Consider the following 43427-nt stretch of genomic DNA (forward strand, 5'->3'; position numbering starts at 1 on the left):
CAGATTCAACGATTACTGTTCCTACCCTTCCTCCTACAGGGTATGGCTCAATTTGAGGCGCGTATAGATGATTGTCGCGTATCGTTTGCTGTGTCACGTAGGAAACTTAGCCCAAAAGGCCACGATCCATCAAGCGCGGTAGTCACTGCGCGTTCGCGCTACAGCCGACGTCCATCCCTGCCACAGCGCTTCGCGCGGCCCGTGCTCCATGAGCGGACTAAACCTGCGCTCTGCGGCCCAGTGCTTTGCGATTTCTTCACGGGAGTCCCAGTAACCGACCGCCAAACCCGCCAGGTACGCGGCGCCAAGCGCTGTAATCTCGCGAATGCGCGCACGCTCGACAGGCGCGCCAAGCAGATCTGCTTGAAACTGCATCAACAGGTTATTATCGGCCGCCCCCCCATCCACGCGCAGCGTAGACAGCGCAAGACCTGCGTCCCGCTCCATCGCATCAAGCACATCCCGCGTCTGATACGCGAGGGATTCAAGCGTCGCACGCACGATGTGCGCTTGTGTCGTACCGCGCGTCAATCCGTAGATTGCCCCGCGCGCGTCCATATCCCAATACGGTGCGCCAAGCCCGACAAACGCTGGAACAACATATACCCCTTCCGAACTCACGATCGACCTTGCAATCCGCTCCGAATCTGCGCTCGTCTCAAGGATCTTGAGCCCGTCGCGCAACCACTGAATCGCCGCCCCCGCCATAAACACACTGCCTTCGAGCGCATACTCCACCCGCCCGCCGATCGACCACGCGACCGTCGTCAGCAACCCGTGCGCAGAGCGAATCCGCCGCTCGCCCGTGTTCATCAACAAAAAACAGCCCGTCCCATAGGTGTTTTTGACCATGCCCGGCGCAAAGCACGCCTGTCCGAAAAGAGCAGCGTGCTGATCTCCCGCCACCCCAGCAATTGGAACGACAGCGCCGCCCGTAATCGCCGCGTCAAGATTTCCGTATCGCTCACTTGACGAGCGGATCTCTGGCATCATGCAAGAGGGGATCGCCAAGAGCGAAAGCAGGTCATCGTCCCACGAGCCTGTCTCAAGGTTGTAAAGCATCGTGCGCGACGCGTTGGTGTGATCCGTCGCGTGCAGATTCCCACCAGTCAAATGATAAATAAGCCACGTGTCCATCGTGCCAAACAGGATTTCTCCGCGTTCTGCCCGTTTCTGTCCATCAGGAATGGCGTCTAGCAACCAGCGAATCTTGGTCGCCGAGAAATACGCGTCAACGACCAGCCCCGTTTTATCGCGCACCATCGCCTCATTTCCTGCTGCCCGCAATTGGTCGCAGATTTCAGAGGTCTGCCTGCTCTGCCAGACGATCGCGCGATGGAGCGGTCGGCCTGTCGAGCGTTCAAACAAGACGGTGGTCTCCCGCTGATTTGTGATTCCAACACCCGCCAAGTCTGAATACGCGACGCCCGCCGACGCGAGCGCGTCCCTCATCACAGCGAGCACACCTTCCCAGATCTCGTCGGCGTCATGCTCCACCCAGCCTGGTTTTGGAAAGTACTGCGCAAACTCTTTCTTGGCCATCCCGCGAATCGTTCCACGCCGATCGAAGATCATGGCCCTGGTGCTCGTCGTTCCTTGATCAATGGCGAGAATAAAAGATTCACACCGATCGCTCATCATTCGCCCGCCCCTTTTGAGCCCGTATTCTTGCGATGCATCATTCGGTGAAACCATTCGCCAACGCCTATCCATCCCGAACCTGCAAAAAGGGCGAACATCGGCATCATCGGATAGCGAAAGCGACTCCAGGCGGGAAATGCCAGAAAAATGACCGTGTCATAAAAGAGATAGAGAATCACCATCTGCAAGGCGAACTTCGCAGCGGCAGAAAGGTTTCGCCTTACGAAAAATCCGATCAGAGCGAAAATCATAAAACCGTAGTAGGCATACGTGTCAAAGCGCCGCCAGTTCTCAATCACAGGAAAAGGAACATGCGGAAGCTGCGCCAAGAAGGTGTAATGCACGGCGTTTTGATCCGACGCATACAAGTTCCTGATCTTATAAAGTCCATTCTCAAAAAAATTGAGCGGATGATGAAACAGGTAGCGAAAGAATGCGTTCATGCCAATCGCATTCTCCTTGATCTCATTTCCGTGCGCTGCGAGCAGCGGATTTTGTGCAGGATTCCACAGCCAATAAAAGCCTTTGTTCGCGTAGATTCCCTGCCAAAGGTTCACCCCGCCGTTTGTCGAAATAAGAATGAGATGATGCATCGCGATCCAGTTGCGCAAGGTGACTGGCAGGATTGCAAAGGCCATCCCCGCCAACACATAAATGAGCACGCGCGAGTAAAATCGCCACTGCACACGCCGCCAGATCACAGCGATTCCCCACGCCATAAACGGAAAAAGAAGTGGGATCGGACGCACGTCGCAGGCCACGCCAAGCACCACACCCGCACTCCCATAAGCGACCCATGGTCTGCGCATGGCGCTCGCCGGGATCGTAAAGATCGCCAGGAAGATCATCAAGAGAATGGTGAACAATTCTTCCGAGCCAAGTACTGCATTCCACTGGATTTGACTTGGTAACGCGGTATACAATGCGGCAGCGGCGAGCGCGACGCCCTTGCGCGCAAAAATGCGAAACGCCAGCACATAGGTGAGCGCGACAATCCCGACGCTCAAAAGCGCATTCGTAATAAGTCCCACCCAAACGGTTTGCGGAAACACGCGATAGATCAAAGACAAAAAGAACGGATACCCAATCGGCCAGTATGCGGTGTAGCCGCCCGTCGCACGCCGATACCCAAGCCCTTTTGCAAGGTCGACGGCGTGATAAAAATACCAGGCAAAGTCCTCCGACTGCGGCGGGTGCATCCACGCCAAAAAACCGAAACGCAAAACCAGATTGAGCAAAAGAAGCCACAAGAGCCCGCCGTGATTCGCAATACCTCGGTTACGCAAAAATAGTAAAACGGATCTTCCCTCACTTCAGCCAACAAATTGAATCAACCCATAGAATCTGCAAATCAAACACTGCCATAACCCAAGTATCCACGTTTTGCGTCCGTCTTTCAATTCACGTTTTGCAGAAATACGATGCTGCCTGAATCATCTGTTCTGAAATCGTTTTGGATGCGCGATCCAAGTGCGCTACAATAGCCTCATCGTACAGATGGACAGGCTGGCATGAAACAGGAGGATACCCACGTGATCATTGGACTTATAGGACTCGGAAAAATGGGGTTTGCGCTCGGCGAACAAATGTTGGAAAAGGGGCACACCGTTCTCGCGACCGATGTGAGTGAGGCGTCGCGCGCCAGTTTTGAAGAAGTTGGCGGCAAAACGGTGCGCACTTCAGCCGAATTGGTCTCTTCGCTTCAGACTCCGCGCGTCGTATGGTTGATGGTTCCCCAAGGCAAGATCGTGGATCAAGTTTTGTCCGAAATGCTCCCTCGGCTCGACGCAGGTGACATTGTCATCGAGGCGGGAAACTCGCAGTACAAAGACAGCATGCGCCGCGCAAAAGAGGCCAGCGATCACGGGATCGCCTATCTCGATGTCGGCACATCCGGCGGCGTGGAGGGCGCACGCCACGGTGCGTGCTACATGATCGGCGGAGAAAAAGAAGCATTCCTGCGCGCGGAAGAACTCTTTTCAAGCACTGCCGTGAAGGGCGGCTATGCCTATGTCGGTCCATCCGGCAGCGGACACTACGCAAAAATGGTGCACAACGGCATCGAATACGGCATGATGGCCGCGATCGGCGAAGGGTTTGAGATCTTGCAAAAGAGCCCCTTTCCCTATGAATTAGGGGACGTGGCAAACGTGTTTACAAACGGCTCGGTCATCCGCGGGTGGCTGATGGACCTGACGGCGCGCGCCCTCGAAAAAGACCCGAACCTCACCTCCATTCGCGGTGTCATGCACTCTTCCGGCGAGGGCAAGTGGACACTCGAAGAAGCGCTTGACCTGCAGGTGGCATCGCCCGTGATCGCGCTGTCCCTGATGATGCGCTATCGCTCGCAAGAAACAGATACCTTCACAGGCAAAGTAGTCGCGGCGCTGCGCAATGAGTTTGGCGGCCACGCCGTTGAAAAAGCGGGCGAGTAACCTCGCCAAAAAAAGGCCCCGCATGGACGCAAGTTCACGTCCATGCGGGGCTTTTCTTACACCTGCGTGTTACGCACCCTCGCCTGCTGGCGCAGACAAGTCAAACAGTAACACGCGCGCCGGCGCCGCGTCGACGCCTTTTAAGCGAAGCGGTGCGCATACCATCAAGTAGTGGGCGGGAGGCACGGCGCCCAAGCGTAACCCTTCAAGAATCACTACGTTCGCTGAAAAGAGCGCCTTGTGCGTCGGATGCCCATCCTGGCTTCGCTCAATGCCGAGCGCATCAATGCCGACACCCGCGATGCCAATCTCCGCGAGAAACCTTGCACCGCTTTCCTTAAGAAAGACAAACCCCGGATCAAAACCTTCACGCGCTGAGTTGCGCGTCTGAAAAAGCAGGAATTCGCCCGCCTGTATCGTAAATGGCTCAAGGTCTTCACGCGCAATCGCGTCTTCTACATGCGTGAGATTGAGCACGCGGCACGTCGTCACAAGGCGCTCCAAACCGATCGCCTCAATCGGCGCACCGCCTTCAACCATGTGCAGTGGCGCATCGACATGCGTGCCGGTATGCACGTCAAGAGACACGCGCGTCTCTTGAAAGCCATGCGTGGAAAACGCGGCCGTTTGCGCAAAGCTCGGCCGCTTCTCTTCCTTGTCCTTGTAGACCGCCATCTCTGTGACGATGTCCATGGATACGTCATAAAACCTCACGGTGCCACCTCCAGCGTGCGCGCCTGCTGGCGCAAGAGTTCATCTTCGACCGACGATGTGTCTTTCCCATAAACTGGCCACCAGCGATAGCCATCCTTTTCAACCAGCGCGTTTGCCAAATCCGGCCCCCACGTTCCCGCCTCATACGTTTCAAGTGGCGCAGCGCCCTCGCGAAACGCCTCGGCAATCGGATCGACAAACTTCCAGGCGAGCGACACCTCATCCCAGCGCGTAAAGAACGTCGAGTCGCCGCGCATCGCGTCATACAACAAGCGTTCGTACGCCTCTGGCGCGTTGTCCGCATCCTGGCTGAACTCCATCGCAATCGGGACGACTGACCCTTCTGTCCCCGGTTTTTTCGCGTTGAGCTGCATGTACATGCCTTCCGCCGGATTGACGCGAATCACGAGCAGGTTTGGCCCCAGTTGACCGTCGCGATTGAAGTACAGATCGCGCGGCATATCACGAAATTGAATGACAATCTCTGTGGACTTGAGCGCCATTCGCTTTCCTGTGCGCAGATAAAAGGGAACGCCTGCCCAGCGGAAATTATCGATAAAAAGGCGCGCCGCGACAAACGTCTCCGTCTGCGATGCTGCATTAACGCCGTGTTCTTGGCGATACCCAGGCAGTGTCTGCCCTTCTGCGCTTTTCACTCCCGCCGTGTACTGGCCGCGCACCACATTCTCTTTCACATCGTGTGGCCCATAGCGGCGCAGCGAGCGCAGCACCTTTACCTTTTCGTCGCGGATCGCCTCCGTTTTCAGACGACTGGGCGGCTCCATCGCAATCATCATGACCATTTGCAACATATGGTTTTGCACCATGTCCCGCAGCGCCCCGGAGCCTTCGTAATACGAGGCGCGATCTTCCACGCCCACCGTTTCGCTGGATGTGATCTGAACGTTTGCAATGGATCGATTGTTCCAGAGCGGCTCGAACATCGAGTTTGCAAAGCGGATGACCTCGATGTTTTGCACCATCTCCTTGCCAAGATAGTGATCGATCCGATAGATGTCCTCCTCTGCAAACGCCTGGCGCAACTGTTCATTGAGCGCCTGCGCCGTCTCAAAATCGCGACCAAACGGCTTCTCAATGATCAGTCGGCAAAATCCGGGCGACTGAGACAGTCCACACGCCGCGATGGAGAGTGCGACATCCCCGAAAAACTCAGGGGCCATCGCCAAGTAAAACAAGCGATTCGGTGTGCGTCCGTCGCGCTCCAACTCCCGCACGCGCTCGTGCAGCGTGGTGTAGTCAACTTTTCGGTCAGCGTGCACAGCCTGATAGTGCAGGCGCTTGGCGAAAGCAGGGAAACCAACGAGATCCTGCTCGCTAAGCTTTCCGTACGTTAGCAGCGCCTGTCTTACCTCGCTGACAAACGCTTCGTCCGAAAGCGCGCGCCGCGCGGTGCCGACGATGCTTACGCGCTCAGGGAGCATGTCTCGCATGTACATGTGATAGAGGGCTGGATAGAGTTTTCGCCGCGCGAGATCGCCCGTTGCGCCAAAGAGGACGAGTGTATGTTCTGGAGCCAAACCTTCGATTGTATGAATTTCATTCATCTCGTTTACCAAGAGAATCTCCCTTTGCTCTCATTCGCGATGTGAATCGCGAATCATTGGACTGCGATTAACCATCAGGGGAAGTTGAAGACTTCACCTACCAGCTGATAAGTCTCATTGTAGACTTTTCTTTATCTCGACGCGAACGAGGCAAACGCATTCGCCACCGTCTCCACGTCTTCACGCGTATGATCTGCGGTTACCGTCAGACGAATGCGCGATGTGCCTTCAGGGACGCTTGGCGGCCGGATTGCCGGCGCAAAAACACCCATTTGATCCAGGTGCGCGCTGAGCGCAAGCGCCGCACCAGCGTCCCCGATGCGAACAGGGATAATCGGCGTAATCCCTTGCGATGCCGCAAACCCACGCGCTTGCAGCGCCATTCGCAATTCGCGTGCACGACTGTGCATACGCTCTCGGCGCTCTGATTCATCTGCCGCAATGTGCAGCGCGGCGTGCGCACCCGCGATCACTGCAGGACTGAGCGCGGTCGAAAACATAAACGGTCGCGCCGCCTGACGAAGCCATGCGATAAGCGTCTGCGCACCCGCCACATAACCGCCCTCACTGCCCAATGCCTTCGAGAGTGTCCCCACATGCAAGTCAATCTCGTGTGCGGCCATGCCAAAATGCGCGGCCGTCCCTTCACCGCGCGGACCGAGCACACCTGTCGCATGTGCGTCATCAACGATCAAAAGTGCATTCCACGCACGTTTTAGGCGCACCAAATCTGCAAGCGGCGCGAGATCCCCATCCATCGAGAAGACACCGTCCGTGACAATGATGCGAAGACCAGAAACAGGCGTCACCCGCAACTTCTCCTCAAGATCGCTCACATCACCGTGTCTGTACACGACCACACGCGCCCGACTCATGCGACACCCGTCAATCAGACTTGCGTGGTTCAGTTCATCTGAAAATAGGACATCCCCTTCGCGCGCAAACGTCGTCATGACAGCCAAATTCGCCATGTAGCCTGTATTGAAAAGAAGCGCCGCATCCGTGCCGCGATGTTTTGCGAGCGCAATTTCCAGTTGCTCGTGAAGCGCGCTGTGTCCTGTCGTCATGCGCGAACCGGTCGAGCCAAGCCCATGCGTCTCAAGCGCGCCCTGCGCCGCCGCGCGGACGCGCGGATGATGCGCCAGCCCCAAATAATTGTTGGACGCGCAAAGCAGGACGACCCGGTCATCGCGCAGTGCGGTGCGCCCATCCAGCACGCGAAGCGCGCGCAACGCACGCGTCCGTCCCGCTTGCTCGATGGTTTCTAAAACGGTTACTGCACGCTCTGTCCAAGCGCTGGCGCTCATTCTGTCAATCCCTTTCTTTAACACAGAAGCTCAAATTCTCTTGGCGGTGTAGAGCGCTCCAAAAAACACTGCAAGCACCGCAATGTACGCAAACGACATCCACATCGAGTAGACGTTTGCGCCGTGGGAGATGAGAAACATCACGCCGTTGTATCCAGCAAAAAGCAAGATCAATAGTCCTGCGGTGTATGCGCTACGCCAAACCATGCCTTTCATGAAAAAAGCGCGCACGGCGCCGGCACACGTGATCAAAACAAGCAGAACACCAGTACCCGCGTGCGCCGCGAGAATTGGCGGACTGTGAGCGAGCGACCAGTTGAGCGTGACCCAAAGCCCACTCCACGTGCGCGCAGGCGAGATCACAGCATACGGAATCGTCACATAGAGATTGGCGATAATCCCAAAAATGTACTGCAGGGTCAGCAAAAAGAGCACGAACCACGTGAGCTTATTCAATCCACCCGTTTTTCCGCGCATAAAATCCCGCCCTCTGTCCTTACATGCCACTCATGTTACTCATTCCATTCATACTTCCTGACGAGGCTTTCCCAGAAATCATCGCTTTCGTGATGAGCACGCCGCGAAATACGATCTTTTCTTTCCCGATCTGCACGTTCACCGTATAGCTTCCTGGTTTGACTGCGACCGCATTCCCATAGTGATAGTCAGGGATTCCTGTCTTTGAACTGTACATTGGCACGCTTTGCACAATCGTCTTCATGCCTGTCTTCTCCGAGATCAGTTCAATCTTTGGCATTAACCCCAACTCAACCGCACCCGTCTGTCGCGAGAACACGTGCACTTCGAGGTGCATATTCACCTTCTGCCCGTGATCGGTCATCGCCATGGCGGGCATCATGCCGCCTGTTTGCACCATGATATCACCCGTCAAGCCGTGCTTTGCTTGCGCTGCCGTGATCATCGAACCAAGCGGGCCAATCTGTAGACTGACAATCGACGTGGCCGTCTCTTTCTGTTGCTCAGCCGTTCCTTTTGCAATCGGGCCAAGATCTGCCATCGCGATCATCTTTTCCCGCCCGCCTACATCCTCGGAAACCTTGAAGCACCAACCCGTCTCCGGAATAAAGTCAACCTTTGGTACCGTTGTTTCACTCACCCACTGACCATTTTGCCAGACAGGTTTGGCAAGAAGAAATCCCGGTATCGAAGGACCCGCTCCATACGTGCCAAAAGAAAGGGCGTCCATTACGCGAGCACGTCGGCTGACGCCTGCCAACGTCACATTCACACGCATGCCGCCGTGTGGCAAAATGGCCATTTGTACCTTCCCGGATACATTCGTGTGAGCAGATGGCATAAGCATCACCGTCTTTTGTTTTAAACCGAGCGCTTGTTCAGCGGCGAATGACGGCGAAGAGAGCGGCACGGTAAGCGCGAGAAGAAGTGCAACGCGAGAGACCCAAGGTTTCATCTAGTAATCCCACTTTCTGTCGGTCACGAGAGTATGTAAAAAGTTGGCTTTAGTCTAGCACACCGCGCCCACAGAAAAAAGGAAGAGTTTCCTCTTCCTTTTTAAAACAGAAAATAAAAAAACATAGCGCCTCAGGGAGGATCAAAAGTTCACATTGTACGGGTCATACTCAAAGCTGCGTTTGTTTTCATTAAGTGCATCGATGCGCGCTACCTCATCCGCCGTCAATGAAAAGTCAAACAGGTTCGCATTTTCCGCGATCCGCTCTCTGTGCACGGACTTTGGAATCGTGACAACCCCTTTTTCAAGGTCCCAGCGCAGCACAATTTGCGCAGGCGTCTTTCCATACTTCTCGCTCAGTTCAACGATGACCGGCTTTGTGAGCAATTCTCCACCGCGCATGAGCGGTGACCACGCTTCCATCTGAATGCCTTCTTTTTTGCAGAAATCGTAGATCGGCTGCTCCGTCAAAAGAGGATGAAACTCCACCTGATTGACCATCGGCTTGATCGTTCCATTTTTCATCACATCTTCCAAGTGCTCGACCTGAAAGTTGCTCACGCCAATCGCGCGCACGCGCCCGTCACGGTAAAGCTTTTCAAGCGCCCGCCACGTGTCATTGTATTTTCCCGCAATCGCCCAGTGAATCAGGTAAAGATCAAGATACTCAAGCCCGAGTTTCGCCATGCTCTCATCAAACGCTGCGAGCGTGGACTCATAGCCTTGACGCGCGTTCCACACTTTCGTCGTGATAAAGAGATCTTCACGTTTCGCGCCGCTGTCCTTGATCGCTGCGCCAACCCCGACCTCATTGCCATAGATCGCCGCCGTGTCGATACTACGGTAACCAAGCTCAATCGCCGCGCGCACAGCCTGCTCAACTTCTTGGCCATCCTTTGCCTGCCAAACACCAAGTCCTACCCATGGCATTTTTATTCCATTATGGAGTGTTGTGCAATCTGCGAGATTTTTCATAAAAGTTCCTCCTCGAGTGATCTCTAGGTGTTCCCAAGCCATAAGGTATAGCCTACACAAATTGACGTGCGTTGTACACTAAGAAAAGAACAGTACGCCGCCAGGTCGATTAAAATGCACAACAAAACGGCGCGCGCTTTACAGAATAAAAGCCATTCTAAGGAGGGATTCACCATGCAACTTGGCGAGTACAAAAACTACATCGCTGGCGTTTTCACAGACGGTGAAGCAACGGAGACGTTCGACGTCCTCAATCCCGCCACAGAGGAAGTACTCGCAACCGTTTCAAACGCCACGCCAGGAGATGTCGTACGCGCCGTCACGGCAGCGACCGACGCGCAGCCTATATTTGCCGACGAGCCCGCGCATGAGCGCGCAAACCTCCTTCGTGGTGCCGCTGCACGCATGCGTGAAAGATCCGAGCACCTCGCGCGCATCATGACACTGGAAGAGGGCAAGCCGCTCGCCGAGGCGCGCGGCGAAGTGCTTTATGCCGCCTCGTTTCTCGACTGGTTTGCCGAAGAGGGCAAGCGCGTGTACGGTGACATGATCCCTTCGAGCAGCGTAGACAAACGCATTCTCGTCTTCAAGCGGCCCGTGGGCGTGACCGCCGCCATCACGCCGTGGAATTTTCCTGCCGCGATGATCACGCGCAAACTGGCGCCAGCCCTCGCCGCCGGATGTGCAATGATCATCAAACCATCCGAACTCACACCGCTATCCGCGCTTGAGATTGCTCGCATCTTTGACGAAGTTGGCCTGCCAAAAGGCGTGCTCTCCGTGCTTGCAAGCCGTGACCCAGTTCCAATCGTAAAACCCCTGATGGACGATCCGCGCGTGCGCAAAATATCGTTTACTGGATCGACGGAAGTCGGGAAAATCCTGATGCGGCAAGCTGCGGACACCGTGAAACGCCTCTCCCTTGAACTCGGCGGACACGCGCCACTAATTGTGTTTGAAGACGCAAATCTTGAGACGGCAGTCGCACAGACGCTCGCTTGCAAAATGCGCGGGATGGGGGAAACCTGCGTTTCGGCCAATCGCATCTACGTTCAACGCAGCATCTACGACGCATTCACGGAGCGCTTCACATCTCTCATGCAAGCGATGAAAACGGGCGACGGTCTAGATCCAGGCGTTTCCGTAGGCCCGCTCGTAGAGTCAGCTGCGCTTGAAAAAGTAGAACGCCACGTGCAAGACGCGCTCGACAAAGGCGCACAGCTCTTACTCGGTGGAACGCGCGTCGGGGCGCGCGGCTATTTCTATTCGCCGACGGTCTTAAAGGGCGTCGATCACTCGATGCTCATCGCAAAAGAGGAGACGTTCGGGCCGGTTGCCGCCATCCTGCCGTTTGACACGGAAGAAGAAGTGCTAAAGGCGGCAAACGATTCACCCTTTGGCCTTGCATCCTACCTCTTCACGCGGGATATCGGGCGCATCTTTCGCATGGCAGAACACCTCGAATACGGGATTATCGGCATCAACGACGGAATTCCCTCCACCGCGCAAGCGCCTTTTGGCGGCGTGAAGGCGTCTGGCCTGGGACGCGAAGGAAGCAAGTACGGCATCGAAGAGTATCTCGATATCAAATACGTCTCTCTCGGTGGCATCAACGCGTAAGTAAAAACCGCACCCCGGACAGCGCTAGGCGTCCAAGGTGCGGTTTTTACACTCACTTCTGCTATTTCTTTTCTGGGAAAAGTTTTTGGAAGCCGTACGGCAGATCCGTCTCAAAGCGCAGCACGTCGTTTCGCACAGGATGCTTAAACTCAAGCGTCAACGCGTGAAGTCCCAGACGCCCAAGCGGATTGTGCTTTGACCCGTAGCGGCGATCGCCAACGACGCTGTGCCCAAAATGTTCCATCTGCACGCGAATCTGATTCTTTTTCCCTGTCTCAAGTTCCACATACAAAAGCGAATACGCGCGCGTGGAGCGCGCGACGCGATAGGAGAGCGTCGCTTTTTCCGCGCCCTCGATGGCGCCTGTCACGTACATTTTCTGGCTCTGATTCTCTTTGAGCCACGCGGTGAGCGTACCTTCGAGCGGTGTGACACGCCCCTCAACGACTGTCGCGTAAGAGCGAGACAAAACATAGTCGCGCCAGTGATCCTGAAGCGCCCGTTTCACGCGCTCCGTTTTCGCAAACATCATGAGACCTGACGTGTCGCGATCGAGTCGGTGCACCACGAAAATGCGCGGATCGCGCGCTTCTGTCGCACCGCGCACCGCGCGCGACTCGGGACGAATCGCCGTCTTTGTGGCAGTCCCTTGGCGCGAGCGCGCAAGGTGGCTGCTTCCCCGCGGCGCAGACTGTGGCGCTTTCTCACGCACATAGTCAGACAGAATGTGATACGCGGTGCGATCGCGCTCTTTTTCCGAGGCGATCGAGAGAAGCCCCGGCGGCTTGTCAATCACCAGCAAGTGATCATCCTCGTAAACGATGCGAATACCGTGAAGATTGCGCACCGCAGAACCGCGCGCATCGGTGATCTGCACCTGCTGTCCGCGCAAAAGCGGGTGGTCATGGCGCGTCACGATGCGGCCGTCGACCGATACTTGACGATGCGTGAGATAGGACTTGATCTTGTTGCGACCCCTGCCGTCTTCCACCTCAAGCAAGAATTCGAGCAGCGGTACCGCACGCATGACAGGGTACGAGCGAACAGAACCCCCACTCATACCGCCACCAGGTTCGGGCGCTTTGCGAGATACTCGTCATACGATCCCACAAAGTCAATCAAGCCGTTTGGCGTCACCTCAATGATGCGGTTCGCCACATCCGTGACGAGTTGGCGCGCGTGCGAGACGAAAATGACACAGCCCGGAAACTCGATCAGCGACTTTGTGAGCGCGTCGATCGCTTCAAGATCGAGATGGTTCGTCGGTTCGTCAAGCAGCAGCACGTTGCCTTGTTCGAGCAACATCTTGCCAATCATCAAGCGCGCCGCCTCACCGCCTGACAGCACTTCGGTCGACTTGTGCACCTCGTCTTTTGAGAAGAGCATGCGGCCGAGAATGCTGCGAATCGTCTGCTGATCCGCCTCGTGATCAAAGCCGCGCAGCCACTCGTAGACCGTCGTGTCGTGTGGGATGGTGTCGCTGTGATCCTGCGTAAAGTAGCTCGGTTGCGCCGACTTGCCCCAGACGACCGTGCCCTCATCCACTCCCACTTCACCCATCATGCAGTTGAGCAAGGTCGTTTTTCCCACACCGTTTGCCCCGATAATCGCGACTTTGTCGCCCTGGACGATGTCGAGATTAACATTTTTGAGAACCTGTAGATCACTATACGACTTGCTGACGCCGCTCATCGTGACCACTTGCTTACCGAGTTGCTGTTTAGGTGTGAACTTGATATACGGAGAGACGCGTGAAGACGGGCGGATCTCCTGAATCTCAATCTTCTCGATCTGCTTTTGGCGGCTCGTCGCCTGTTTCGCCTTCGACTTGTTCGCCGAAAAACGCGCCACAAACTCGCGCAACTCCGCGATTTTTTCAAGGTTTCTCGAATTGTCCGCCAGCTGTTGCTCGCGTGAGAGTGAACTCGCCGCGACAAAATAGTCGTAGTTGCCAGAGAACATCGTGATCTGTTTGTAGTCCACGTCTACCATGTGTGTACAGACCGTGTTCAAAAAGTGACGATCGTGCGAGATGATGATCATCGTGCCTTTGTGATCCTGCAAAAATTCTTCCAGCCAGCGAATCGTGTCAATGTCAAGGTGGTTCGTCGGTTCGTCGAGAAGGAGAATGTCCGGACGGCCAAAGAGCACCTGCGCGAGCAACACGCGCAGCTTCCAACCGCCGTTCATGCTCGACATGAGTTCCGTGTGTTTCTCGACTGGGATGCCGAGTCCTTCGAGAAGCTCTGCGGCAAAGTACTCGGCGGAGTAGCCATCCATATCCGCGTAAGAGCTCTCAAGCTCGCCGACGCGCAAACCCTCTTCCTGCGTCATCTCCGGCAGCGCATAGAGCCGCTCCCGCTCCTGCATGACCTCCCAGAGTTCGGGATAGCCCATCAGGACGGTGTCAAGCACGCGGAAGTCGTCAAACGCATAGTGATCCTGACGCAACACCCCGACGCGCAGTCCCGGCTCGATCGTCACCGTTCCTGTCGACGGCTCAAAATCACCGACCAGTATTTTCATAAACGTCGACTTTCCGGCGCCGTTTGCGCCGATCAGTCCATAGCGGTTGCCTTGATCAAATCCCAAGTTTACATTTTCAAACAAAATGCGGCTTCCAAAGGAAACCGACAAATTTTTCACACGAATCAATCCGTGACGCCCCTTCCCAATCAAAACTCCATTCTTCCATCATACCACGAATCACGTCATTTCACGCAGATCCTTCGAAACCTTCTTGAAGCGGCAGGGGTGAGACTTTTCGCAACGCCTGCGAATTGGCGACAAAAACGCCTGAGAGCACCAATAGACCACCCACCACCTGACTCGCGGTAATCGCGTCGCGCAAAATAAAATGTCCAGCGAGCAGCGCGATGAAAGGCGGGAGATTCATAAACATCGCAGCTGCCCCCGCGCCGATCACCGCGACGCCGCGATTCCACCAGAACCCAGCGAGGCCCTGCGCGACGACGCCGGCAAGCGCGAGCAGCACCCACGGAAAAACGCCTGTCGCAAGATGGCTTTGGTGAAACGCCGCCTCGACGCCAGCGGCGGGCGCCATAAACGTCGTCCCGATCCACGTCGAAACGATTGTGATCGTGTAGGTCGGCATCGTTTTGGTAAGCGAGCGGACAAACAAGATGCTGATGGAAAGTGTGAGCATCGCGCCAAGCAGGTAGAAATCCCCCACCGAAGCGCTGAGCCGGCTTCCGCCCATCCCGACGATGATCAAAACGCCGACCACGCCCAACGCCACACCGACAAGCTTTGACGGCGTCATGCGCACGCCAAACAAGGCGCGCTCAAGGATGGCGGTTGCCACGGGCGCCAGTGCGATGATGAGTGACGCATTTGCGGCGGTCGACTGCCGCAGCCCTGTGAAATAAAGCGTTTGGTTTAGCAGCGTGCCAAAAATTCCACTCCCTAATAGAAGGTAAATTTCCGGGCGCGTGGGAAAGCGGAGTCCGCCGCGCGCGAGTGCGAGCGTCAAAAAGAAGAGCGATGTCATCACGAGACGAGCAAACGAGAGGAAAATGGGAGAAAAGTCGCCAAGCAGATAGGCGCTGATCACATAATTGCATCCCCATAAAAATGAGACGGCGAATAGGCCCGCCAAAGCCACTTTCTGTTCATTCACTGAGGCTTATTCTCCCGAAATAAAAATGAGCCGCTAAAAAAGATAAATTGCGACACGTTTTAGGATACAAGAGAACCTCGTGTCCGGCAAGTCGCTAATCTTGGCAAAATCATGGCGAAATCCGCTCATTCCCTTGCGGCTTTTCCCTTTTCTGAATTTTTTTGAACACACATTTCGTGACTCGTGCTATAGTGAAGCTCAACCTTTACGAATGCTTTTTATCGTTTGATAAGGAGTGCTCCGTCATTTCGATCTACCGTCAAATTCTCTCCCTGTCGTGGCCAATTCTCCTTGAAATGACGGCGCAAACGACCATTAATAACCTCAATTTATGGGTGGTGAGCCACCTAGGTTCAACGATCGTGGCGTCCGTTGGCCTCACCGGGGCGCTGATTGCCGCACTCAGCATCTTGCTTAGCATCGTCGGTTTGGGCGCGACCGTACTGATCGCTCAGTTTCGCGGCGCAAATCATCCACAGAAGGCCACAGCGTTTGCCGTCGACGCGCTGCGGCTCAATCTCGTCATCGCTACTTTGCTCACACTCCTTTTGATCGCAGGCATCCCCGTCTGGTTTGCAATTCTGCATGTCCCATCGTCCATTGTCGCGACAACGCGCGCCTACTTGACGTTTATGGCGATTCTTCTGCCGTTCTCTTCGTGGATCGGCATCAGTGGCGGAATTCTGCGAAGTTTTGGCGCGACACGCGTAGTGTTCTATCAAACTCTTCTCGTCATCGGTGTCACCGCGCTATTTAATCTGCTCTTTGTCACAGGACTGTGGAACGCTCCGCGACTCGGCTTGACCGGACTTTATCTTGCTAACGCGAGCGGGGCTATGGCCGGCGTGATCTACTCATTCCTTCTGCTCGCGCGACACCTTCCGACCCCCGTCACGCGGCGGATGATTCTGCGCGGGTCTGGGCAGGCGATGGCTGTACTGCGCGTCGGGTTGCCATCCGCGCTTGAGCTCGGGAGTTATCAATTTACGCAGTTTTTTCTCGTCAGCCTGATTGCGCGACTTGGTGCAAACGCGGTTGCCACGCGCGTCTATGCCATTTCTATTGAATCCGCATCCTTTTTGTTTGGTCTTGGCATCGCGCAGGGTGTCTCGATTCTCGTCGGTCACGAGGCAGGAAAAGGCGCGTTTCATCCCGCCCGCCGCATCGCATGGTCAGGTGTCACACTTGGAGTGAGCGGAATGTCACTCCTCGCTTTGCTGCTCTTCATTTTTGCCCATTCACTGATCACGCTTTTCACGGCAGATCCAGAAGTGGTGCGTCTTGGCGCGCGAGTGCTCCAGATCATCGCGCTTGCGCAACCGGCAAAAGCACTCAACATGATCATTGGCGGCGCATTGCGCGGAGCGGGTGACAACCGCTGGCTCATGTGGAACAGTGGAATGTTTGTATGGATCTCAGTGCTCGCCGCATGGCTCTTTGGGTTCCCGCTCGGACTCGGACTGGCGGGAATTTGGTGGGGGATGTGCCTAGACGAGTGGGTGCGCGCAGCGCTCCTTTTTTCGCGACTGCGCGGAAAGGGCTGGGAGAATCGCCAACTCACCCATGTTGACACAGCGCCTGAGACTGCAGCGCGGTGAACTGCGTGATCCGCGCAAGGGCGGTTTCACACTGGGCATTTGTAAAACGCGTGCGCGCAGAAGGGGTCCCAGTTTTCGTCAGGTCGCCATCCGCACGCACACCTTTTCTCACACGCGAGTTACTTCAAATAGCGATCCAGAAACGCGGCGATCGCCGTGTACGTCTTGATGCGATTCGGGAGCTTCACGACACCATGCCCCTCGTCTTCAAAGCGCAAGTATTCAACCGGATGCTCTCGCTTCTGGAGCGCTTCGACGATTTGTTCTGCCTCGCTGATCGGAACGCGCGGGTCATTCGCGCCGTGGATGACGATCATCGGTGCGGTGATGCGATCCACGTGGTGAATCGGCGAAATCTCGTCAAAGAAATCACCGTCTGCCTCCACGGTTCCATACTCACACTCGCGCAGGTGACGGCGGTACGGACTGGTGTTCTCGATAAACGTCCGCAGATTGGCAATTCCCACAAGATCGACGCCCGCCGCAAACCGATCTGGGTAGTGCGTCACTGCCGCCAGCACCATAAACCCGCCGTAGCTTCCGCCCATCACCGCAATCGCATCGCGGCGCGCATTCCCGTGTTCGCACAGCCAGTCGACTGCGTGCGCCAGATCGGCCACCGAGTCCATCCGCTTTCGCACATCGTCAAGGTGCAGATAGGTGCGCCCATACCCCGAACTTCCGCGCACATTGGGTGCGAGCACCGCATAGCCGCACTGCACAAAATACTGGCGCAGCGCTGGGAAGAGGTTCGTGCTCTGCCCTTCTGGACCGCCGTGAACGTCTACGATCACCGGGAAGGGACCGTCGCCTTTTGGCTTGTAATAGTAGGCCTTGATCATGAGTCCATCCAATGACGGATACGCGATCAACTCCGGCTCAACAAACGAGTCGTGCGGCACACTGCCTTCGGAAGCAAAAGTAAGGCGCCAGACGTCGCCGCGGTCTAAAGCCACGCGCCACACCTCGACAGCATGCAGTGGGCTGCTGACTGTCACATCGACGTGCGCGCCATCCTTTGAAAGGTCGAAATCGACTACGGTTCCGACGGGGAGCCCCTCCACCCGCCGCGCGCCGCCTGTACGATCTCGATCAAGCACAAAAAGCGCCGATGTACCATCCTCATTGACACTGTAGACCAGACGCTTTCCACCTTGCGCCGCCTCCAATTGCTCCACGTCCCACAAATCATCCGTCAGATACGTGAGTGCGAGCGTCTCAAGGTCGAGCGTCGCAAGCCTAGCAAACTCCGAATCAAGGTCCGTGATCAGATGCACCATGCGTCCGTCTGCAGCTGCACGCGGATGCGAGAAATGCGCATCCCCTTGGTGGTGTGTGAGGTGGAGCGCGTCACCGCTTTCAATGTCGACCAGAAACAAATCGGCGTTGACGTTTGTATGCATGCGCAGCGCAAACACACTGCGGTCATCCGCGCTGAACCCCGCCGCATAATTGGTGTCATCCGTCTCAAAAACACAGCGACTCACGCGCGTCTCAAGGTCATAGACGTACACATCAAAGTGCACGTCATCGCGTGCGTTTGACGCATAGACAAACTGTTTGCCAGTCGACGAAAAGCCGCCGAACTGATGAACGTGCGCCATGTCACTCGTGAGGTTCTCCACCGTCTGTCCATCGTGTGAAACGAGGTAGATCTGCGCGCGTTCACTGCCGCCAACGTCAGACGAAACGATCAGGTACGGTTCTGTCGGGTGTGCATAGACACCCATGACGCGATCGTCAAAAAACGTAACCTGAACGGGCCACGGAATCGCTTCGCAAAGACGGTACACCTGCGGCGCCGCGCTCATCGTGCTAAGAAAAAACATCGTTTTCTCATCGTGCGAACGCGTCGCACTGTAGGCCGCGCGAATTTGCATATAGCGCGCGCAACTCAATCCTCCACTCAGCTTGTCTGCCATCTTTTAGCATCCTCTCTGTGTATGTTTTTTACAGCACATAGGAATAAGGCAGCCCAATCGGCGCGTAAGACACCGGCACCCCGGAAATTTTCGGCGTGAGCCATTCCACAAGGTAACGCATGCCAAGCGTCACGCTCGCGAGATGGCCGACGACGATCAAGTGAATGGGTGGAGCGTCAGGATGCGCGTACGCGTTTCGATCGCGCACATATTCACACACCTGCCACTCGACCGTTTCCCCAACCACCAAAACATCGATCGCGCCCGAAGCGAGAAACGCGAGCTGTTCATCGCCCGCCATTTCCCCGAGCAAAAATCCGATCCGCGAACACCGCGCGTCACGTTCACCACACAGGCGCACCGCAGGGAGATCCAGTCGCTCTTTTAGCTGATCAATCAGTTCCCGCACCAAGAGCGGCGGCAGTTCGATCAGCGGGCCGCGTCGACGCTCCCAGTAACGCGCATAACCGAGGTGTTTGAGCGTCCCTGCGAGAATGCCGTCCGGTTCATGCGCGCGCCACGCGTCGCGAAAGCGAAAGACCGTGATCTCCGCGTCTTGCAGTCGCTCAAGCTTGCGGCTTGCGACGGGGTGCACATGCGCACGCTCCCCGCCTCGATCAACGAGATCCACCTCTTCCCCGTAAAAAAGCGGATCATGCGTGAGAATCAGGTTGGCTCTACGCAGGATTGCCTCGTCGATCACTCCGTTCGTCACCGTCACAGCCGACAAGACGCCTGTGACCCTCTGCGTCTCATCGCCAATGAGCAAACCGTCTGCGCCTACGTCGCGCGGTGTCGGCATCCTTTGGTAGATCGTCTCAAGCACATCGTGAATCCTCATTACGCAGGGTCCCCCGCGAGCGCAACGTGCGATGCGTGACGCGCCGCCGCGCTGCCTCCCTGTTGGAGCAGATACATGTTGTAGTAGAGTCCCCGCTTTGCAAGCAACTCCTGATGCGTCCCGCGCTCCACAATCTCGCCGTGGTGTAACACGAGGATCTGATCCGCATCTTGAATCGTCGAGAGGCGATGCGCAATCGCGATCGTCGTTCGCCCGTGGCGCATCCGCGACAACGCCTCTTGAATCGCGATTTCTGTCTCCGTGTCGACACTCGCCGTCGCCTCGTCAAGCACGAGAACCTTCGGTTTTCGCACCATCGTTCGCGCAAACGAGAGTAACTGCCGCTGCCCGGAGGAGAGCGTCGCGCCCCGCTCCGCGACCACCTCCTCGTAACCTTTTGGCAGTCGTTTGATGAAACGATCCGCCTGTACGAACGCTGCCGCATCCTCCACCTCTTCGTCGGTGAAGTGCGTGCCGCCAAGCCGAATGTTATGCCGCATGTCCCCGACAAAAAGAAACGGGTCTTGAAGCACGAGACCGATCCGGTTGCGCAACACATCGTCCGGGTACCCGTCAAGTGGAACATCATCGACCAGAATCTGACCGCGCGTCACCGGGTAAAAACGCATCAACAGGTTGATCGTTGTACTCTTGCCACTTCCCGTGTGGCCCACCAGCGCCACCGTCTGACCCGGAAGCGCTGTAAAGGATATGTTTTTCAGCACATCATTTTCCCCGTCATACGAAAAGCTGACGTCGCGAAACTCGATCTTTCCGCGTCCCGTTTCCGGGAACTCGCCCATTTCTTCACCGCTCGGCGCCAACTGCGTCTCATCCATCAACATAAAGACGCGCGTCGCCGCCACCAGCGACTGTTGAAACAGATTGAGACGCATCATCATGTTGTTGATCGGCTCAAAAAACCGTTCCAGATAATTGACGAACGCATAGAGCACTCCGAGATCCACCACATGGGAGAGCGAACGGACGCCGAAAAACCAAAGCACAAGCATAAGCGTCATCATGTAGAGCACGTCAACCATCGGTCGCAGCAGCAACCCATTGATCTTGATGTTACGCACGCGCACTTGGCGATACGCCTGATTGATCTCACCAAACTCATCGCGCAGACGGCGTTCCTGACGCATCGCCTGAATGATGTACATCCCTTGCAGCGACTCGTTGAGTTTGGCATTTAGCTGGCTCAACTTCTGCCGACTGAGATGGTACACCCGCGTGCTAAGGATGCGATACACCTGCATCAGCGTCGCGATCAGCGGTATAAGCAGCAAGCAAAGTAAAGCCAGATGAGCATTCAGAAAAAAGAGCGAGATGTAAATCCCCGTCAATAAAAACAGATTCTGAGCAAACGTCGATAGCACACTCATGAACAGATCCTGAATCGCTTCCGTATCATTTGTGATGCGGGAAACGAGTGAACCTGCGGGCGTTTTGTCAAAAAAAGCGAGCGCCAATGCCTGCACCTTACTGTACACCTCGATGCGAATGCGCTGAATGATGCGCAGCGCCAGCGTCTGGAACGCGAGAACCTGCAGGAAGTTAAAGGATGCCGTAATGATCAGCAAAACGATATAGAGCGACGCCAATCGAACGAGCGGTCCAACAGGAAAGTGATTGACCGTCAGATAGTGATCAATGAAATCCTTGATGATCAAGGGGCCCAATACGTCGGTCGCCGTAGCGATCGCGAGCAGCGCAAACGCGCCAAAAAGAGCCCATCCGTGCGGGCGAAGATAAGACAGCAGCCTCATCAACACCTGGCGATCCGCGCGTTTCATCTCGGCGGATCCTACTTCAAATTCGTTCACGCAGAAACACCTCCGTGCTCAACGATATTCTCCAACTGTTGACGCTCATACATCGCCGCATAGACACCATTTTGCGCGAGAAGATCCATATGCGCGCCACGCTCCACGATCTACCCATCTTCGAGCACGAGAATGAGATCCGCGTGCTCAACCGAACTGAGCCTGTGCGTCGCAATCAAGGTCGTCGCGGTTTTTGGCTTTTGACGCAGTGCGTGCAAAATTGACGCCTCCGTCGTCGCATCAACCGCTGAGAGCGAGTCGTCAAGAATCAAGATCTCAGCATCCATCAGTAGCGCGCGGGCAATCGACACCCTCTGTTTTTGCCCGCCGGAAAGCGTTACGCCGCGCTCGCCTACAACCGTTGCGTACCCGTCGGGAAAACGCAGGATATCTTCGTGGATCGCGGCTTGGCGCGCGACGCCCTGAATCTCTTCAAGTGGTGCCGACGCCCGCGCGAATGCGATGTTTTGCGCGATCGAGGCGGAAAACAGGAAATGGTCTTGCGGGACATACGCAATCGCTCCGCGCAACGCAGAAAGCGTCCACGCGTCAATCGGCTGTCCACCGACGAAAATCTCGCCTTGCGTTACGTCAAACTCGCGCAGCAGGAGCTTAAAGAGCGTTGTCTTTCCACTCCCGGTGCGTCCGACGATGCCGAGTGTCTGTCCCTGTTTGATTGAAAAGTGAATGTTTTTTAGCACCGGTTTTTCCGCGTCAGGATACGTGAATTCGTCGAGCGCAAACGCGATCTCACCCGTGGGTCGTCCATCGAGCGTGATCTCTGCGTCGCGGATGTCTTCCGGCGTGCTGAGCAGCGTCTTAATTCGATCGTCTGAGGCGCGCCCGCGCTCCACGATGTTAAACAGCCAGCCAAACGCGAGCATCGGCCAGATCAACTGTCCGAGATAGAGCGTAAACGTCGTCAATTCCCCAATCGTCAGTTGTCTGTGAACGACAAAAAGTGCGCCAAAACCTACCGAAAGCAGGTACGAGCAGCCGACGACAAGCGAGATCGTCGGATCGAACAAGGCGTCAATCCGCGCAACGCGAATGTTTTTTTTCACGACGTCAAGCGACCGCTCCGCAAACCGCTTACGCTCCACATCCTCTTGCCCAAACGCCTTGATAACGCGAATGCCCGCAATCGTTTCCTGCGTGTATTCTGTAATCTCGGCAAACGCCTCTTGCGCGATGTGAAAACGCGTGTGCATCATGCGGCCGTAGCGAGACGTCGCAAACGCCATGATCGGCATCGGAATCAGCGTAATGAGCGTCAATTTCCAACTGAGCGTCGTTGCCATCGTCGTGATGACGACAATTCCCGTAGAAATCGAGTCCACCAGTGTCAGAATTCCGTCCGTCGCAGTCATCTCGACCGCTTGAACGTCATTGGTTGAGTGCGCCATCAAATCCCCGATGCGATTTTTGTGATAGAATTGCGGCGACATCCTTGTAAAATGTTCATAGAGTTTCTCGCGCAATCGCGCCGCCAATTCCATCGCGGACCCGAAGAGAAGAACGCGCCAGATGTAGCGCATGGCGTAGATAAACACAGTATCCACCGCGAGGATGGCCACCCATTGAAGAATCATCCCGCGCGTAAGTGTGTGACGGCGCATGGCGTCCATGATCACGCCGACGGCGTGCGGCGGAATAAGACTTAAAATGGCAACACAAAGAAGCAGTGAAATGCCTGCCGCATAGCGACCTTTGTGCATTTTGAAAAACCACATCAAATCGAGAAATACGCGCACAATCAATCGTCCCTTCTTTCATTAGACGACCTCAGGCGCATACGAAGTCCGTTTTTGGTTTGGTCCGGGGTTTGGGACAACGGAGGACTGTTCTAGTCTCTGTCGCATTGCGAGGTTCGTTTGAAGATATCTGTAGGGTATCACAGATGGTAGCGGTTGCCTACCCACAAACAAGCCTAAGTCTCTGAAAATAGGAAGTTCTCCTTACGATGAACGGAGATGATTGTATTGCCCATGGACGTTTTATCAACCATCCCCAAAAAACGTTTTCGAGACGCAGGGATCACCCTGCCGCCTGAACTGTCGATTGTCCATCGCGAAGAGGATGTGACACCCTATCGTGAGAGCACGTGTCGCGCCGTTCTGTCGCTTCACTCCCATTTCCCAAGCGATGACTATTTGAGCATGCCAAAGCTTGAGATGGTGCAACTACTCTCGGCGGGCCACGACGCGATTGACGTCGGGCGTTTCGCAAAACGGAACATCATCCTCTGCAACAACCCTGGCGCGAATGCGGACGCCGTCGCGGAACATATTCTCATGAGCATCCTCTATTTCGCGCGGCGCGTCGGGGAGTGTCAGGCCATTGACTACACCGATGCCTACACGACGCAGCGAAATGCCATGATGGGTCCGCTCCTTCGAGACGCGCGGGAACTGCACGTGGGGCTCATCGGCATGGGACAGATCGGCCAAGCGTTTGCAGTGATGGCGCGTGCCCTCTCAATTTCGTGTAGCTATACGAGCCGCACGCGACGGATAGACATAGAGGAAGCGCACGGCGCAACTTGGCGCACGCCTGAAACTCTTTTGAATACGTGTGACGTCATCGCGCTGACCCTTCCGCTCACGCCTGAGACGGTGCACTTCATGAACCGTGCACGGTTTGCGGCGATGAAGGATAACGCGATTTTTATCAATGTGAGCCGCGGTGCATTGGTTGACCAAGAGGCGTTGGCAGACGCTCTGCGCTCTCGCAAACTCTATGGCGCTAGCACGGATGTCTTTGACCCGGAACCACCGCGTCCCGACAATCCGCTCTTCCAGCTTCCGCCGGATGTGCGTGCACGACTGCTGTTGACGCCACATCTCGCCGGAATCACCCACCAAACGTGGCGTGAAATGATGCAACGCGCAATTTCGAATCTCGCGCGATATGCTGTGGGAAAAGAACCACTGCATCGCGTGAATGATGAAACCTGAACGCAGATCTTCTCGTCTTATGAGGAGACGCATTCCTTTAAAGGGATGTAACACACTTTCAAAGGAGTCCTAGCGAATGAAGTCAACCAAACAAGCCATGCTCTTTTCTGCATCCATGATCCTTGCACTCTCTCCAGTCTCACTCAGCCTCGCCGCAACACAAGCGAAACACACAACCATAAGCACAACCCTGTCGATTGCGCGCGCAAAGCAAATCGCCACCAACCTCTTTCACATCCCGTCGTACTATGCGATGACGCAGGAAAACTACAACTCAGCGAGTCAAGGAAATCCGCCCAGTTATAATCTTATGTTTACATTTACGACGCCCACCCAACAGCAGAATTCGATCAACGTTACTCTGAACGCACAAACGGGTGAGGTACTCAACTATAATCGCTATAATGGTCCCGAGTCTTTTGTGTTTCCCGTTCCAGAATCGCTCTCGGCTGCAACCCAAGCGGCGCAAGCGTGGGTTAAAAAGCTCTCCCCCACACACGCGGCGCAGCTCACTCTCGAACCACTCGCCCCACAAACTGGTACGTCACTCACCCAAGGTGTGCAGTACACGTTTGATTTTGTCCGCATGGCAAACGGCGTACCTGCACCGTTTGACGGCTGCACAGTCGTGATCGATCAGAACGGAAATCTAATCAACTATTCGAGTTCTTGGTTAAACCTCCCCTTCCCTTCGGGTAAACCTGCGCTTTCACTGACTCAGGCAAACGCGCGATACGCGGCTGGACTGCCTTTAACGCTTTCCTATCAACAGAATTGGCAAGGGCAGTCGACGCCCTCCACCGTTCTCGCGTATTCTTTAAATCCCGGCAGCTATCCGGAATTTTGGAACGCCGGGTATCTCACACAATCGAGTGGCATCGGCATCCCGGTAATTGACGCGCAGACCGGTCAAGTGATTGATGCAACAGGCAAGGTACATCCAATTCCAACTCAGGCACCCCTGAAACCGCTGGATCCACACGGTGGCCGCGCCGCATTTCTATGGAAGAAAGTCAACTGGACCGAGCAGCAGGCGCTGCAATTTGCCAAGTCAGCGCTCGGCGTGCCGACAAACTTCAGCCTGACTACATCAAGTCAGGGACAATCCTTCCCTCAGGGCGACAACATGTGGAACTTTACGTGGACAAACCCGAAAAATGCCAATGACCAAATCAGCGCGCAAATCGACTCGACCTACGGTGTATTGCAAAGCGCCTACGGCGGTTCAACAAGCTACAACGGGAAAGATCAATACACTTCGGCGCAACTTTTCGCACGCGCCAAAGCGTTTCTCGCGCGCGTCTTTCCGAACGATCTCGGTTCGATCGCTCTCAAGCCAATGACATTTAAAAAATATCCCGGCACCACGACGGATTATCAGATCCAGTTGATTGTAAACGGTCTACCTGACAGCGGAAGCAGCGGAAGCCTGACGATGAGTGGCGTGACGGGTCAAGTCGCAAACTACTACTCTCCCCTACAATCGTCGAATTCTGGCCCATTCAAATCACCGAAAGGCGCAATCTCTCTGCAAGCTGCGCAACAGGCGTGGGTAAAGGCTGCTCCACTCAGTTTGATGTACCTCGAAACACAACCGAGTGGGTATGCACAAGGTACTACGACCGGACATGTGATTCTCGCGTATGCGCCTGTCGGAAGTCTTGTTTATGGCGGCATGGTCGACGCGTTCACAGGGCAGGTGTTAAACGGTCCGCAAACGCCCGGATATCGCGGCATCCCGAGCGATATCGTCGGTCTCCCGCAAACGCCAGAGCTTGAACTGCTCGTCAATGATGGCTTACTTTCGGTCGACGCGAATGGACACGCGCAGCCGAATGCACTCATGACACGCGCAGCATTCGTAAAGCTGGTCGTCGGCGCCTTTAATCTTTCCCAAGGCGGCACACCGATGATGGCTGGACTCTCACACGGCATCCAAGCGTCACTCTCCGACGTCTCCTCTGCCAGCCCAGCGTTTAGCGCGATTGTCTCCGCCTACGAAATGGGGCTGCTCCCGCCGGGTCCGCTGTTTCAGCCTAACGCATTGGCAACGCGCGGATTCGCCGCCACATTACTTGCTCGCGCACTCGGCTACAATGCCCTGCTTGCACACCCGACACTCTTTCACTTCACGGCGAGCGACGCCGCGTCCATTCCGACGGATCATCTCGCGGCGGATGCGATCGCCACAACGCTTGGCATGTTCCAGTTGCAAAACGGAAGTTTCATGGACAGCACCCCGATCTCCATCAAAGATGCAGCAGTCGCCGTCGTCTACGGGGCCAACGCCCTCGCAAAAAACGGCCCCTCCCCTATCCGCTTTCAGGGCTGAGGATACATGTGCTTCAAGCGGATCGCGCACCCGAGCCTGCCTCCAGGACTGCTCGCACATCCGCTTCACAATTACCCCGACAGTAAAAGAGCAGGCGCACGCCTGCTCTTTTACTTTGAAGCACGCGCATGCGACCGCGGTTCTCGCGCCATTTTGCACTTTGGCAACCAAGCCGATATACTAGAGCGAGTGTTCATGGGGGTGGATGGGGTACTGGTGTCCTTCCCGGTCTTCAAAACCGAGTGGGCGGCACGGGTTGTCGCCGGTGGGTTCGATTCCCACACGCTCCCGCCAAGGGTTTTCAGGCTTTCGCCGATGAATGTTCGTCGTAAAAGTGTCTCCGTGTAACAAGTCGTGTAACACGAAATCAACCTTATTTTCTGCGGCAGTGATTCGATGTTCCCCGGCTTATGTTGACGGAAGACATAAGTTAGGTAGCCGATTATGTATTCTTGTCTCCGAATATCTATCCCCCAAAAACTTCTACGCTTGTCGTATGCACGATTTTGATTCCATTCACTGGTTCTTCGATACACTTTCTGCAGTTACGGGCAGAATAGCTGAAGAACAATATGATAAATAAGACACTTCCGCACTAAAGGAAGTGTCTTATTTCAAAATGCCCATTCCAATGTATGTTCATCTTTTAGGTCATTCAAATAAAGGAGTGACTCGCTTCAATCCCATATTATTAATATAAATCTTTAAAGATTATAAGTCTAGACTTGATTTTTTATATGGGTTATGATACGGAAATTAATTCGGAAATCATGTAAGGGGCGAATATGAGCAATGGTAAGCCTAAAGAGAGAAATATTTTCTCATCCTCAGTTCCGATGGTTCTTCTTAGGACGTACGGTTTCTTTGTTTGGTAGTGCTATGACGCCCGTGGCTCTCGCATTCGCAGTTCTGCAAGCTCCGAAAGGACAGCAGTTGTTGGGATACATCCTTGCTGCTGAAATGATTCCCAATGTTTTGATGGTGCTGATCGGCGGAACGATTGGGGATCGTTATCGTCGAGATGTATTGTTACTTCTTAGTAATATAGGGTCTGGATTATCTCAGGCAGGCATTGCTGCCATCGTTGTTTTGGGCGCGAATCCGTATTTCATGTTCCCATTGGCAATCATAAACGGTGTATTGGGTGCATTTACTTCTCCGGCGATGCGCGGCATTGTTCCAGAAATAGTAGACAGCAAAGATGATATTAAACAAGCGAATTCGCTACTCAATGTATCCCGGAATTCTGCCAAAATCGTCGGTCCAACGGTAGCAGGGATTTTGGTGGCAACAGTCGGTGGCGGTTGGGGGATTGCAATTGATGCCGTCAGTTTTTTCGTTGCTGCGTTTTGTTTTAGTCAAGTCCGTATTCCGTCTCATCCTCCTATTACGCAAGCGACTATTATGCAAGACATGCGTGAAGGGTGGTCCTACTTCCGTCGTCATCGTTGGATTTGGTCGATTACTGCTGCATTTGCGTTGATGAATGCAATTCAGATGGGAGTGTGGCAAGTTCTTGGACCCATTATTGCTAGGCATACCTTTGGGTCTGCTGGGTGGGGATTAACGCTTGGTATAAAATCGCTGGGTCTCTTAGTGGCTAGCTTGGCGATGCTAAAGTTCCAATTAAGGCGTCCGCTTCGCGAGTGCATGTTGGCAATTTCAGTAAGCGGTATACCTATGATTATGCTTGGTCAAGGGTATGCTTTGCCGTATCTCGTCGTTGGTGCTGCATTGGCTGGAGCGGGATCAGCTATATCAGGCGTAGCCTGGGACACCTCATTACAACAAGCTGTACCGAAAGACAAACTCTCACGCGTATGTGCCTTCGATGATTTTGGATCTTATATCGCTATACCTTTAGGAGAAATACTGGCAGTACCAATGTCGAGGATCTTTGGGTTTAAATCAGTTGCAACCGTCGGTGGAGTAATCTTTATTTTGGTTGCTCTTCTTCCCTTGATTATGCGTCAGGTGAGACAGATGACGCCAGAGTGCATTCAGTCCCTCAGCTCTGAGTAGCGTGCTCCTGTCTTATTGCGCATAAGGGCGCGAACATGCAGTAGTCACCGTCAATTCGCTGGTGTATGATTCAGACACGCTTAATAGCACTTCCTTTCCTGTATACGTTTCGCAAACGATTTTTACAATTCCGTCCATTTGGGTTGCCACGCCATGCAAAGCAGGCGCGACATCTGAACCATGCGCAAAAAGCAGGGCATCAGAAAAAAGCGCCGAGATGATGCTCATGCCACATGAGAAAAATGTTGCGCCAGGCAAAGCTTCCATCACACCAGTTCTGCCATCTGTTCCTGCAAATCCCTCTCTGCTTCGACCCTTGTCTTTGTCTGATAGGCAATAGCCATCAAGTTCGAAAGTATCATGACAATCTTCCATGTGCCAAGAAACGCGTCATCCACCGATTTGTCTGACCTATATCCTGCAAGTACCGCTTGCCTGTCTTCGGGAAGATTCCAGCGCCAAAGGTCCCAGGCAGGGTGGCTGACATACGAATCTCCAAAGTCAATCAGACCTGTAAACAACCCCGTGTTCGGATCGACAAACGTGTGCGTGGGCCCAGGATTTGAGTGCAGCGCAACCCGGTCCTCTGAATGCGGTAGAGCAGCCACAGCTTTTTCCGCTACAAACCTTGGTGAAAAAGGCAATGACCATGCGATCTCTTTCTCGCTTATGCGCTCAATAAGACCCTCAAATGCATCCCGAAATCGCTCCGCCACATCGGCAAAGGTTTGGTCACCAGGAAACTGGTGGCTCGCCACAAACGGCTGCTGTTGCAGTGAATGGATTCGTCTCAACGTTTGCCCAAGCCGAAAAAGCATTTCTTTGCGGACGTTCCCTTCAAGAACCGTGTTCACGACAGCCACGCCAGGCATCCGTGTCATCACCGTATACTCAATCGTTCCCTCGCGTCCGTAGCCAAGTACACGCGGGACGCTGATACGTTCATCCATGGCCAATTGATTCAGAAAAAATGCTTCCTTTTCCAGGCTGGTTCGCGGGCGCAGTTGCTGTGGGCGCTGAACTTTCAAAATCACGTCCCCATCGATTGCATAGGTGCGCGCTTCGCCACCAGACTCGTCAACACCCGTGACTGCTTTTGCCTCAGGCACATGCTTGCGAACCATGGCCAGCACCACATCGTCACTGTGTATCGGATCAGGCGCGTCCGGTTGAAGATAAATGTCTTTTGCCAAGCTGTCATGCCCTCCCATATGTACTACAATAGGTTCATGCCCATTCTCTGATTCTATCACATCACCAAAGGAGCTGGCTCCATGAATCAAAAACGTCGAGTTGCGATCGTTTGGCACGGAGATCAAAAGTGGACAAACAAAAAGACGATTTTATAGGAAATGCCATTCAAAACGAAGCCGTTCGATCCCTTGTGAAGAGGAGTATCTTGATGACAGAGCGTATCATGAATCCTAATGTGGATGAATTCCTAAATAAATCAAAAAAATGGAAGGAAGAATATGAAACGCTTCGAAGAATCGCTCTCGACTGTGATTTGACCGAGGATTTTAAGTGGATGCATCCATGTTACACGTTTGATGGAAAAAATATCGTTTTAATCCACGGATTTAAAGAATACTGTGCGCTCCTGTTTCACAAAGGCGCCTTGTTACAGGATGCCCACGGGATTCTCACACAGCAAACAGAGAATGTACAGGCAGGACGCCAGATTCGATTCAAAAATGTTCGTGAAATCATTGCAACAGAGTCCACCTTGAGAGACTATATCTTTGAAGCCATTGAGGTTGAAAAAAGCGGTTTGGAAGTAAATTTCAAGAAGACATCGGAATTCATCATGCCGCAGGAATTCCAAAATAAACTCGATGAATCCCCTGCCTTAAAAACCGCTTTTGCGGCGTTGACGCCAGGGCGGCAAAGGGCATATCTTCTCTATTTTTCTCAACCCAAACAACCCAAAACTCGGGAGTCACGGATTGAAAAAAGCATGGAGAAAATACTGAATGGCAAGGGATTAAATGATTGAGCAGCTTCTAAGTCAGTGATCGATTTATCGTGAAGCGCATGGCGGAACTTGCTGTGAGACAAGGCGTATTGCGCTCGCACATCCCATCACAGGTCCGCTGTGATCACCGTCAGGGCAGTGGTTCATGATTGATATTTGATACGCGGATCGAGCCATCCGTACAACAAATCGGATAACAAATTCCCAAGGATCGTCAAGATGCCAACCAGTGTGACAATGCCGAGTAGAATGGGATAATCCCGATTCTGCGCGGCAGTCCAGAAAAGGAGTCCCATTCCAGGATAATTAAAGATCATCTCGATGATTAATGCGCCGCTAAAAAGTCCTGGAAGACTCATTCCAATCAGCGTCACGAGCGAGAGTAGCGAATTGCGCAGAATATGCCGAATCATAATCCGCGCCTGTCGCAATCCTTTTGCATGGGCCGTTCGAACATAGTCCTGGAGCATCGTCTCAATCATGGATGATCGCAAGTACCGGCTCCACCCAGGAATCGTTGTCAAAATCAGAACGGACGCCGGTAAAATCATGTGTCGCACATAGCTGACAAATCCCGGATTAGGATTAAGCGGACTGCTGATTCCGCCAGAAGGCAGCCAGTTTAAACCGATAGAAAAGATCGAGATGAGAATAACACCTAACCAAAAGGTGGGCATCGCATAGAGGAAATAAATCACCACCGTAATACCATAATCGAAACGCGTATCCTTGCGGGCTGCTTGAAATACTCCCACTAAAATCGCAAGGATATGTGAAATCACGATCGCACTTACGACAAGAATCAACGTTCTCGGTAAATTCAACGCGATCAAACTCGTCACAGATTGGTGATAGGAATACGAGTAACCTAAATTTCCTTGTAGTAATTTTGAAATCCAGATCAGATATTGCACATAAATAGGCTTATCAAGCCCGAGCGATCGATTGATTTGCGCAATCAATTGTGGCGTCGCTTTATCCCCCAGCATGACGGTTGCCGGTCCCCCAGGTACAATATGCATGAGAATAAAACTGAGAAGCGTGATGCCGATCATGGTGGGGATGGCCTGCAAAACGCGATGGAGTGTGTAGCGAATCATCTTCATCCTACCCTCTTCTGTTTAGCCTCACATCAAACGCCTTGCGGAGTGCATCACCAAGAAAGTTAATCGATAAGACGGTTCCAAGGATTGCGATTCCTGGCGGATAAATGAGCCACCAAGAATTCTGCGGAAGATACGCCATGGCGTTTGCGAGCATCGATCCCCAATTCGGTTCCGGGGGCGGGAGGCCCAGCCCGAGAAAACTAAGTCCAGCAATAATTAAAACAGAGTCGCCCACCATAAACGTCGCCGCAACAACGATGGTCGCCATGATGTTTGGGAGGAGATGGACAAAGAGAATGCGCATTCTCGACATGCCAAGGGTTGTCGCCGATTCTATATAGGTCAGTTCTTTTAGAGATAAGATTTCAGCGCGCACAATGCGACTGACTCCATGCCATGATGTAAAAGCGATCAATACGATGAGCAACATGATGCTTGGATGAAACGCGGAGTCAAGAAAAACCATGAGAAAAAGGGTCGGCACGGAGCGCAGTACATCAATGATGCGCATCAAAAGCGTATCTACCCAACCGCCCACAAATCCAGACACCATTCCGTAGACGACGCCGATGACCATCGCGGCAGTCGCCGCTATAAATCCCACTTCGAGTGAAGGCTGCCCTCCAAGCATCAAGCGCGCAAGCATATTGCGCCCCAAATTGTTCGTTCCTAAAGGGTAGGCGGGAGACGGAGGCTGTAAAATTGAAATCAGATGCATCTGAAACGGATCAGCAGGATAGACCATGGGCCCCGCAAAGCAAAACAGGATGAGGAACAAGAAAATCCCTAACCCTACGCGCCCTAATGGTTGCTCCCAAAACCGTGCGAGCGACGACCAAACCCACGATTCTTTCTGGCGAGGAGTAACTTTAGAACTCCTTGTGATCTCCCGAAGCGCAATCACCATGTCACTCCCTTCCGCCATCACGCGTAACTGCCCATTCCATTTTCAGAAGCGGCGCCTTTGTGCAAGGCGCCGCAATTTCTGTTTTAATTGGTCCACCAATATTGTGGAGAGATCGAATTCGTAAATGAGTTCGAACTTTTCTCCACTCCGTGCACATTTTTCCCAATCTCCGTCAAGGATGCGGGAAGCGGCATGTACAAGTTCGGTAATTGATGAGCGGCAAAGTTGGCGTATGCGTCTAACGCTTGCTGTGCCGCTTGCGCGGTTGCGTGTGGTTTGTGTGTTGCGAGGATCAAACGATCCATCACGGGATTGCTGTAACCAAAGAAGTTGTACCCGCCATTCGTTCCATAAATGCCACCGCCTGTTGGATACGTCCCACCGTAACTCCAACTGATGCCCGCTTGCACTTCCCATTTCGATGGTTGATGGTGGTAGTGAAGAAGCGTTGCAAATGGAAGTGGGAGAAGCGTAACCTTAATCCCCTCCATCGCCCAATCTTGTTGAAGCAGTTGCACCATCGCCGCAGTCGTTGTATTGCCTGACGGATATTGGACTTCAAAAGAGAGAGATTTTCCTTGCGCATTTTGCATCACGCCATTGACTTCATGCCAGCCGTTTTTTTCGAGCAGCTTTATGCCTGCTGTCGGATTGAATGAATAAATCGGTTTTTTTAATGTCGGCGGCAAAAAGGCGTTTGGATACGCAGGAATGGGTCCTGTACCAGGTACCCCGAGCCCATCATACAAATCTTTAATGATGCTGAGCTGATCCACTCCCATTTGCATCGCTTGCCGAACTGCGAGTTGTTTAAAGACGGGACCCATGACTTTATTTTTGAAATTCAGCCTCGTCACTGGCATGCTGAAACTATAAGAAGGGAACAGTTTGTCTGACGTCAACTGTGATCGACTTCCGTACATGTAGGCAGGAAGATAACCCACCTGTACCGTACCCGTTCGCAATGCGTCAACTTCGGCAGTGTCCGATGTCTCGTACGAGAGTACAAGACTGTCAAGATACGGCTTATGTCCATCGTATTTTGGATTGGGGATAAACTTCCACGATACATTTTGCACCGCGGAAGCCATCTTAAATGGCCCGTCAGTCACAGAAAAGAATGCTGGATTGTTTCCGTTATTGGCGAGGTACGAAAGTTCCTGATTCACATTGTGGGGATATTTATTCCACGATGCTTCTGGCAGTGGGAGCAAGTCAGAGAGACCGTTGTATTCGAACCAGACTTGGTTGACTGGCTGATTGAGCGTGATTTGAAACGTATCATTATTGAGCACCTTAAAGGACTGAACATCACTCGGAATTCCCCCAGATCCTGCACCAGAATACGGCCACGGAGCCGGCGCCGTACTGGCGCTTGCCGCCTTGATCAAATTCCAGGTGAATTGAACATCGCGCGCTGTGACAGGCTGACCATTCGACCAATGCCATTTTGGATTAAGTGAAACCGTATAAACAGTCCCTTTGGGATTCCAGGAAATTTTGCTTGCAATACTGCGTGCATAATCAATTTGTCCCTTCCCGTCAATATGAAAGAGACCCTTATACATCAGTCCCGAAGCCCATGCGTCATACAGACTGTTGTATACATTGGGACGCAGTGGCAAGTACCAGTTGATATCGACTTGCGGAGGCAGTGCCTCTACCACTGTCCCACCGTGATGGATCGTCGCTGCCAAGGCGTTAGGCAGGCTCGCTGCTACGAGCGAAGATGTTAACATCATCACCGAAGTGGCGATTGGGAGAATACCCTTTCGTCTGTGAACCCGTCTCATGGCTTTGACCCCTTTTTGCAATTGACGTCATGGTCAGGAAAATGCCCCCATTTTCCCTCTCCCATGTTTTTATTTTAATTTTTGTAAGTATAAGAATAATCCGCGCGAGTTAATCTTGTAAAACGAATGATACGCATTCTCATCATGAGAATCATTCATGGATTGCTCGACTTGATGATATGTTTTCAGTGATAAACTGGATAAAAAGGTCTGTCGCCCGCGTTCGAAATCTGGAATTCGGCAATACATAATACAATTCTCTGATCACGGGAGAATTTTTTAGAGTAAACGATTTTAAAAAGTCGTATTGAAGTTCTTTACGAATGGCCCATTTGGAAATCAAGGAAACGCCAAGTCCCGCTTCCACCGCTTCTTTGATCACTTGCGAACTCCCAAACTCCATCGTGGAGCGAGGCATGAATCCCTGTGTTTCAAACAATCGATCCGTGACATCGCGCGTACCCGACCCTCGCTCACGCAGAATCCATGTCTCATTTCGCAAGTCATACAACTCGATTTCTTGCTTATCCATGATGGGGTGTGCAGGTGAAACAATACCGACCATTTCATCCTTCGCAAAGGATCGCGTGATCAAACCTGATGTATCAAATGATCCTTCAATGATTCCTATGTCCAATTCGTGGCGAAGCACTTGATCGACAATCCGACGTGAATTTTTAATTGTAATCTTAGGGATGATGTCAGAATAACGCGTGATGAAATCCTGAATCATCTTCGGCAAGAGATATTCTCCAAACGTATATCCCGAGCCAATTGAAAGTTCGCCCTTTGCTGTATGTGTCAAATCATCCATTAATCTTTTGATCAACTCATATTGAACAACGATTGTTTTTGCTTGCGTGTATAAAATTTCACCCGCTTTTGTGAGTCGAACATATCTGTTCGATCGCTCAAACAGTAAAACACCATACTTTTTTTCAAGAACTTGAATCTCACGGCTGACGGCGGATTGGGTCAAATGCAACTCTGCCGCTGCTTTGGTAAAACTATTTTTTTCAGCGATCATAATAAATGTGCGCAGCAGATCGTCCATACCGTCCTCCTTGCCAACAAACTCTTTTTTAAATATAGTGACATTTATATCGTCTATTGTACATCATGAAATTGCAGATCGTCTCCCTTCCTTCACGTCAAGGTCAATAGCGATGATGTGCCACTATCGTTTAATCGTCAACATTCGAAAACGGTGCCGTACCCCGGTTCTCTGTCATCACGCATCCCACGCCCCTATCCCTTGCAGCGCGCGAAGCGCCTCAAGCGTCGTGTGCACATCCTGCCACGTGCCGTCCTCACTCGCAAACCGCCCATCCGCCTGTTGCAGGTTCATCAGACGCCGCACGGCGGCATCCACAAGCGTATGGTCGCGCGAGACGCCGTGCAGACAGAGAGCGTTTACCATCCACGCGAGTTGACTCGCCTCAAGAATCGCAAGCCTTTTTTCAAGTCCGGCCAGAAGTGCGTTTGCGCACTCGATTTCGCCAACTCCAAAAAGGAAACCCGCAGCCAGCCAGTGCGCGTGAAAATAGGTTGGAAATCGGCCATCCTGCCCCAGATGATCTACGAGAAAATGAGCTGACGCAGTGAGACGCTCGTCATCGCGCGCCGCAGTTGCGAGCCAAAACCCCGCATTCGAAGTCAGATAAAGCGTTGCCTCAAGCACCCCTGGTTTCGCCCACGGCGGCGCAATCGCGCTGTATGTTTCATCCTCTTGAAAAGAGCCGTCCTCCTGGCGGCGCGACCACAAAAAGGTGCGGGCGCGTTCGACGATCTGACCTTCCGTAACGCCCAGCTGTTCAAGAACCGCCAAATGATAGCAAGTGGCATCCAGCGAGTGCGCGCCTGCATCCCAGAATGGCGCAAAACTTCCATCCTGGCGCTGCCGATCAGCGATTTCTTTTAACACCACGTCAAGTGCAGGGCAATTTCCCAAAAAAACCTGCAGACGCGCCTGCTCAACAGCGTTTCCGTTCGCGACCAAAAACTCAATTGCAGACGCTCTGTTAGCCATCTCGCTCACCCTTTCTTTACGTGAGGTACTAAAAGGATACTGACAACCACGACCACGACAACGCCGCCAAGCAGCACCCATGAAAGCGGATGTGCAAAATTCGCAGTAAAGCCTACGCCGAATCGCTTTTCAACCAGCCAACGCGGGTCCTCACGATTGAAGTAAAAAGCACCGAGCACCCAATTGGCATCATCATCCCGGCGCACAACGCGAGCAGATTCCGATCCCTGCGCGACCCCGTCAGACGCCTTTCGCGTAAAGCTGCCCAGCATAAAAATCAAGACGATTATACCCGCAACGATCGGAAGCATGGTGGTCAGCATCATGGTACTCGGCGCTTTAGAAATTACGCCCCACATGGACAGTTCGCCCAAAAAAAGGCTTGCGTTCACAAACGCGATCAGAAGCCAACTTGCGTGAAACAAGCGCTTCATGCGCAAGGTGATGCGTTGCGCTGATCCGACCGGATCGGCGGGATCGAGATTGCCGCTTGTTTGAAGCGTCGCGCGCTGTAAAACGATCATGAGTATGAACAGACCAAGCCCTAGAAACGACAATGTAAAGACGCTCATGAACGACTTTGTGGCAAACCCGTTTGCGACACCGCGCACGTTAAAGTGAACTGGAAATACATGTGGAATCTGCGGATAGCGCAGGATGCCAGCCGCAAATCCAGCAAGCAGGAGTACAACCGTTGGCAACGACCACTTCCACGAAACCGCCTTTCGCCGTGTCGCTCCATGTGTATCGACCGTGATGACCTGTCGGTACCCATCCATCCACCGTTCATCGCGTTTTGTTCGCAGCAAAGCGCGATGAATGGTATAGTACAGCGCAAAATCAAGAAAGAGCGGCATGAGCGGAAGCATCAAAGCCACCATTTCCAGTGTTGTTCCGCGCAGGCCAAAACGCCAGAGCGCGCTCCACGCTGCGACACAAATAAGAAACACAAAAAACAGGCCCCGCGCATACGTTTTTTTTGCCTTTCGCACAGCCGGATCCTGCAAACGATCAGGCGGAACGCGGACACCAAAAGGAACGGTTGGCTCGACGACTTTCGGCATGATCCACTGCAAAACAAGGATCAACAGCGTGATCACGCCCATGATGATGAGAATGGGGTTCATTGTTCCCCCTCCTTTTGCGATTGAAACGAAGCCATGATGCCGCGAATGGCGTGGTCGATGATACCACTTGACATGCCTTTGACATGCGCCTCTGCGAGCAAAACGCGCAAACGAGCTGTCCACGCGAGTGCAAACGAAGGATCGGCGTGCGTAAGCGAAACGATGGCGCCCGTCTTGCGATTCAGGCGCAGAATCCCTTCCTGGCGCAGCATGTCGTACGCCTTGTTAACGGTGTGGAAGTTGATCCCAAAGTCCATCGCCAACTGTCGCGTAGAGGGAAGCGATTCACCATCTTGGAGCTCCCCGCACGCTAAACCTTCGATGATTTGATCGCGAATTTGCATATAGAGCGGCGTCTCACTCTCGAGTTCCAGGCTTAAAAACAAGCGAATCACCTTTATTCTATTTGTTATAGAATATATATACATCATATAACAGAAAAAAGCACCCTATAAAGGGCGCTATCCTAAAAATTTTCATCAACGCGAAGCGGAGGTTGACGACACCGCCGCGCGGGCAAATCGATCAAACCTCTGCGGCGATCATCAGGACTACTCCACGTCGCCAGACCAGCCGAGCATTCCGCCGGACAGGTTTTTCACATGCTGAAACCCATTTTCCAAGAGAATTTCACACGCGCGCGTGCTACGTCCGCCACTGCGGCAGATGATCACCGCTTCTTTATCAGCGTCGATCTCCTTAAGACGATCAGGCAATTCCCCCAGGGGGATGTTGATCGCGCCTGAAATCATTCCTTCTGCGACTTCACCTGGCTCTCGAACATCGATCAGCACCACCTTTTCCCCTGCTTTGAGCCGACGGTCGAGATCAGACGACGTCATATTGACAACTTGTGTGCCCACTACATATCTCCTCCTTGTTGCGCAATCCTGAAGATCCGCTTCTGCTTGCCATGGTACCACGTTCAATCTGCCAGCGTCATCCAAGAACAACCTCGTTTCAAACTTCCACTTGACGCAAACCGTTCTATGGTAGACAATACTGATTAAACAAGTCGGATAAAGGGGTATTTAGCATGGTGAATCAAACGATACCGCGCCCGCTGACCCGGGCAAACCAATGGATCATTGTCCTGTCTGTCATCGTCTCCCTACTGCTCGGCGCCACATGGGCTCTGCTCCTGCCAATGCTCGCTGGAATCTCCGGACTGGTTTTTGGCAAAAACCCGGTCATGTTCGCGGCGAAGGCGCTACTTCGCAAACCGCTCTCCTCATACATCCAAGAAGATCGCGCACAGCAACAGTTTAACCAGTGGATCGCCGTTTCACTACTCGCGGCAAGTTTACTCGCGACATGGTTTCACCAACACGTGCTCGCGCTTATCTTTCAGATCATGGTAGGGCTTGCCGCCGCAGTCGCGATCGCCGGGTTCTGCGTCGGTTGCTTCGTGCGGTTTCAGTGGAAACAGTACCAGTACCGCCGACGCGCAGGTCAGCTCATCTCGCGCAACTAAACGCTCATCACACTTAGAGGTGTGCCAAACAAACACCGATCGCCCTCGCGCGGTCGGTGTTACCTTTTTTACCGGAAAATTCCGCTGTATTTCAGGCAGATTTCCCAGATAATCGTCAGGTTCATGAACGATGATTAAATTGGATCGACGTAGATTGAAAGGTGCGTATAATAGACTTTATTGTTTTTCTAAAGGAGACGACAATCACGGAACTGGAGACTCAACAACAAGATCCGCAGACGACGCAAACAAACACCAAACAGGAAGCGTTATCCCGAAATGTCCGCGTGAAGAAAAAACGCCGCTTGCGCAGACTCATCGGCTGGGGCATCGCGACGTTCATTGTCGGCACGATCGTCGCAACAAACGGTTTTTACAATTTGCGCTACATTCTCGCAGAAGATCTGTATACATCCCAGCACCGCTATCTCGCAAAATACCTGCTTCCGGGTTCAAGTCTATCTCAGATCGCGTATCAGTTTATGCACCCCGCGCTCGTCAATCTGTTCCCAAGCGGAACATCGCAAGACATAAGCGGCGTGCCTACGGCGAGTCAGATTTCCAAAAGCATTCAGGTGCAGACGTTGAATGAGAATGGGTTTACCGCCTATGAGATCACCATTGCCCATCCTTCTTGGCTCCACCTGGTGAAAACCACTGGAGGACCAGCTGGACGCGGACTCACACTGCGCGAATCGATGAACCTGTATCACGCAATCGCCGGAATCAATGCAGGCGGATTCAACGATCCGGGTGGTGACGGCAATGGCGGCACGCCGATCGGCCTGATCATTATTAACGGCAAACTGGTCAGTCCCGCGTCCTATCTTGCCGGAACGAATCAAGTCATGGGGATGTCAGCTGGCGGTAAGTGGTTTATGGGCGCCTACTCGACATCCTATATGCTTTCGCAACACGTCAAATACGCCATTCAGTTCGGTCCTGAACTGATCGCAAACGGAAAAGTGCTGGTCACCGGCACCGACGGATGGGGATACGCGCCGCGCACGGTGATTGGCCAGAAGGCAAACGGTTCGATCGTCTTCTACGTGAACGACGGTCGCTGGGGCAACGGTTTCTGGGATGTCGGGGCATCCCTTGGTCAAGTTGCCTCGATCATGGCAAGTCAAGGTGTGGTCAATGCGTTCAACCTGGATGGCGGTGGATCGGCCACGATGATGGTCCATCTTCCAGGTAAGCCGGCGCAGCTCGTCAACACACCAGATACGAACAATCCGCCATACGGTATGCGTTTTTTGCCGGATGCATTCCTGATCATTCCACCGCGCGCGTAAAAAAGCAGTGAGTGCGGAGAGCGGGTGAAAGATAAGATCCGCTCTTCGCACTATTTTCGTGTCATTTTTTGTCGAATATTGCCGAAATCAACCATCTTATGGTAGATTCAATTCAAGCTTCATTTCTTTGAATCCTTTCGACTTTTCGGAAGTAGACGGCTTATTTCGCATTAGATGCCACCGGAGTGATTTTCATTCTTCAACCTTTCGCGAACGTAGGCTCCCTCCCAACGAGGTGGGGCAATCGCTTTCTTTTGGTTTTTATTCCGTCTGCTCTCGCGGCGCTCGCCATACTCGGTTTTAAACCGTCGGCATTTTTTGCGCTTTCTGCACTCGCCTTTCTCTACCTGTCAAGCCGCGTCGCAATGCGACCGTGTATCGTCTCATTGATCTTCTCTGGCGCCTGTGTCTTCTTGCTCTTTTTGCAACAGGAGATCATTCAAAAACCGTGGCACGGATTCGCCTTTCTTGCCGTCTACACAGCAGTCTTTGCAATCACCGTTCGTGAAGTCTTCATGCAACGCAGGATGGATCGTCAGCTTAAACAATCGGAACTTCACTATCGCATGATAGCCGAACACACGTCTGATCTCATCGCGATCTTTTATGAAGACGGGGAACTGTTCTATGCCTCGCCCAGCCATCTCTCACTGCTTGGGTATCATCCTGTCGAACAGACGCATAATTTCTCTACAATGATTCATCCAGACGACTTTTCCTTTGTTCGAGATACATTTATACAAATCTATAAAACAGCAGAAGGCTTTCGCCAATTCGAGTTTCGCATCCGCACGCTCGACGGTACTTATCTCCTTCTTGAAACACACGCGACCGCGCTCGCGACAGACGGCGGTCGCAAGCAAATTGTCGCCGTCTCGCGCGATATCACAAAACGCAGGGCTACTGAAAATGAAATGCAGACATTGGCATTTCATGACCCATTGACGCACCTTCCAAACCGTCGCCGCTTTCGCGATCACGTCCATGAGATGATTGAGCAAACGCAGGCTTCACAGACACTTTCTGCGCTCGTACTGATCGACCTTGATCGATTTAAAACGATCAACGATTCACTCGGGCACGACTTTGGCGACATGGTTTTAAAACACGTATCTGAGCGCCTGCGCAACGGTGTAAAGTCGAAAGACATGGTTGCACGCATGGGCGGCGATGAATTCACCGTGCTTTTGACGGAGATGAATTCAACTTCAGATATTGATCTGGTTTGTAAAAGGATCCTTGATGCGATCGCCTCGCCACTCTCCGTCCGTACTCACGTTCTCTACCTTACGGCAAGTCTTGGCGTCGCTTGGATCGGCAAAGAAGAAAGCGACTTTGATACGCTGATGAAACAGGCTGATATCGCAATGTATCGCTCAAAACACGTGGGAAGAAACATTGTCACGACGTTTGAGGCGACCCTGCAAGACGAGCAGACGCTTGCACTAGAACACGAACTGCGAGAAGGACTTTCCAACGGGGAGATCACCGTCTACTACCAGCCGCAAATTGATCTGTCGTCCGGGATCATTGTTGGCGTGGAGGCGTTGGTTCGTTGGCTTCACCCCTCGCGCGGGCTACTCCCTCCAGGGGAATTTATCCAACTCGCCGAAGAGTGTGGGCTGATTGTCGAATTGGGTGAGACCGTGCTGCGCATGGCCTGTCTAGAAATGAAGCGTTGGGAACAACAAGGCATTTCGTACGAGACAGTCTGGGTAAATCTCTCGCCGCGCCAGTTCCAATCGCCTGATCTGCTCTCGTCCATTCAAACGATTCTTCGCGAGACGGGACTTCCACCAACATCGCTTGGCCTTGAGATCACTGAGAGTCTTGCTATGAAAAACACAGATCAAATCATGAATAAACTCCACCAGCTGCGCGACCTCGGCGTCCGCATTGCAATCGACGACTTTGGGACAGGCTATTCCTCGCTTTCATATCTGCAACAATTCCCCATCAATGTCATCAAAGTGGACAAATCATTTACAAAACTCTCGTCGGATGAGCAGAACCCTCGCTTCATTGTGACGGCGATTTTGGCGCTCGCGCGAGAATTAAACCTGCGCGTCATCGCAGAAGGCATGGAGCACATCGAGCAGATTCACTGGATGCGTCAAGAGGGTTGCGATTATGCGCAAGGCTATGTCGTGGCGCGCCCCATGACGCCTGAGCTACTCTCAGAAACTTACCTGGAATTGAGTGACCGCGCTCGTGAACTCGTGCACTGAACTGAAGTCGTACATCAGACGAACCCCACCGCGCACCGCGGTGGGGTTCATTTATCTTTAGTCGCGATTCTCTACGATCAACCTGAATCAACGAACGTTTTTCATCCACTCAAGGACATCATCTGCGCGCCGCGGAATCGCCATTGACAAAACATCGTGCCCGTCCCCTGTCACGAGCACATCATCTTCCAAACGAATGCCAATATCCCATTCTGCGATGTAGAGACCCGGCTCCACCGTAATCACCATACCAGGTTCAAGCAGCGTTCCTTTGCGATCCCCGACATCATGCGTATCGAGTCCTAGAAAATGTCCCACAGAGTGGTAATAATAGGTGGGGAGTTGCTCAGGCGATGTCATGACGCCGATGCGCATCAGGCCATCTGCCAGGATGGTTTTCGCACACTCATTCAACTCTGTGAAACTGACACCCGGTTTAATCATCGCAGTCGTCTCTTCGAGCGCCTGGCATACCACATCATACACCTGCCGCTGCCGCTCGCTAAACACACCTGATACGGGAAAGGTGCGGCTGATATCTGCGCAATAGTGTTGATAGGCCGCGCCCAAGTCAAAGAGCACCAGTTCCCCCTCCTGAACAACGGCCTGATTCTCAATATAGTGAAGCACCGTTGCGCGCGCACCGCCTGCGACGATGCTCTC

Annotated in this window: 35 protein-coding genes, 1 tRNA gene and 1 pseudogene; 11 read left to right on the top strand and 26 right to left on the bottom strand. The window is 53.3% G+C overall.

From position 1 onward, the window contains the following. Window positions 1–129: 129 nt before the first annotated feature. On the bottom strand, window positions 130–1638 hold the full coding sequence (glpK, locus tag AYW79_RS08300) for a glycerol kinase GlpK (protein ID WP_067564483.1): 1509 nt from the start codon (window positions 1636–1638) through the stop codon (window positions 130–132). Continuing rightward, window positions 1638–2927: a glycosyltransferase family 39 protein gene (locus AYW79_RS08305; RefSeq protein WP_067564423.1), complete on the bottom strand. Its 1290-nt coding sequence runs from the start codon at window positions 2925–2927 to the stop codon at window positions 1638–1640. The genes glpK and AYW79_RS08305 overlap by 1 nt, the downstream gene beginning before the upstream one ends. 246 nt (window positions 2928–3173) lie before the next feature. Between AYW79_RS08305 and gnd the strand changes: the two genes are divergently transcribed. Then, window positions 3174–4076, top strand: a complete 903-nt coding sequence (gene gnd / locus AYW79_RS08310) for a phosphogluconate dehydrogenase (NAD(+)-dependent, decarboxylating) (protein WP_067564425.1) — start codon at window positions 3174–3176, stop codon at window positions 4074–4076. Window positions 4077–4145: 69 nt separating this feature from the next. On the opposite strand, the gene AYW79_RS08315 is transcribed toward gnd, so the two are convergent. From AYW79_RS08315 to AYW79_RS08340, 6 genes are all read right to left on the bottom strand, one after another. Then, the gene (locus tag AYW79_RS08315; protein ID WP_067564427.1) at window positions 4146–4790 is read right to left on the bottom strand and encodes a cyclase family protein; all 645 of its coding nucleotides are present in this window, start codon (window positions 4788–4790) and stop codon (window positions 4146–4148) included. Beyond that, window positions 4787–6355, bottom strand: coding sequence for a glucose-6-phosphate dehydrogenase (zwf, locus tag AYW79_RS08320; RefSeq protein WP_067564486.1), 1569 nt, complete (start codon window positions 6353–6355; stop codon window positions 4787–4789). The genes AYW79_RS08315 and zwf overlap by 4 nt, the downstream gene beginning before the upstream one ends. A 131-nt stretch (window positions 6356–6486) precedes the next feature. Then, on the bottom strand, window positions 6487–7662 hold the full coding sequence (bioF, locus tag AYW79_RS08325) for an 8-amino-7-oxononanoate synthase (protein ID WP_067564429.1): 1176 nt from the start codon (window positions 7660–7662) through the stop codon (window positions 6487–6489). 30 nt (window positions 7663–7692) lie between these two features. Next, a complete protein-coding gene (locus AYW79_RS08330; protein WP_143216198.1) occupies window positions 7693–8169 on the bottom strand; it encodes a hypothetical protein in 477 nt (158 codons plus the stop codon). Then, window positions 8159–9094, bottom strand: coding sequence for a hypothetical protein (locus tag AYW79_RS08335; protein WP_067564434.1), 936 nt, complete (start codon window positions 9092–9094; stop codon window positions 8159–8161). The genes AYW79_RS08330 and AYW79_RS08335 overlap by 11 nt, the downstream gene beginning before the upstream one ends. A gap of 141 nt (window positions 9095–9235) precedes the next feature. Further along, a complete protein-coding gene (locus tag AYW79_RS08340; protein ID WP_067564436.1) occupies window positions 9236–10069 on the bottom strand; it encodes an aldo/keto reductase in 834 nt (277 codons plus the stop codon). Window positions 10070–10243: 174 nt separating this feature from the next. Here AYW79_RS08340 and AYW79_RS08345 point away from each other — a divergent pair, with 174 nt between their 5' ends. Then, complete coding sequence (locus AYW79_RS08345) at window positions 10244–11689, top strand: NAD-dependent succinate-semialdehyde dehydrogenase (RefSeq protein ID WP_067564438.1); 1446 nt, start codon at window positions 10244–10246, stop codon at window positions 11687–11689. 61 nt (window positions 11690–11750) lie between these two features. Here the strand turns inward: AYW79_RS08345 and AYW79_RS08350 are convergent, their stop codons facing one another. The 3 genes from AYW79_RS08350 to AYW79_RS08360 all read right to left on the bottom strand — a co-directional run bounded on the left by AYW79_RS08350 (window position 11751) and on the right by AYW79_RS08360 (window position 15329). Continuing rightward, window positions 11751–12749 carry an RluA family pseudouridine synthase gene (locus AYW79_RS08350; RefSeq protein ID WP_067564440.1) on the bottom strand — a complete coding sequence of 333 codons (999 nt, stop codon included), beginning with the start codon at window positions 12747–12749 and terminating at the stop codon, window positions 11751–11753. After that, the gene (locus tag AYW79_RS08355; RefSeq protein WP_335339623.1) at window positions 12746–14335 is read right to left on the bottom strand and encodes an ABC-F family ATPase; all 1590 of its coding nucleotides are present in this window, start codon (window positions 14333–14335) and stop codon (window positions 12746–12748) included. The genes AYW79_RS08350 and AYW79_RS08355 overlap by 4 nt, the downstream gene beginning before the upstream one ends. A 70-nt stretch (window positions 14336–14405) precedes the next feature. Continuing rightward, window positions 14406–15329: a DMT family transporter gene (locus AYW79_RS08360; RefSeq protein WP_079290920.1), complete on the bottom strand. Its 924-nt coding sequence runs from the start codon at window positions 15327–15329 to the stop codon at window positions 14406–14408. A gap of 191 nt (window positions 15330–15520) precedes the next feature. Here AYW79_RS08360 and AYW79_RS08365 point away from each other — a divergent pair, with 191 nt between their 5' ends. After that, on the top strand, window positions 15521–16927 hold the full coding sequence (locus AYW79_RS08365) for an MATE family efflux transporter (RefSeq protein WP_067564444.1): 1407 nt from the start codon (window positions 15521–15523) through the stop codon (window positions 16925–16927). 119 nt (window positions 16928–17046) lie between these two features. On the opposite strand, the gene AYW79_RS08370 is transcribed toward AYW79_RS08365, so the two are convergent. From AYW79_RS08370 to AYW79_RS08385, 4 genes and pseudogenes are all read right to left on the bottom strand, one after another. Then, window positions 17047–18849, bottom strand: a complete 1803-nt coding sequence (locus AYW79_RS08370; protein ID WP_067564446.1) for a S9 family peptidase — start codon at window positions 18847–18849, stop codon at window positions 17047–17049. 28 nt (window positions 18850–18877) lie between these two features. Then, window positions 18878–19690, bottom strand: coding sequence for a Nif3-like dinuclear metal center hexameric protein (locus AYW79_RS08375; protein ID WP_067564448.1), 813 nt, complete (start codon window positions 19688–19690; stop codon window positions 18878–18880). Next, a complete protein-coding gene (locus tag AYW79_RS08380; protein WP_067564490.1) occupies window positions 19690–21489 on the bottom strand; it encodes an ABC transporter ATP-binding protein in 1800 nt (599 codons plus the stop codon). The genes AYW79_RS08375 and AYW79_RS08380 overlap by 1 nt, the downstream gene beginning before the upstream one ends. A 26-nt stretch (window positions 21490–21515) precedes the next feature. Then, window positions 21516–23273, bottom strand: a pseudogene (locus AYW79_RS08385) (ABC transporter transmembrane domain-containing protein). Between the two features lie 219 nt (window positions 23274–23492). Between AYW79_RS08385 and AYW79_RS08390 the strand changes: the two are divergent. From AYW79_RS08390 to AYW79_RS08405, 4 genes are all read left to right on the top strand, one after another. Continuing rightward, a complete protein-coding gene (locus AYW79_RS08390; RefSeq protein WP_082806699.1) occupies window positions 23493–24476 on the top strand; it encodes a 2-hydroxyacid dehydrogenase in 984 nt (327 codons plus the stop codon). Between the two features lie 76 nt (window positions 24477–24552). Then, window positions 24553–26808 (top strand): YcdB/YcdC domain-containing protein, encoded by a 2256-nt coding sequence (locus AYW79_RS08395; protein ID WP_067564454.1) that lies wholly within the window; start codon window positions 24553–24555, stop codon window positions 26806–26808. A gap of 197 nt (window positions 26809–27005) precedes the next feature. After that, window positions 27006–27102, top strand: a tRNA-Sec gene (locus tag AYW79_RS15530). Between the two features lie 498 nt (window positions 27103–27600). After that, window positions 27601–28830 (top strand): MFS transporter, encoded by a 1230-nt coding sequence (locus tag AYW79_RS08405; RefSeq protein ID WP_067564460.1) that lies wholly within the window; start codon window positions 27601–27603, stop codon window positions 28828–28830. Between the two features lie 12 nt (window positions 28831–28842). Here the strand turns inward: AYW79_RS08405 and AYW79_RS08410 are convergent, their stop codons facing one another. Both AYW79_RS08410 and AYW79_RS08415 read right to left on the bottom strand, forming a co-directional pair. After that, window positions 28843–29097: a hypothetical protein gene (locus AYW79_RS08410; RefSeq protein ID WP_067564462.1), complete on the bottom strand. Its 255-nt coding sequence runs from the start codon at window positions 29095–29097 to the stop codon at window positions 28843–28845. Continuing rightward, window positions 29097–30023, bottom strand: coding sequence for a phosphotransferase family protein (locus AYW79_RS08415; RefSeq protein WP_067564492.1), 927 nt, complete (start codon window positions 30021–30023; stop codon window positions 29097–29099). The genes AYW79_RS08410 and AYW79_RS08415 overlap by 1 nt, the downstream gene beginning before the upstream one ends. A gap of 209 nt (window positions 30024–30232) precedes the next feature. Between AYW79_RS08415 and AYW79_RS08420 the strand changes: the two genes are divergently transcribed. After that, window positions 30233–30826, top strand: a complete 594-nt coding sequence (locus tag AYW79_RS08420) for a YdeI/OmpD-associated family protein (RefSeq protein WP_067564495.1) — start codon at window positions 30233–30235, stop codon at window positions 30824–30826. Between the two features lie 122 nt (window positions 30827–30948). Here the strand turns inward: AYW79_RS08420 and AYW79_RS08425 are convergent, their stop codons facing one another. From AYW79_RS08425 to AYW79_RS08460, 8 genes are all read right to left on the bottom strand, one after another. Next, window positions 30949–31911: an ABC transporter permease gene (locus AYW79_RS08425; protein WP_231877817.1), complete on the bottom strand. Its 963-nt coding sequence runs from the start codon at window positions 31909–31911 to the stop codon at window positions 30949–30951. A 1-nt stretch (window position 31912) separates the two neighbouring features. Further along, window positions 31913–32836 (bottom strand): ABC transporter permease, encoded by a 924-nt coding sequence (locus AYW79_RS08430; RefSeq protein WP_231877816.1) that lies wholly within the window; start codon window positions 32834–32836, stop codon window positions 31913–31915. A gap of 65 nt (window positions 32837–32901) precedes the next feature. Beyond that, on the bottom strand, window positions 32902–34611 hold the full coding sequence (locus tag AYW79_RS08435; protein ID WP_067564464.1) for a peptide ABC transporter substrate-binding protein: 1710 nt from the start codon (window positions 34609–34611) through the stop codon (window positions 32902–32904). A 151-nt stretch (window positions 34612–34762) separates the two neighbouring features. Then, window positions 34763–35665 (bottom strand): LysR family transcriptional regulator, encoded by a 903-nt coding sequence (locus AYW79_RS08440; protein ID WP_067564467.1) that lies wholly within the window; start codon window positions 35663–35665, stop codon window positions 34763–34765. 177 nt (window positions 35666–35842) lie between these two features. Further along, window positions 35843–36640 (bottom strand): prenyltransferase/squalene oxidase repeat-containing protein, encoded by a 798-nt coding sequence (locus AYW79_RS08445; protein WP_067564470.1) that lies wholly within the window; start codon window positions 36638–36640, stop codon window positions 35843–35845. 5 nt (window positions 36641–36645) lie between these two features. Further along, window positions 36646–37767: a DUF1648 domain-containing protein gene (locus AYW79_RS08450; protein ID WP_067564472.1), complete on the bottom strand. Its 1122-nt coding sequence runs from the start codon at window positions 37765–37767 to the stop codon at window positions 36646–36648. Continuing rightward, entirely contained in the window at window positions 37764–38153 is a 390-nt protein-coding gene (locus AYW79_RS08455) for a GntR family transcriptional regulator (protein WP_067564475.1), read from the bottom strand. The genes AYW79_RS08450 and AYW79_RS08455 overlap by 4 nt, the downstream gene beginning before the upstream one ends. A gap of 165 nt (window positions 38154–38318) precedes the next feature. After that, on the bottom strand, window positions 38319–38630 hold the full coding sequence (locus tag AYW79_RS08460; RefSeq protein ID WP_418251486.1) for a rhodanese-like domain-containing protein: 312 nt from the start codon (window positions 38628–38630) through the stop codon (window positions 38319–38321). A 173-nt stretch (window positions 38631–38803) separates the two neighbouring features. On the opposite strand from AYW79_RS08460, the gene AYW79_RS08465 reads away from it, so the two are divergent. The 3 genes from AYW79_RS08465 (at window position 38804) to AYW79_RS08475 (ending at window position 42764) form a co-directional block, all read left to right on the top strand. Then, entirely contained in the window at window positions 38804–39241 is a 438-nt protein-coding gene (locus AYW79_RS08465; RefSeq protein WP_067564477.1) for a DUF4395 domain-containing protein, read from the top strand. A 161-nt stretch (window positions 39242–39402) separates the two neighbouring features. Then, complete coding sequence (locus tag AYW79_RS08470) at window positions 39403–40536, top strand: phosphodiester glycosidase family protein (protein ID WP_067564479.1); 1134 nt, start codon at window positions 39403–39405, stop codon at window positions 40534–40536. A 185-nt stretch (window positions 40537–40721) separates the two neighbouring features. Further along, window positions 40722–42764 (top strand): putative bifunctional diguanylate cyclase/phosphodiesterase, encoded by a 2043-nt coding sequence (locus AYW79_RS08475; protein WP_067953035.1) that lies wholly within the window; start codon window positions 40722–40724, stop codon window positions 42762–42764. An 87-nt stretch (window positions 42765–42851) separates the two neighbouring features. Here AYW79_RS08475 and AYW79_RS08480 read toward each other — a convergent pair. Next, window positions 42852–43427: M24 family metallopeptidase (locus tag AYW79_RS08480; protein ID WP_156493893.1), on the bottom strand; the 576-nt coding region annotated here is incomplete at its 5' end.

The organism is Ferroacidibacillus organovorans, from assembly GCF_001642725.1.
GTDB lineage: Bacteria > Bacillota > Bacilli > Alicyclobacillales > SLC66 > Ferroacidibacillus > Ferroacidibacillus organovorans.

What these genes read in the sequence shown, in the direction of transcription:
- AYW79_RS08375 (WP_067564448.1), bottom strand. Translation starts at nt 19,690, where the DNA reads ATGAGGATTCACGATGTGCTTGAGACGATCTACCAAAGGATGCCGACA.
- AYW79_RS08390 (WP_082806699.1), top strand. Translation starts at nt 23,493, where the DNA reads ATGATTGTATTGCCCATGGACGTTTTATCAACCATCCCCAAAAAACGT.
- AYW79_RS08420 (WP_067564495.1), top strand. Translation starts at nt 30,233, where the DNA reads ATGACAGAGCGTATCATGAATCCTAATGTGGATGAATTCCTAAATAAA.
- AYW79_RS08450 (WP_067564472.1), bottom strand. Translation starts at nt 37,767, where the DNA reads ATGAACCCCATTCTCATCATCATGGGCGTGATCACGCTGTTGATCCTT.
- bioF (WP_067564429.1), bottom strand. Translation starts at nt 7,662, where the DNA reads ATGAGCGCCAGCGCTTGGACAGAGCGTGCAGTAACCGTTTTAGAAACC.
- AYW79_RS08345 (WP_067564438.1), top strand. Translation starts at nt 10,244, where the DNA reads ATGCAACTTGGCGAGTACAAAAACTACATCGCTGGCGTTTTCACAGAC.
- zwf (WP_067564486.1), bottom strand. Translation starts at nt 6,355, where the DNA reads ATGAATGAAATTCATACAATCGAAGGTTTGGCTCCAGAACATACACTC.
- AYW79_RS08380 (WP_067564490.1), bottom strand. Translation starts at nt 21,489, where the DNA reads ATGAAACGCGCGGATCGCCAGGTGTTGATGAGGCTGCTGTCTTATCTT.
- AYW79_RS08430 (WP_231877816.1), bottom strand. Translation starts at nt 32,836, where the DNA reads ATGGCGGAAGGGAGTGACATGGTGATTGCGCTTCGGGAGATCACAAGG.
- AYW79_RS08370 (WP_067564446.1), bottom strand. Translation starts at nt 18,849, where the DNA reads ATGGCAGACAAGCTGAGTGGAGGATTGAGTTGCGCGCGCTATATGCAA.
- AYW79_RS08425 (WP_231877817.1), bottom strand. Translation starts at nt 31,911, where the DNA reads ATGAAGATGATTCGCTACACACTCCATCGCGTTTTGCAGGCCATCCCC.
- glpK (WP_067564483.1), bottom strand. Translation starts at nt 1,638, where the DNA reads ATGAGCGATCGGTGTGAATCTTTTATTCTCGCCATTGATCAAGGAACG.
- AYW79_RS08445 (WP_067564470.1), bottom strand. Translation starts at nt 36,640, where the DNA reads ATGGCTAACAGAGCGTCTGCAATTGAGTTTTTGGTCGCGAACGGAAAC.
- AYW79_RS08395 (WP_067564454.1), top strand. Translation starts at nt 24,553, where the DNA reads ATGAAGTCAACCAAACAAGCCATGCTCTTTTCTGCATCCATGATCCTT.
- AYW79_RS08340 (WP_067564436.1), bottom strand. Translation starts at nt 10,069, where the DNA reads ATGAAAAATCTCGCAGATTGCACAACACTCCATAATGGAATAAAAATG.
- AYW79_RS08435 (WP_067564464.1), bottom strand. Translation starts at nt 34,611, where the DNA reads ATGAGACGGGTTCACAGACGAAAGGGTATTCTCCCAATCGCCACTTCG.
- AYW79_RS08350 (WP_067564440.1), bottom strand. Translation starts at nt 12,749, where the DNA reads ATGAGTGGGGGTTCTGTTCGCTCGTACCCTGTCATGCGTGCGGTACCG.
- AYW79_RS08440 (WP_067564467.1), bottom strand. Translation starts at nt 35,665, where the DNA reads ATGGACGATCTGCTGCGCACATTTATTATGATCGCTGAAAAAAATAGT.
- AYW79_RS08335 (WP_067564434.1), bottom strand. Translation starts at nt 9,094, where the DNA reads ATGAAACCTTGGGTCTCTCGCGTTGCACTTCTTCTCGCGCTTACCGTG.
- AYW79_RS08410 (WP_067564462.1), bottom strand. Translation starts at nt 29,097, where the DNA reads ATGGAAGCTTTGCCTGGCGCAACATTTTTCTCATGTGGCATGAGCATC.
- AYW79_RS08405 (WP_067564460.1), top strand. Translation starts at nt 27,601, where the DNA reads ATGGTAAGCCTAAAGAGAGAAATATTTTCTCATCCTCAGTTCCGATGG.
- AYW79_RS08465 (WP_067564477.1), top strand. Translation starts at nt 38,804, where the DNA reads ATGGTGAATCAAACGATACCGCGCCCGCTGACCCGGGCAAACCAATGG.